This is a genomic window from Streptomyces sp. NPDC051664 (assembly GCF_044453545.1).
Lineage (GTDB): Bacteria > Actinomycetota > Actinomycetes > Streptomycetales > Streptomycetaceae > Streptomyces.
The window spans coordinates 1-55,420 of sequence record NZ_JBITCU010000040.1 but is presented as its reverse complement, the minus strand read 5'-3'; the positions used below and the strand labels follow the sequence as shown (position 1 = coordinate 55,420).

Below are 55,420 nucleotides of genomic sequence, written 5' to 3'. Positions count from 1 at the left end.
TCCAGCGCCAGCAGTACGCAGATGCCCGCGTCGATGCCTATCGGGAAGACCAGGGAGAAGTTCCCGAAGCCCTTCTGTTCTGCGAGCGCGCGCACGGCGGCGTACGAGCCCGCGAAGCCGATCGCGGCGATGATTGCCGCGCCGGCGACGACGACCCCGATGAGTACCCGGTGCGTGCGTGTCAGCTGCATCGCGGCCACCCGCGATCCCCTCCCTGAAGCGTGTTCCGTAGATCTTCTGCTTGGAGATCCACCTTGGCATCAAGAACGTCCCTGCCTTGCCTGTGCGGGAAAACAGGGACGTTCAAATCCGCGATCACTCCTGAGCGAGGAGCTTTGCGAGGGTATGGCGGTCCTCAGCGGTCATGTGCTCACGGGCCAGCCGATCGAGGGCCTGCGGGTTGTGCCACGGAACGTGGAGGCTTACCGAAGGCTCTTCCGCGACCGGACTGATTACGCCGTTATCAGTGAGCTGACTGCTGCTGGGCTGCGGGCGTCCCTCACTGATAACGCCGTTATCAGCTGCCGACTCCTCGTCAGGCTCCCCCGCTGGCACGTCCTTGGTGATAACGCCGTTATCAGTGGGTGGCTGCGTGACGGGCGTCTTACGCTTCTGCTTCTTCTGTTGGGCCTGCTGCGCCCGGGCGTCTGCCAGAGTGCGCTGCTCTTCCGGGGAGTGCTTGGCGAGCCCTCGTACGTGCTCGACCTTTCGGCGCCCAGCCTCCAGGTCCGCCTGAAGTTCGGGTACCAGCTCCAGCAGCGACAGGCGCTGCGAGATGTAGGGCTGAGTCACTCCGAGTCGTCGTGCGGCCTTGTGCTGCGATCCGTAGAACGCAACCAGGGTCTTGAGTGCCTGCGCTTCTTCCAGATCGGACAGGTTTTCCCGCTGGGCGTTGGCGACGAACGCGGCCTCGAGCAGCGACTCGTCTGTGGTGACGCGCGCGTCGTCGACGGTGACCTTTATCGTCGCGAGGCCGGCCGTGCGGGCGCCAGCGAGACGGCGATGGCCGTCCACTACGACGTACTGGGCGCCAGGCTCCAGTTCAGATGCGCGCTCCGGCCGGTCCCGGAGGTAGGCATCGACTGACGCCACGGTGATTGCCTGGATCTGACCGATCTCGCTCAGACTCGCGGCCATCCCGGAGACATCGCCGAGGCTCTCCCGTGGGTTATCAGGATTGGCACTGATCTCGCTGAGAGCTAGCTCGTTGGGGTCGCTCAGTCCGAAGGCTGCATCCGTCAGCTGGCGACGGACGCTGCGGGCCGTGCCGGCTCGAGCGAAGGAGGACGAGGCGCCGAGCTGGTCTTCCTTGGAGCTCATGAGATCTCCCTCGCAATCTGCCGCATGATCTCCGACTGATCACTGTGCGGGGCGTACGCCAGCAGCGGCATGCGCTTCCGCACAGCTTCGCGCTGTTCCTTGAGGTCTCCGACGACGGCGAGGACTCTGGGGTCCCCGAGGTTGCGCCACTCCTTCAGGGAGGACGTCGCTACGTAGCCGCGGCGGCTGTCGTAGAGATTGACGACCAGTCCGAGGTACTCAATCTCGAGGCGGAGGTCGTCGCGCAGCGACTCGATCTGCTCGGCAAGCATCGTGTAGGCCGTGGCCGATGAGTCCTCCGCGAGGACCGGAATGACCATGCCTGAAAGCCCTTCGCCTTCGCCTTGCCGGCGACGGCCGAAGTAGATGGCTGCGTCGGTCGCCATGCCCAGGCTCGGCGGGCAGTCGATCACCATGGCGTCGAAGTCCTTCTCCAAAGGCTTCAGGGCACGCTCCAGGGCAGCTTCCTTGTTACGCATGCGCGACACCGCGATCTTGGCGTCGAGGAGGAACCCGTCGGGGCACGCAGGTAGGACGTGCAGTCGCTTCTCGAAGCGCGGCGATTCGAGCGTGACGATCAAGTCCCGCAGATCCCCCTTGGCTTCGCCGCACATGTGCAGCACCAAGCTGTCCGTCCCGGGCGGAAGCTGCTCCACACCAAGCTGATCGCTCAGGTGCCCTTGAGGGTCGTAGTCGACGAGCAGCACACGCATGCCGTCCTCGGCCAAGGCCTGGGCTACACCAGCCGCGATGGCCGTCTTCCCGACCCCGCCCTTCTGGTTTATGACGACCTTGCGCTGGCAGATGCCAGTCACAGGACGATGCCTGGGGGAGGGGTGGGAGCTCATCCACGTCTGCACGGACTGGGCGAGCCCTTGAACGAAGGGAATCCCTCGCTCAGTGCATGTGTCCTTCAGCTCATCCCATTGCCCTGGGGGGAGCCAGGTCGAGAATGACGCGGATCCTGACGTCTCGACGGGGGAGTGGCCGTCCGGCACTGCTCGCCAGGCTGAGATGCCGGCTGACACAGCGTCTTGGATGTCGATACTGAGTTCGGCGGCGCGAACCTTGAGGTCCTGGCGTAGCCAGGACGGCAGCTTGGAGACGACCTTCTCTCTGTCTCCACTGGGACTTGGGGTAACCATGGGGTCAGCTTACTAACTTCAGGGCGTGAGGTGTGTGACCCCCGCTCAGCAGGCGTGTTGTGGATGCTTGACCAGCGTTCTTGACCCGTCTCCCTGAAGGTGAGCCAGTCTCGGTCCATCTGAGTCATCTGGTCTTGCGCCCCGGTCGACCTGGGCCATCTACCGATCCGTCTCGCTCTTTGTGAGCCACTGCCGTGCCCGGCTGCCTATGGTCGTTGTACGCGGTCAGCGCCGTGTGGGGGTGGCTGGTGGAGTGAGAGCTTCTGGCTGGAGTATGCCGACGGTCGTGGTGACCTGCACAGCGGGCCGTTTGAGGCGATGTGGTCCGCGCGTTTCGAGGCTGCCGGGCAGGTGCGGACGTTTCCCGTCGTACCGGGGGCGTTGTCTACATCACCGCCCCGCCCAAAGGCTCCCCGAGCGGCAGCACCCGGGAATCGTGGTGACGGCAGTCTTGGCCTTGACCTAACTTGACCCGCATGACCTACCTGGACGGCACCGAAGACAGCGGCGTGGCTCTCCGCTGCCCGGACAACCGCGCTCTCGGAATCCGGCTGGACGGGAATCCGTCGTGACGACCGGCCTGCGCTTTACCTGGCGTCTCGACGGACACGGCTGGGCTGACTGCACGGTCACAGACCGCCAGGCGGTCATCGTGCTCACCGCCTCCTACATCACAAGCGCGCCGGAAGAATTCCTTACCTCGCTGGCCCGGCTGATCGCCGGCGAGACGGAAACCCGAGCGCAGTTCGAGGCCGAACCGACCGCCTCTCGCTGGATCTTTCATCGGGAAGACGAGTGCGTCTGGGTCCGGATCCTGGAGCTCCGAGACGGAAGGGACCACGACAACAATGGCGCCGAAATTTGGTCAAGCCAATACGCCATCGACGAGCTGGCCCGCGCCGCGATCCGATGCTTCGACGATGTCGCGCGCACCTACGGCGAGAGTGGCTACAGCGGCAAATGGGGCGAGCACTTCCCCCGCACCGAACTCGAAGCCCTCAGACAACTCTGGAACGACCGTCGGCATCCGCACGGTGCATAGCCGGATCCGCGCCAGGCCTGCGAAGGAGACCGATGAGACCGATCAGGGAAATGAGCGAGCGCGAGTACTTCGCCTGCGTCGGCCAGCGTCCCGGCATGTTTGTCGGCACTGCCTCGTCGTTCCATCAGCTGACCGCCTTCCTCACCGGCTACGACCAGCACGCGATGCGCCACGGCGGACAGGGGCTTACAGGCTGGCACGAGTGGCTCGTCGCCCGCCGCGGCCGCAGCTGCAACCATGCCTGGCCAGGACAGGTCCTGCATGTCGCGCTCCCAGAGGGCTGGAACAACATCGCCGACCTGCCGCCCGAGGACGAAAAGCACGCGATCAAGGTCCTGTTCCAGCTTCTCGACGAGTTCGCCGCCGAACGCGAGGCAAATCCTGGCGCTCAGGACTCAGATTGAGCGGGACGCCAGCCGCGCGTCCGTCTCGCTCAATCTGAACCACCGCTGGTCACAGCCCCGACGTGGATCACCTTCAGCGAGACGGGTCAGTTCTGGGCCGCCAGAGCTCTATCGCACCCATGCCGGCTTGCGGCGGACTGCTGCCACTGCGAGACCCGGACACTGTCGAGCCCGACGATGACTAGAACGATCTCGGACTTGGACCGGCAGTCCCGCCGTTCATGGGGAGTCCAGGAGCCCGGCGTCCCCTATGGCATCGGCGGCCGCGCGCAGGAAGACGTTGTAGGCGTCCCGAGCTTTCGACTGGAGCAAGTCGAGGCCAGGTGCCTCTGGGTCTAGCCCATCTTCCGTCAGAACCTCGATGTGGCCAGGCGACGGTGGCGTGAGAGGGCCTCCGTCCAATTCGTGACCCTTGAGGGCTGCGATGGCTTTGCCGCTTGTCTTGCTGAGGAGTACACACCTCTTGGCCACCTCCAGCGCGGCATCGGCCAACGGCTGGGTGGCATCCAGGTGGAGAGCAACACAGGATCGCTGGACCTCGACCTGCCGGTACCTGAGCGCCTTCCAGGACGCTGCCCGCGGCCGGATCGACCTCGCCCGCATCGAGCGGCACTGGGAGGACATCCTCCGGATCATCGGCTCCCGACGACGAGCGACCGCGGCCGGCCGGGGAAAGTCGTACCGGGCCTTCCCCGGACTCGGTTCGTTGACCAGCACAGACGACACGGTTGAACAGGGTGTCGGCGAGAGCGGGGAGAGAGCGATGACGGTTGCGGTCGCCAGGAGGTACGGGCCGCGCAGCGGCGGATTGTCAGCACGATCAACGCGTCCGGGAAGCCTGAACAAGGACTGCCTGGCCATGTGGCGGGAGGTCGACTGCGGCGAGTGGAAAGCTACCGCCGCCGACATCAGCCGCGACCTGGACTTGCTCCAGGTCCCGCACACCATCGTGACGGCCTTCCGCTTTCCGCTCGCCTCCTCCTACAGCAAGGCCATGCGCAAAGGCGAGGAGGCATACGTCTGAAGGAGTACAGCTATGGGCAAGGCACAACGCGCGACGGTCGACGCGATGGTGCGGCGGGGCCCGCAGGGCTTCAAACCACTGCCCGTCGAGCAGATGCGCAGCAACTTCGCGGCGCTGATGGCGCTGTTCCCGGTCCCGAAGGTACGCACGTCCGACACCGTGCTTGGCGAGCGGCCTGTCGTCCTGGTCGAAACGGAAGGCGAGACACGTTCGGGCACCATCCTGTACTTCCACGGCGGCTCGTTCTCCCTCGGATCACCGCAGGCAGCGATGGGACTGACCGCCAGCCTGGTCACCCGTACCGGGTTCCGTGCGCTGTCGCTCGATTATCGGCTCGCGCCGGAGCACCCGTTCCCCGCCGCAATCGAGGACTGCCTCGCCGCGTACCGGGTACTGCTCGACGATGGGATCAACCCGGAATCCATGGCTTTCGTCGGCGACTCGGCCGGTGGTGGCCTGACCGTGACGACCACGCTCGCCGCCAAGGAGGCCGGGCTGCCCATGCCCGGCGCCATCGTCGCGTTCTCACCCAGCCTCGACCACACCCGTTCGGGCGCCAGCATGGACGCCAAAGCCGGAATCGACCCCTTCTTCACGCGCGAGGGCATGGCCCACACCGGCGACTTGTACCTCGCCGGACAGGACCCGAACCAGGAACTGCTCGCGCCGGCCATCCTGGCCGACCTGACCGGCTTCCCGCCGCTGCTGCTGCAGGTCGGCACGAACGAACTGCTGCTCGACGACTCGGTGCGGCTAGCCGAACGAGCCCGGGACGCCGAGGTCGACGTCATCCTGGACGTCACGGCCGGAGTACCGCACGTGTTCCAGTCCTTCATCGGCCAACTCGACGAGGCCGACCGCGCGCTCGACCGCGCCGCCCTGTTCCTCACCCAGCACCTCAGCGCCTGAAGGAGAACTCCAGACAACGTGTTGGCGGCCAGAGGGTCACGCGCCACACCTGTCCGGTCTGATGTCGATGATGGCGCCGCACCGCGCCCTCGCCCGCGTGGGCAAGGCTTCTGACACGGATGTTCCTCAGTCCCCGAATCCTGTGCCCCGCGCGCCTCACTGACATAACGTCACCTCCGCCTCGAAGGTCATAAGCGCAAAATCGCCGAAGCTCGCAAATCCACTGAAAAGCGACCCACAGAAAGGTGGCTTACGCGGCCGATCTCCAAGTCGCCGGTATGGAGCGGCCTTGGGGCTACTCCTAGGCTGCCAGGGCGGCGTACAGCCGGTTTCGCCCCTCTGGAAAGGGTGTTGAGTGTGGCATACGGGTGACGGAGGGTCGGTTATGGCATGGCGGTTCAGTTGGCCCGGATCCATGACGCTAGAGATCAAATCCCGTGGGGCGCTGTCCGAGGACATGCGGGCACACGTGTGGCTTCGCCCCTGCTACTTCACGGGCTTCCACACGCCACAGTCCCGCGACGTGAACTGCCCGTCGGACGCCCGGATCGTCACCGTGATTTCCTGCGCCGACGTCGCGAAGTTGTTGTCGATGATGGCCCCGGCTTTGGTGGTCCGCTCCCAGTAGCAGTCCGCCAGCTCGCCCTTCGCTCGGTACGTGCCCGGAGCGATCTCGTCCGCGTCCGTCCCCGGATCCGCCTTCACCTTGTACGTGCCACCCGAGTACGACCGGGTCGCCTCGCCTGCCAGCGCCATTGCCACCGTCTTCGACCACTTCGGGCACAGCTTCGGCACCCCAGCCTTCAACACCGCCGCATGGTCCTCGTCCGGCTTCTGCATCATCAGCCACTCGGCAGGATTGTCATCCACCTCCTTCCGTTCCGGTAGCGCCTTGCAGATGCTGGCCATATAGTCGGACGCTGATTCGCCTGGCATCCAACCCTTCGCGGTCGCCACCTGGTCGATCTCGTCCTCCCAAGTCGGCGGCTCCTCCACCGTCAGTGTCGGAGCTGGTGCGACCTCCGACACCTACGGACTCGAGGCCGCCGGCTTCGCATCATCACTGCCATTCCCATCGCACCCCGACAACACCGCCACCGCGACGAATCCCGCCGCAACAGCCCCCGCCCCACGCATAAGCCTCATGCGGCGCAGGATCCCACCAAGACCGGGCGGAAGGAAAACGCCCACATCGGGGATCAACGGTGCGGACTCTCGCCGCCGGCGGGTACTCACCGGTTGCGAGACGCCACCGTTCAGCTCGTGAGGGTTCGATGGCAACCGGGGCAAGTCGCGGACGGGGGCCGGGGTGTATCGGCACGGCAGTATCCGAGCCAACAGCCACATCCGCCGCAGACGAACTCGCTGCTGGCGCCCGTCCGAGCTGCGAGGAATGCGAGGCGCCCTTCAATGGTGGAGTGATCCGGCGTGATGTCGACGACGTGGTAAACAGCCGACTCCGGCTCAAACTGAAAGCCCGACGGTACCTTGCCAGCCGCCGCTGTCGCGGCCTGCGCGAAGGACTTCGTCACTGTGAACATGTCGCGCCTGGACCAGCCGACCTCGCCGATACGTGAGCTCATGAGACCGTTGTGCGCACGGGCATTGCTGAGCATGACGGACGTGATGTTCTTCATCGATGGCTCAACTATGTGGATCCATCGATGGGTCGTAAGCGCGTGCCACACCCGCCCGGTGCTCATCGGCGCCGGTTCTTTTTCTCGTGCCTCGATGAAGTCCAGCAGCGTCTCCTCGCGCCGCAGCCCCTGTTCGATGAATGCACGCACCTGTACCTGCACAGCCCCCACCCTTCACATGCTCTTCACGGAATGGGCAGATCTTACTCACTGACCATGTGCGGCGTCAGTGCTCACTCGCAGCACGAGTGGAGCCATCGGTGCAGAATCCCACCAGGAACGGGCGGCGGGAAGGAAACGCCCACATCGGGGATCATCGGTCCTGCCCTCGCCGCTCCGGCCGACTCATTCCGGTGGCCGGACGACGCTGAGCTCATCGGACCGCAGCACCGATTGTGACGGGGGGCTCTCCTGAGAAGTCGCAGATCATTGATGTAAGAGCTACCAGTTGGAGAGCTCCCGACTCTTCGTCAGCGCCAGGGCATTAGCGCAGAAGTCCCTGGCGCGCGAAGACAGCAGAGTCTGCCGTGCGGCGGCCGGACTACCAGCGCATTCCCAGGGCCGACAGCTCGTCCACCCGCTCGGGCGCCAGCTTGGGGGCCTTGACGCGTTGCTGGCTGATCCAGGCGCCCAGTCGTAGGGCCTCGCCGTTGACGTGCTCGGTGTGGCTGCGCGGTACTTCCAGGTGTCCCTCGCGTTCGTGGTACTGCCGGGCGGCGGTCAGGTTGTCGGTCCACATCTCGGCCCGGGTGCGTTTGGCCGGTGCGGCTGTGATGTTCAGCGTGCCGGTGAGCATCGCCTGCTGAGGCATGGTCAGCTTGGGAAAGCTGGCGCACTGGGCGGCGGCCCACTTGCCCAGGTCCTCGCCGTCCAAGATGACGACACCGGCCTTGTCGGGCAGAGTGCCACCGGCCTTGATGTGGAGCCAGGCGAGCCGGAAGGTCCGCTGCCAGTCGATGCTCCAGGTCGGGCACCAGCCCGGGTCGATCTCTTCCAGCGCGTTCCGACGCTCGTCGGACAGGGGAGCGGCGGCGCCTGCCGGCTCGGGGACTCCTTCGACGCGGCAGCGTTCGAGCTCGGCGGCCCGGCGCGCGGCAGCCCGTTGATTCTTCAGCCACCGCCCTACCGGGTACTCGCCGATTACCGCGTCCACTGGTGCGGCGAGGCCGACTTCGTGTTCGTCGGCCCATTTCGCGGCCGCGGCCAGTCCCTCTTCGAAGCTGGTGTCGAAGTACGACCAGACCATGCCGAGGGTCTGGAGCTGGGCGGTGCGCTCGGGGTCCAGGCGGCCGGCGCTGTAGTGCCGGCGGCAGTCGGTGACCCACACGCCCAGCGGGAAATCGGCAGGTGACCAGTCGGCCGGGGTGCGGTAGTCGTACGGCACGCGCAGGTCCTGGTGCTCCTTGGCGTAGCGCTGGGCGGCCTGGATTCCGCGCCGCCAGTGGACCCGCTCGGGGTTGAGGACGCGCAGCTCGATGAAGGCGGCCAGCTGGCGCGCGTCACGCGGTGCTGAGAATCGCAGCAGGTCCTTGGCCGGCCGGCTGACTGCCGGCGTCTCTTCGCCGTCGGCGTCCTGCTCCTGGCCCAGGTCCTCCTCGAAGTCGCGGGTCTCGTGTCGACGTTCGGGGGCGCGGGTCCGTGATGTGCCCGGGTCGGTGAGCTTTTCGATGCGGGCGTCGTGTGCGCGGAGCGCGGCAAGGAGTTTGGCCAGCCCGTTGTATGCGGTCGAGGTGAGCATGGCGTCCGGCTTCTCGCCGGGGGCGAGGAATGCCGGCACGACCAGGGTGGCGATCTTCCCTTCGCCCGGGTGCATGCGCAGGGCGCGGCCGACGGCCTGGACCAGGTCGGGCATGGAGCCGCGGACGTCCGCGAAGACGACGGCGTCGCATTCGCGGGTGTCGACTCCCTCGCCGAGGACCTTCACGGACGCGATCAGCGACAGAGCGGTCTTGGTGCCGTTGTCGGTCTCGCCGGCGGCGAACTGGGCGAGTACGCGCCGCCGGTGTGCCGGCTTGTGTTCGCCGTGCAGCCACTTCGCCCACACCTGATCCTCTGCGGGGTACAAGTCGGACGCCTTGCCTGGCAGGCCCAGGGCAAAGGCCTCGGCCTCGGCGACTCGCTGGTGGAAGGAGAGAACCCGCTCGAGTTCCTCCTTCGCCGACACCTTCAGCGTCGCGGCCTGCAGGGCGCCGAGCCGCTTGCCGCGGACCTCTTCGCTGCCGTCCCCGGCGGCGCGCAGCGCGCTGTTCAGGGCCGGGTCCTGCACGTCGACCACCAGCACCTGGTACGGGGCGACGATGCCCCGCTCGATCGCCTGTTCCAACGAGAGATGAAAGGCGACCTTGCCGAAGACGCCGTCGGGGTCGTCCAGCATCGAAGCGACCAGCTCGCCAGGCCGCCGGCGGCCTCCGGTCTCGTCGTCGTCGACCTCTCCGGCCTGCCACACGCGCGGAGTGGCGGTCATGTAGAGGCGCCGCTCGGCGGGGATGCGGGTGTTGTCGTGAACGACCGCCCAAGGCTTGCCCATCCGGCCCGAAACGCGGTGCGCCTCGTCCACGATGATCAAATTCCACAGCGGGAGGCCCGCGACGTGGGCCTTCTCCAGGAAGCCCAGACCCAGGGAGGCGTAGGTCGCGAAGACGGCGATGCGGCCCGGACCGCGGGTGAGCCGGACCAACTCGTCTGCGTCCGTGGTGTTGGGGAAGCCCACATCCTCCGACTTCAGGGAGGAGACGCCGAAGTACGGGCCGGGCCGGCCGCCGTCGCGCCAGGCGCGGGCGGTCTGCTCCAGAAGGTTGAGAGAGGGGACCAGAATCAGGACGCGGTCCGCGGTGAGTTCCTCGGCCGTGTGCACGGCCACCAGGGTCTTGCCACTGCCGGTGGCCATGATGATCTGCGTGCGCAGCCCTGCCGGCGGAAACAGTGCGTCCTGCGGCAGGTCGAGCGCGCGCACTGTGGCGACGACCGCCTCGGCCTGGTGCTCTCGCAACGGCTTCAGCATCTTCTGGCTCTCATCTCTCTGAGCGTTGGACGAGGTTTGCAGGTCGGGGCAGCCGCCGTCCAGTTCACCCCAGGGCTTCGTGTACAACGGCACGGCCCGCGTGCCCGACCGACGAGGTCAGCGACGGTCGCCGACCACGGTGCAAATATCGGTGATCCCTCGCCGGTGAGCAGCGGCATGGCGGCCAGTGCCTGTTCGTGCTGTCGGCGCAGGCCGGGGGAGGGGACGGTGCCGGTTGGCCGACCGCTGCCCGTTGCGGGCCCCGCATCTGTCCAGGTTGGTCAGGAAGACGACGGCCACGACGCAGGCCGTGCTGCGAGGCCTGGTCAATGAAGCCGCGGCGGACACGGGCTTCGATGTTGGTCGACGGCGGTGGTGAGACCTTAGCCCTATCAGGTCGTCGGCTTCCAGGTGCAGCGGCGGTGCTGAGGCGTAGGCGGTTTCGGGGGAGAGGGGCGCGGCGGGGCTGGTCATCGGGGGCGGCGCTCCTGTCGGTTCGTGTGTGGAGGGAGGCAGTTGCTGCCGCCCGCCCGCCTGACGGTGCGTGCGTGCGCTGGGTGTGGGTCCGGGCGGTGGCGATGTCCTGGAGGCTGGCGCCCAGGTTCAGTGCGCGACTGCACGGCGTGCAGTTCGGCGAGGCTCTTGGTCTCGTGGAGCGTGTCCTGCAGCGGCCGCCTAGGCGATGGCGTCCTGCCTGCGCATGTGGGTTTCTCCTCAGTCGGGCTTGGTTGGATCAGTGATGGGATCCGGTGAGGGCACAGCACCTAGCGATTTCCATTATGCATGGTCAAAGTATGCATAGCAATAAAATTCATTCTGCTTTTGGTTGGCGGTAATAGAAAGCCCCGAATGGCAGTCACTGCGTGGGGCGTTGGGTGGGCAGTGGCTCGAATCTCCAGACCCGCAAATCGGCGCGCCGGGCTCGATGTGGTGGTTGTCGACCAGTCACTTCTGTGCCGCTGTGGAAGCGACCTTGTCGGCGGCAACGGCCATCGCCTTGAACTGTGCGCCAGGGAAACCCTCCATGGCGTATCTGGGCAGATCGGTGTAATCCGCGTAGGTCCGCTTCTCGATGCTGGCGTGCGGCTGAGCGCTATTGCGGCACGTCAACCCAGGGATCGATGTCCAATGCGCCACCCCAGGCCGGTTCCTGTCGTGATGTGGATCACTGCATCCGGATGGAAGTATTCCGCGATCACTCTATTCACAGTTGGTTCACACAAACTACTGTCCCCATTCACTGATCGAGATCGACTGGATGGCTCTTCGTGCCGCGCTGGGGAGCGCGGTAGCCCTCACACATCTCGGCAGGTCAACTGTTGAGTGGCGGGGGTGCGCTGACGCGTCCTCGCATGGGGCGGGAGTGCCAGTGACGTTTCGACGTTCGCGGTGGGTTTCTCTAGGAGTGGCCGGAGCGTTGCTCTCCGGTCTGTTGTCGACCGTGTCGGTGGTGTCGCCACCTGGCGCGGCCGCCGCGGATGACTCGACACCGATCGTCCCGTCTCAGTCGCTCGGCTCCGTGCCGGCTCAGCAGGCGGAAGAGGCTGGCAAGGCTCTTCCGCAGCCGAAGTGGCCGGCTGCGGCCCAGGCGCGCATCGATCTGTCGACCGCTGCGCCGGGTGACCCCGGCACCGTCATGCCAACCCCATCCGATGCGTCGTCGCCTTCGGCCACGTCGTCGCCTGCACCAGGTGGCGACGAGGAGAACCGGGTCGCCGATGTTGTAGAGGTCGCGCCTGTCGCCGAGCCGACCGGCCCCGCGCCGCAGTTCGCCGGGGCCGGCCGGGCTGCGTCCACAGACGATCCGACGCAGTCGGCAAGCTCCGGCGAAGATGCCTCGCCAGAGGCGAGCCCCTCCGCCTCTGGTACACCCTCACCAGAAGCCACGGACTCTGCGACAGCGGATCCGGTCCCGGATCCGCCGACCCCCGAGCAGGTCGACGTGCAGGTCCTCGACCGGCAGGCCGTCGCTCCGGCCGGAGGGGTCGGTCTCGGTGTCCAGGTTTCCCGAACCGACGGCGGCAGTGATCCGGGCCAAGTACAGATCGGGATCGACTACTCAGGCTTCCAGTACGCCTACGGTGGTGATTTCGCGCAGCGCCTGATGCTGGTCAAGCTCCCTGCCTGTGCGCTGACCACTCCGGAGGCGGAGGGCTGTACGGCGCGTGAGGTCGTGCCGAGCAATAACGACGTCAAGGCCGGCGTGCTGACGGCGACGGTCACGGCCGATGCAGACACCACGTCGGCAGACACGAGCGCCGGTGATGCCGATCCTGGCCTGTCCACCCAGCTGGGCACGACCGGGGGAGCCAGTGTCTACGCGGTCACCGCCGGATCCTCCTCCGACCAGGGCGATTACCGGGCCTCCTCGCTTGCTGCCTCCGGTTCCTGGTCGGTGGCCACCGGCTCTGGTGCCTTCACCTACAACCTCCCGATCCAGCTGCCGGCACCGGCGGTGGGCTCAGCACCTGCCCTCGGCTTGTCCTACAACTCGCAGTCCGTGGACGGCCGTACGTCGGCAACGAACAACCAGGCGTCCTGGGCCGGCATGGGATGGGACCTCGGCGTCGGTTTCATCGAACGCCGCTACCGCAACTGCACCGACGACGGTCTGCCGACGATCGGTGACATGTGCTGGGACTCGCCCAACACCGGCACAGAGCCGGACGGTGCGGTTTACGTCATCAACCTCAACGGTGTCAGCTCCGAGCTCGTCCAGGACAAAAACGGCACCGGCTCGTACCACCTCAGGGACGACCCGGGCTGGCGGGTCCAGCACCTCAGTGGTGGGTACGGTGCGGATGACGAGTACTGGGTGATCGGCAGCCAGGACGGCCAACGCTACTACTTCGGCTGGGGCCGTTCCCAGCGCACCGAACAGGCCACCTCCTCGGTGTACACGATGCCGGTGGTCGGTAACAACGTTGGCGAGCCCTGCCACAGCCAGTTCCCCGAGCCGTGTACGCAAGCTTGGCGATGGAACCTCGACCGAGTCGTGGACGCCAACGAGGTCGACACCACGTACTTCTACGACAAGGAGGACAACCACTACCGGTCCGTCGCGAATACGGACACGGCCCGCTCATACACCTCGGGTGGCTACCTCCGTGCTATCGAGTACGGCTGGCCCACCCAGATCGCAGACTCAAAACCGACCGGCAGGGTCGAACTCACCCACGTGGGCCGGTGCGTGGAGCGTATGTCGGAAGCGGACCCGCTGCGTGACGAACCCAGCGCGTGCCCGTCCATCAGCTCCACCCCGTCCTCCTACCCCGATGTGCCCGTCGACCTGATGTGCGACGGCACAGCGAACGACTACTACTGCGCTGGCAAGACCTACTACCCGACGTTCTTCACCAAGGACATGCTCTGGGACATCAAGACGTACGTCCTCAACACGACGGGTGATGGCTGGGACCTGGTGGAGCAGTACCAGACCAAGCACGGCCTGCCGAACCCCGAGGGCACCGTCGGCAAGACGCTGTGGATGGACTACATGCAGCGCAAGACCTACGGCAGCGGCACAAACATCGTCCTCCCGGTGATCAACTTCAACGGTGTCGACCTGGACAACAAGGTCGGCTCCGCTGAGATCAACTTCCGGCGCATCAGCACTATCCACGACGACCTCGGCGCGACCACCACCGTCACCTACAGCGCCCCCGACGCATGCGACGCCGCTGCACTCCCCTCCCAGGCGTCCAACAAACAGGACTGCTTCTGGCAGAAATGGACTCCCGAAGGCGCGACGGAGGCCAAGTCCGGTTGGTTCAAGAAATTCCTGGTGACCAAGGTCGAAGTCGACCCCACCGTCACCAGCAACCAGGACGGCGCACCCGTCATCACCACCTCGTACGACTACGTAGGCGGAGCCGGGTGGGCGTTCACCAGCGACCCGCTGACGAAGGACGAGGACGAGTCCTGGACCGACTGGCGCGGATACCAGCAAGTCGCCATCACCACCGGAACGGGCGCCACCCAGCACACCACTTACCACTGGCTCTACCGCGGCCTGGACGGCGACCGCACCGACAAGGCCGATTCCTCTAAAACCCGGGCGGTCAGCGTCAGCGACGGCGAAGGCACCGCCTACACCGACCAGCCCTGGCTCGCCGGCCGGACGATCGAGACGTCCCAGCGCGACGACACCGGCAGCTCCCACGAGCGGGTCTTCCATGGCTACTGGACCCACACCACCGCTGCCTATGACGGCGTGCCCGACGCACGCTTCGTGCGCGAATCCCGGACCACCACCGAGACCAAGATCTCCACGGGCTGGCGTGAGCACGTCATCGAGAGCGAGTTCGACGACACCAGCACCACCTCCACGACGTACGGTCTGGCCCTGCGCACCGACGACTGGGGCGAGACCAATGTCGCCGACAACCGCTGCACCACCTTCGGACGCGCTTACAACACCGACGACTACGACTCCACCGGCCTCCAGCGCTGGACCGTGCTCCAGGACGAGGTACGGCACTACAACAGCGGGTGTACCGACCGCGCAGCGGCCAACCAAGACAGTTACACAGCCACCCTGTTCGACAACGCCACCTCCGTCGACACCAACAAGCCGGCCGACGGCAACGCCACTGAAGTCCGCACCTACACCGGTGCCAGTACGTACCGCAGCATCAAGGCGGGCTACGACAGCGCCGGACGCGCGGTGTGGGGCGAGGACGGCAAGAAGAACCGCACCACCACGACGTTCAGCCCCGCCAACGTCTGGCCGACCAACGGGATCACCAGCACCACAGCCGACCCCGACGGCACCATGTCGGCCAAGGGTCCACTGAGCACGACCGTGTGGAAGTCCCGGTTCTGGGGCGTGCCGTACAAGACCCAGGACGCCAACAAGAACGTCACGACCGTCACCCTGGATGCCGCCGGACGCATCACCGAAGTGTGGAAGCCGACCGAGACGGGAACTTCCCCATCCCTGAGATTCGGGTATTCGATTCCCACTGGCACCAGCAGCGGCGTACCGGACTCGGTCACGGGCTTCCCTCAGACGAGCACCCAGACCCTTCAAGCCGGATCCACATATCTGTCGTCCTACGCTTACAGCGACGCCCTCGGGCGAGCGCGCGAGACCCAGAACCCGCTGCCTGACAGCTCCGAAGCGGTCAGCAACCGTCAGGTAGCTGTGACGCGCTACGACAGCGCGGGCAACAACGTCGGCGCCTCAGCAGTTTTCCGCAGCGAGGGAACGGCCGGATCCGGGCTTGTTTCACCCAAGCTTGAGGACTTGCCGTCCTACACGGACCTCTTGGTCGACTGGGCCGGGCGAACGGTGCAGTCCCGACTCCGCGTGGGTGACGGGAGTACCTCCGAGCTCCAGGCAGAGAACCGGGTGTCCACCACCTACCAAGGCGACTACACCACGGTCACCCAGGCCAACAGAGGCGACACCGACACCTACACCGATGTCTACGGACAGGTCGCCAAGGTCGTCGAGCATGACGGCACCTCGCTGTTCGCCACGCAGTACCACTACGGCGGCAAGGGGGAACCGACACAGATCACCGACACTCGCGGCAACAACACCGTCTACACCTACGACTGGGCCAACCAGCGCCTCACCGTGAACGACCCGGACGCTGGCGAGTCCAGCACCACGTACGACGCCAACGGACAGGTCGAGACGGCCACCAGCAATGCCCGCCAGACTGTCGTCAGATACTCCTACGACAACATCGGCCGCAAGACCTCAGCGTCCAGCGGCAGCGACGAACTGGCCGCCTGGACCTGGGACGACCCGACCGTCGCCAACGGGCTCGGCAAGGTCACCACGACGATCAGCCGTGACGCCGCCGGTAACGCGTACACATCGAAGATCAATGGCTTCGACACCCGCGGCCGCCCCTTGAGCAGCACCACCACGATCCCGGCCAACGTCAACGGCCTCGCCGGCAGCTACACCACCACACAGACCTACGACGCAGCCGACCACATCATCACCGCCACCTATCCAAAAGCCGGCGGCCTGGACGCCGAGACCGTCACCACCTCGTACAACTCCTACGGACAGCCCGACCGGCTCACCGGCACACTCGGCAACGCCGTCTACGTGAACAACACCACCTACGACGCCTACAGCCGTCTCGCGGGACGCGACTACGGCGCCAAATTCTCCGGACTCGGCGTCAACGCAGCACGCTCCTACACATACCAGGACACCAACGGCACAGGTCGCCTGGACTCCATCTCCACGACGGTCAACGTCAACGGACTCATCAAGGAGTCCCAGAAGGACACCTACAGCTACGACTGGGACGGCAAGCTCACCGAGCTGAGGGAGCAGGCCAGCGGCCAGACAGCCCAGTCCCAGTGCTTCAGGTACGACGACCTGACCCGCCTGACCGATGCCTACACCAGAGCAGCCGCGAGCGACTGTGCCAAGTGGGCCATCCCGGCAATCGGCGCGGTCTCCGACTTCACAGGCGAAGCCCCCTACCAGACCCACTACACCTACGACCAGCTCGGCAACCTGCAAAGCGTCACCGACACCGACGCAGCCGCGAACAAGACAACCCGGGACTACCTGTATCCCGGCTACGACGACAGCGGCACCTGGACCACGGCCAACCCCGACCAACCACCGCATGGCGTCCGCCAGATCGACAATAAGTCCGGCACCACCACCACCTCAAAGGACACCTTCACCTACAACGACGACGGGCAGCTCGAGCACCGCGTCGAACCAGGCGCCACCACCGCCGACAAAAAGACCACCGACTACACCTGGACCAAGATCGGCCAGCTCAGCACCGTCACCACCACCAGGTCCTCGGGCACAGAACTCACCCGCTACACCTACGACGCCGACGGCAACCTCCTAGTCCGCACCAGCCCCCAGGAAACAGTCGCCTACCTCGGCGGCACCGCACTACGCACCACCGACGGCAAAACAGCCACGGCCACCCGCTACTACGCCTGCGGCGCAGCCGCCGTCGCCATCCGCACAACCGACTCGGGCAGCGGCAAAGTCACCTATCTGATGGCCGACACCCAGGCGTCGACACAGATTGCCGTAGACGCCAAGACCGGCACTGCAATCCGCCGTCGTTACACACCCTTCGGCGACGATCGCAGCGGTAACCTCCCTGCCGGAACTGACCACGGCTTCCTCGGCAAGACCGAGGACACCGCCACCGGTCTCTCCCTACTCGGCGCCCGCGCCTACGACCCCAAACTCGGCCGCTTCCTCAGCCCCGACCCCCTCAGCGCCCGCTACGCCCCGCAGAACCTCTCCGCCTACAGCTACAGCCACAACGACCCCATCAACTACAGCGACCCATCCGGGCTCTCCGAGATCTGCGGAGCACTCGGAGCCTGCTACACAGGGGGAACCCCGGGCGGCCTCACCCCCAAGCAAGTCAAGAAGCAATTCGGCACCGGCACACCGCCGCCGCCCCCAAGCTCTGGGAGCCCCTCGACTGGAGGCTCTGGCTCCAACCCCAAGCCAGCCGGCACTGCAGACGGTGGGCAAGGATCCGGATCCGGCCTGTTCGCCGAAATCATCGGTGCCGCCGCCGGTATCGTCACGGGCGTCGTTTGCGAGGGTGCCCTTATCGCCGCAGCCCCGGAGACAGCGGGCGTAAGTCTGCTGGGGACCGCCGGCTGTGGGGCAGCAGCAGGGTTCGCCCAAGCAGCAGCCTCCGACCTTGTCGACGGCGACGACGAGTCAACGACGGAAGCCCTAAGCAATGAAGTCGAAGGAGCAGTAGCCGGGGCTGCATTCGGGGCTGCATTCGGAGCAGCCGAACTCATGGCCGAAAAGATAGCCATGCGCCAGGTCGGGAAATGCTTTAACAGCTTCCTGCCCGCCCAGGAAGTTGCGATGGCCGATGGCGCGACCAAGTCACTCGAAGATATCGAGGCCGGCGACAAGGTACTTGCGACCGACCCCGAAACCGGCAACACCGAGGCCCGCATAGTCCTCGCCACCATCATCACGAAGAACGACAAGGACTTCACTGAGCTGACCGTTGCTACCAGTCACGGTGACGAGGACCTCATAGCAACCGACCACCACCCCTTCTGGTCGCCTTCCGAAAACGCCTGGGTAGACACCGCGGACCTCCGCACCGGAATGACCCTGCGCACGGAGGCAGGCACTCATGTCACCGTCCGCGCAACCCGCTCCTTCCACGAGGTGAAGGAAACCCGCAACCTCACCGTAGAAGGCCTCCACACGTACTATGTACTCGCTGGCACCACGCCTGTTCTAGTTCACAACACCAATTCTCCGATTGGTTGTGGCGTGAATGGTGAGGCGATTTACGATATCCCAGCTGGTTCGAGTGGTGGCTCTGGTGCCGGGAAGAGGATTCCGCCAAGCCTCCTCAAGGATTACGATGTCGGGAAGAATGCGGCTACTGGGACGACCGCCCCGTTGTGTTCGTATTGCCGGACGAATCCAGCCACGGCGATTGACCACGTCGAGCCTAGGATTGGTGGCGGTGACCTAACCGACGCAAACACCACGCCGGCTTGCACATTCTGTAATAGCTCGAAGAGGGATCGATTGGCTCCATTGAATCCCCCACCCAATTACACTGGCTCCTGGCCACCGCCGTGGTGGCCTTCGAGAATGACACCGCCATAGGAACGTGTAGGTGAGAGATGGCCCGCGACGCCTGGGAGGAAGATCGGCCGTCGCGGGCCATCTCGCTGGCGGGGAGCGCCGTGGTCGCTTCGCCCGACCGCCTAGACTGCGTGGGACTGCAGTCACCTTCCATTCGGCTTTGACCTGGAGCGTCACATGAAGTTCATTGTCCATGAGAGCCCAGTTCGCCGGGGCGACAGCGACTACATCGCACGGGCTGATCTCGCGCCGTTCGGTTTGGAGGGGGAGGTGGAACAGCTTTGGCTCAAGAGGCTTGAAGATGGTTCGCTTGAGCTATGCTGCATCCCTTTTCGGGTTTACGGTATTTCTCTCGGCGATATCGTCGCTCTGTCCCCGGACGGCACCACGGTCGCCCGACTGGTCCGCAAGTCAGGGCGGAGAGCCTTGCGGGTTTTCCTGTTGGAAACACCGAATGCTTCAAGCGTGGCGAGGGAGTTTGATGTTGAGATTTCGCGGCTCGGCCTGTTGAGCGAGTGGAGTGGTGATAGGCACGCTGCAATCGACGTTCCCATTGGCGTCGACGTCGCTAGTCTTATCGACCTCCTCGAACGAGAAGAGGCTGCATCTCGGGCTTTTTGGGAATGGTCTGACAGTGTTTCGTTCTCGTCAGGTGAGGCGTAGATTTCTACTTGTATGCGAAATTATTTCGGCCCCACCGAATGTTCCCGGTGGGGCCTTAGTGGTGTCTGACGGCAGTAGTTGACGGCAACGTCAGCCGACGGGGGTTGTGCAGAGGGGTGGTTCGTCGCCATCGTCGGGCCTGCTATGGAACATGTCATGGTTGTGCCGTCAGGCAAGCGAACTCGAGACCGAAGCGAGTCAATATAATGGACCCCAGAGGGTTGCCGCAGTTGTCGGAGTGGGTGACCGGTGCCGAGGCCGACGGGTACCATCTCCAGGGCTTCATGTCTGCCAACGTCTCCGTGGCCGAGGCTGCAGCTCTGGTGGATTTGTACTGGCCGAAGTTTGTGGAATATCGGGATTGTGTATTCCTCGGCTTCAAGTTCGACAGGCATGCCATCGATGATTGGTATGGCCGTCTGCAGGGTGATTCGCGAGCAGTCGAATCGGTATTGAACCACGTTCACTTGTGGGACTACTTTGTAATCACCTTGGAATCGGAGTATGCTGCTCTCCCTGAATTGGCGGAGAACATCGCCGTCATGTGGCGAGCGGCGGTACAGGCGGCTTTCCCTGACCGGGAGTTCGAGATTGCCGTCTCGGACGGCTCCGGTGACTACGGCCCGACGTTGAGACTCACTGGGCGCTGACACCCGGACAGGCCGCTCCGACTGACTGTCGCAAATCTGAAGCCCCGCCGGAGTACGTTCCGGCGGGGCTCTAGCGCTTTTGACAGTCCCTGTGACGGCGACGCCACCGGGCGGTCTATGGCGAGGGGGGCCGGCAGGGTCTCCCCGGTCAGTGTTGAGACTTCCAGGCGCGAATCTCCAGGCCGACGATGGGTGCGGTGGGGTCGAGGCGGCCGGTCATGACAAGCCAGTTGCGGACCGCGGCTGCGACGTCGCCGCTCGCGGCGTCGACCATGGCCTTGAACTGGACGGCGTCGAAGCCCTGCTCGCCGGAGCCGGGGCCGCCGGTGTTTTCGGCGTAGGCGCGTTCCTCGGTTCCGTCGCGTCGCTGGACGATGTTGCGTCGCACGCCGGGGGAGTCGGCCATCCTGCCGGCGTCATGCGTGAACGCACCCTTCCTGGCCCGTACGGTGAACGCGATCTTCCCTCGGTTCGCAGCGGCCTCTTCGACGATCGGCCGCAGTCGGGAGGCGCCGGACGCGATGTGCTGTTTGCCGGCCTTGGCCAGCGACGACGACCAAGCCTTCACCGGCCTGCCGTCCTTCCCCATCACCGGCCTGCCACGCTGGTCCTTGACAACCTTCTCGGCACGCCCCTTGTCCTTGCGCCGCACCCGCGCTTTGTAGCCCTCCCGGTTCAAGCGCGGCTGGATGTAGCCGGCGGCCAGGGCTTTGAGGCTGGCAATATCGCGCGGCCCGCCGGCCTGTACCTCCTGCACAACGGCCCGGAGCGCTTCAACGAAGCTGGCGCCCTTGTTCTTTGTGACGAACTGGCTGACCAGGGATGGATTGCGGCCGATGATTTCACCGACCTGCTTCTTGTTGAACCCGGCGACCAGCAGCTCGTCGGTGAGCCTCGCAGCCTCATTGCGCTGGACGCGGCGACCACCCGTTGCCCGCCTCCTGCGCGGCGTCATGCGGCCACCTCCCGGCCCTCGCCGTCGGCGTACTCGTCATCGGAGTACGTCGTGGTGTCGTCGTCGAACTGGTCGTCACCCGAGGAGCCGCAGCCGTGGCAGTGCCACTCGGCACTCCAGTCGACCGCACCCCCGCCAACGCAGGCGTGACCAGACGAGGCGGTGTCCTCGTCGTCCCACAGGGCATCCCCGGACACGCCGCGCGCCGCGTGCTCCCACGTGCCGCCCCATGCCACTTCTGCGCTCACTGGCCCTCCGCCTCCCACGCCTGACGGCCCAAGCCCTGAAGGACGTAGAACTCTTCATCGGTGGTGGGGGTCGGCTGCTCCCACGCCATGGCGCCCTTCAGCAAGTAGTCGCCGGGCTCGCCCCGGTACGGCCACTCAGGGCGGACCGTGCTGTAAATAGCATCGGTACGGAACGCGAGGATCGACCCAGCTGGCAGGTGCAGCGCACCAGCCTTCAACGGCATGCCCGTCTCCGGGTCCTTGATGCCAGTGCTGGTCGACAGCAGCGCGGCCCGGGCCGCCGACCACACGCCGGCCGCCCACTCCGGATGCGCGTACGGGTCCCGGGCAAAACCCGCGTTGCGCTCCCAGGTGACATGCGTGTCCGAGATACCAGTCAGCCGCGCGCAGTCCGGAATCTCCGGAACCTCACCGCCGGTACCGAGCTCCAGCGAACCCGTGGTGATGCGCGGCCGCTGCGCGAACGTGCCGATGCCGTACAGCAGGATCGAACGCACACCGCGCGAGGCGAGTCGTGCAGCCTGGCGCTGCCGTTCATCGCCGTGGATCTCAGCCTGGGCACGCAGGGACTGCCACGCGTCCTTCAGCTTGTTCGACCAGCCCTTGAGCGGGTCGCCCTTCTCCCAGACCAGGCCGTCCAGGATCTCGATCCGCCACGGCTGCAGCGGATTCCGGAGCGCCAGGTTCACCTCGGCGCCGCCTGCCCAGGTGACGAAGGTGCGGCCGCCCTCGTACGGGTAGTGCCAGGCCCGCTCGCCGGGGGCCGGGGCGGGCAGCAGGCCTACGTGGTTCCAGTCCTTCGGGATGGTCACCCGCACCTGCCAGTGCGACGGGGCGAACAGCGCGTCGCTCTGCTCTTTTTCGCTCATGGCGGCGAACGCGGCCGCCGTGATGCGCTGCGGCACCCCGACACCGGAGGACCAGGTGTGCTTGGCGTAGGCGAACGTCCGGTCGACCTCGTACCAGGCGGGCACCCGTTCCGGGACACGCGGCGGGGCGATCAGCTCGGTGCGGCCCTGCCCGGCGGTGGCGTGCAGCAGACCACGGATCTCCTGGCTCAGGACGGGAAATCCGTCTGCCCACTTCGCGCCGGCCTTCGCAGGGATGGTCCGTGACCACAGGTCCCGACCCGTCTGCGACGGCGAGCCCATCAGCACGACGTCGTCCCAGTGCCGGCGCAACGCCTTCCACAGCAGAACGAACGCCTCGCGGACGGTGGCCGGGTCGGCGCCGGCTGCATCGAACCACTCGCCCACGGACCGAATTTCGGTGTGCTGGTCCTTGCCACGCTGCCAGCGACCCACCGGGTTGCGCGGGTGGACCAGGTGGCCGGCCATGCGGTCCTTGCCACGCGAGGACTCGACCTGCCACCCCTGCGGCAGCGGTCCGTTCAGCCACTCGGCGACCGCATCCTTGAGGAACTGATGGCGCCCTGCGTCCCGGTGCCACGGGTCGCCGGCCGTGACGTAGATGCGTTCTACATCCGCCGGGACCGTGGCGTAGACGGCGGTGAGGATCTCGGCAACACTCGCGCGCCCCAGGTCCAGCGTGACCGTCCCGCCCTGCCAGACCAGCACGCCGGTCGCGGTGTCCAGGAACGCCATCTGCCGTGTGGCCTGCTTGAACTTGGGCCGCGTCGACGCCAGGTCCGGCTCGGCACGGAACCAGCGGTCGCCCGCGGCCCCCTCCGGGATCGACGGAAGCGTCCGCTCCTCAGCCGGAGCGGGTGCCGGGGCCGGTGCGGCAGGTGCGGGGGAGGGGACCGCTGCCTCGGTGACGATTTCGCCGTCGACACGCAGCTCCTGGTGAGTGTCCTCAGCGCCGACAGTTCGCGGTTCTGCGCGGTCGGCGGCCGGCTCGGACTGTCCGGACGACCGAAGGTCGGGCGCCAGCGCAACGGTCGATTCCGTGATCGCCTGTGCGGCCACCTGGGGCGCTGCGTGATCTTCAGTGGTGGAATCGTTCGGCGACGGCTCATCCGGCGTGCTGGCGGGGGCCTGGGGGCCCAGCGAGGGCACCAGGGTGACGACGTCGATCACTGAGACGCCGGCCGATGTTGCGAGGCGGTCCGCTTTGGCCTTTTCGTAGGCGCCCAGGGCGCGGATCTTCTCGTCCCGCTGGGTGCGCAGTTTCCCGAGGTCGGCCTGGATCTTCGTGAGCTGTCGTTCCAGCGGCTTCATCTCGTCCCGCACGCCGCGGAGTTCGGCCAGCCCGTCCTGGTAGGCCTTAGCGCTGATCACCGGTGTCTCCGTCCTGAGGGTCCGCGGCGTACCGCTTGCTCTGCTTGAAGATGTGGTCGCGCGTGTACTGCGTCACCTCGGCGATGTCGGTCTGGGCGCCGTGGTACCGCTGTCTCAGTTCGTCGATGGCCCGCCAGAACTCGGCCTCCGCCTCCTCCTTGAGGCGATCCGCCTCGTCCCTGCGGTCGGCGCGCTGCCGCAGGGCAGCCTCCACCGCCTTCCTGAGTTCTCCTCGAGCGTCTTCGGATGGGCGAGGCGGCATGGGGACTCCCGCATGGTTTCGTGCCGGCTGGTCGTGGGCGTAAGGCAGGCGAAGACGCCTGCAAATCCGGCGGGCGCAGTGCGCGCACCAGAATGATGCATTGTCAATGTAGGCATGTCAATACAAGGCATATCGGCTGTATACATATAGCGGAAATCAGGTCTGCGCCATGTCGACGAAGCGGCTGTAGTGGAGCTGGTTGGCGAGGGTGATGGTGGCGGTAGGCCCGTTGCGGTGCTTGTCGATGATCAGATCGACCTCGCCCGCCCGGGCGGACTGCGGCTCGTAGGCGTCATCCCGGTAGAGCAGCGCCACGATGTCCGCGTCCTGCTCAAGGGAACCCGATTCGCGCAGGTCAGCCTTGTTGGGACGCTTATCAGCGCGCATTTCGGGGCCTCGGTTGAGCTGGGCCAGAGCGACGATGGGCAGCTGAAGTTCCTTCGCGAGCAGCTTGATGCTGCGGCTGATGTCGGAAACCTCGCGCTCTCGGGACTCCTGGCGGCCACCGATGGTAATCAGCTGGAGGTAGTCGATGACGACCAGGCCGAGGTCGGGCTGGCGAGACTTCAGGCGACGCAGCTTGGCCTGGATAGTGCCGAGTGTGTTCGCGGACTCGTTGATGTACAGCGGTGCCTCGGTGATGCGGGGCAGCACGTGGGCCATCCGGGTCCAGTCGTCGTCCGTGGTCTGCCCGGAGCGCAGGTGGTGCAGGCCGACTTTGGCTTCGGCAGACAGCAGGCGCATGTTCAGCTCGTCAATGCCCATCTCCAGGCTGATGAAGGCAGCCGGAATGTTCTGGGTGATAGCGCAAGCACGGACCATGTCCATCGCCAGGGTGGACTTCCCCATGCCGGGACGGCCGGCCAGGACAATCATCTGGCCGGCCTGGAGCCCGCTCGTGAGCGAGTCGAGGTCAATGAAGCCAGTGGACAGACCGGTCAGCCCTCGGCCGTTCTTCGCGTCGTCGATCCGGTCCAGGGTGCCTTCCATGGTCTGGCGGGGCAGGACGAAGTCGTCGTCCTTGCCGGTGCCTTCGACAACGGCGGCGATCTCAGCGGCCGCGGCCGCGACCAGGTCGTCGGTCTCCCCCTGACCTGCGTAGCCGGACTGGGTGATGCGGATACCCGCCTCGACCAGGCGCCGCAGAACGGCCTTCTCCTGGACGATTTCAGCGTGGTACGAGCCGTTCGCCGCGGTGTCGACGGCCTGGACCAGGGTGTGCAGGTAGGGCGCGCCGCCGACGCGCGCGAGTTCGCCGCGCTTGTTGAGTTCGGCGGCCAGCTGGATCGGGTCGCAGGGCTCACCCTTGGCCCGTAGGTCGAGGATCGTGCGGTGGATGGTCGCGTGGATCGGCCGGTAGTAGTCCTCCGGCTGCACGATGTCCTGGCAGTCAATCGCGGCCTGCTCCGAGGACATCATGCTGCCGAGCACGGACTGCTCCGCGCCGAGATCCTGCGGGGGGAGACGCTCGAAGGGCCCCGGCCCGTCGGGCAGATCGTCAGCGGTGCTGGAGTGCTGGTGCGGGACTACAGTCATGAGTGATCTCCAGGTGAGGTCGTGCGGCGCCCGGGCCGGCCAAGGTTTTCCGGGCGCCGCTTCGTGTGGGTCAGATAGCGGGTTGACGCATCGAGGTGAGCAGACTCGCCAGATTGCGGTCCACCGATTCCTTCGCGGGCGCGGCATCAGCGGCAGCGGACGAGGTACCCGACGATGCGTGGGGTCCAGCAGCCTGCGGGGTAGCAGCGGCTGACGGCCCGTCGTGCTTGCACAGCACCGCCGCACCGTCCCGCTCGAACTGGCCGTATGCATCGCACGTTCCACAAGCGTCGATCGCTTTTTGCCGCGTGTCCTGCGTATCGCGGAGCTGCCCGCTCGCGGTGCTGCGCCGGAAGGGCAGACTCGTGATCCGGTGCTTCTCCAAGACCAGCTCGTAGTTGTTCACACCGGCCGGGTTCGACATCAGCTGCGTGAGCAACCGGTTGTCGAACTCCCAACCGCGCTCCTGCGACTTCGCAGCAAGCAGCGGAGCCAGGCGCACCGCACTCTCCGGGCCCAGCGCCCACGGGCCGGTCAGCGTCAGCAGAAACTCCCGCGCCTGTTCGACCCGCTCAGTCGACACTCCCTCCGGCAGGGGCACCGCCCCGCTACGGCCTTGTTCGCTGTCCTCCAGGGCCAGCTGCTGCCCCGGAACGCGGCCAGCATCCACACGAGCGGCACGGTAGCGCGGCAGGTCCTCGATCCGTTCCCGCAGAACTGACAGAGCACCGCGGCGGGCCTGGGAACGCCGGGTCAGCTGCTGAACAAGATCACCGCTCAGCTTCCAGCCCTGCTCCTGTGCCGCCTCGGCCAGCAGCGGCGCCAGCTCTGCAGCGGACTTGCGGCCGCATGCCCAGCGCCCAGGAAGCTCAGCAAGGAACTCGGACGCAGCCGCTACGGCTGTTGCCGAAGCGCCAGGTGTGATGGAGGAGGGCTTAAGGGAGGAGGAATCCTCCTCCTCCCTATAGGGGGGAGTGGGGGGGTGCCCACTCCCGCTTCCCGGAACGCCGGACGCGGTCTGACCTGCGGGAATGCGTCGTGGACCGCTTCCCGGAACGCCGGAACCGGCAAGACCGTATCCGGCGTTCCGGGAAGCGGTATGACGTGCGGTTTTACTGCCTGCCTTGTCCGCATCCGGCGTTCCGGGAAGCGGTTGGGACGTGTCCGGAACGTGCGCGTCGTATTGCGGCTGCCCTGCCTCCTCCGCCAGCGCGTAGTCCGGGTTGTACGCAGGCTGCCGGAACAGCTCGTAGCGCACCTTCCCGAACCGGCCAGGGACGCCGTCGACCGCCATACGGCGGATGAACTTGGCCGCGATCAGGCGGTTGAACGACTCGTAGACCGCATCCCGCCCGACCAACTCGTTGGCGTTCTTCGCCGAGCGCACGCCCTCAGCCTGCAGGTCTCGCCAAATGTCCTTCGGGGTGAAGGCCTGGTTCTCCTCCAGACGGAAGAGCGCGTGGAGAAGAACGACGTAGTCCAGGGCACGAGTCAGACCGGAGCCATAGACCATGTGCCGCATGACCGTGGTCGCGGGAGCAGGCTCGGCACCACGAACGACAACGCCGTTCTCATCGAGGGCACGCGCGTTGGTCGGGTGCGGAACGATCGACCGAGTCATGCCCACCTCCCCAAGACCCGGTGGGGCATAGAAACTCTGGTAGCCCGCAGGGTTGGGCTGGCACGGCGGCCGGCGACCTCTGCGCGATGTGGCCTCTGCGTCGGTCCGCAGTCGGGCACGGCACACCTCCTAGTGGATGTTGTGCCGTGAACCTTGCTCACTGAGGCTTGCCCGAAGGCTTGCCCCGGCCAAGGAAGGAGCAGGTGAGAGGCTTGCCCATCCTTAGGGATGCTGGGCAAGCACTGTCCGGGCAAGCCGGGGGCGCTGATTCGGTGATCGTCAGAATCGCGAGAGCGCGCGGCGGCGGCCGCGGCAAGGATGTGCAGTTTTCGCACTTACGGTCCCTTTGGGAAGGGAGCCGTGGATCAGCTGATCAAGGTGACGTGAAGCACCGGGGAGGGCCCTTGCTGGGCTTATCCCGGTGAGGCCGTCTATTCTGATGGGTAGGTGACCAGACGGGCCTCGTGTCCAAGGCACCCGGCGCGGTCACCGCGCTGACCACGACTCCGGTTGCTGCCAGGCTGGGGAGTCGCTCGATGGCCGTTCCTGTGTCCGCAGGGCGGCCATTGGTCGTTTACGGGGGGATCGTGATGTACATGATGGGGATTCTCCTCTTCAGTGCAGCGGCGGTCGGCTGGACGCGCCAAGCCCCGCACGGTCACTAGGCATCGAAGTCGTACTCGAGAACGTAGGCCTGTGAGTCCAACGTCATTTCGTTGAGCTCGACGGCACGGCCCTCGTCTGTATAGGCGGTTCGACAGACTTTGATCACGGGCGTGCTGCCCGACAGATTCAGGGCGGCCCTCTCGTCGTCGGAGGGCATACGAACCTGGATCTCCTCTCGAAAACGGGCCGGGGCGAAGCCCAGGTCGGCGAGCCGCGCGTAGATACCCCCGGGCCCTGTGTCCGCGTCCGTGATGGCGGTCCCCTCGACCAGCGCGAGGGGTAGGTACGACGTCGAAATCAGCACGGGACGGTTCTCAACGATGTGCCGGCGGTATCGAGCGAAGGCGTGTTCGTCTTTTCCGAGATCCAGGACATCCGCGATCTTGCCGGGAGGCGTCACGGGGCCCAGCACTCTGCTCTCAACGGTCAGGTCTCGACTGTCGTCGGCGGAGAAGATGGAGGCGCCGGTTGCCCAGTTCTCCCGTGCCAGCCGGGCGACACCGCGCCGCCGAATCGGCGTGAACGAGGCAAGGACGAAGAAGCCGGCTCCCTTGCGCGATTCGGCCACGCCCTCAGTCGCGAGCGTTCGCAGGGCCTGACGGGCGGTCATGGCGGCTACGCCATACTCCGCGGCCAGGGGGTTCTCGCCTGGGAGTCGATCGCCAGGGCCGTACTGGCCCGCATCGATCGCTGCCTGCAAGTCGTCGGCAATCTGCCGGAACATCGGTTTCTCGCGCTTTCGGCCAGTCACTCCCTCTCCCTACCTCGCTAGCGATCCTACGGTCCATGGGAAACGCCGATCACGTGGCATCCGACACGGATAGTACATCGCTAGCGAGGTGTTGACATCCATAGCGAGGCAGGTGTTTCCTGGTCCTCGGAACATCGCTAGCGAGGTCGGAAACGACCGCCTGGCGTGGCCGATTGCGTCGTCGTGCAGCTTTGAGGCGACCTGGTCAGCCGTAAGTCCGCAAGTCCGCATCACCGCAGGAAGTTGTCTGCCTCTTACGAGGTGGCCGGGGTCGATAGCCAGACCAAATCCCCCGGGTTCTCGACTCTCCTGCATGCACGTCGCAGCGCATGCGCTGTCCGTCCTCCAGGACGCCGGGTCTCCCGTGCGACCTGGCGGGCGGAGAGAGCACCGCGACGCAGCCCCTGCCACTCCGTACACAAGGAGCGCCGCATGTTTGTTTCGACCCTGGAATCCACCGCCCGACTGCGGAGGAGCCGGACTCGCACCAAGAAAGTCAGCGCCCGTGAGGCGCTCGCCGTGTCCACCCTCAAGGCTCACCAGTACGACCTACGGCCCGCCTACGCGTCGCTGATTTGCCCCGACTGCAAGACCTGGTGCCCGATCACCGGCATTCAGGCCAAAGTCCAGAAGCTGGTCCCCCATCACGCCGGCACCGCCCGCGAGGACGCTCCGATCCGCTGCTCTGGCAGCAACCGCCGCGTCACTGTCGACATGACGTACGAGGAGTGGTGGCGGCTCTTAGAGACTGGGTTCGCGGAGACCAGCGGACGCCGCTCCGCTCGGCAGCACTACAAGCCGATCGCGGCGCCGGCCAAGCCCGTCGCCAGGATGACCCCGGCACCGGTGAGCGCGGCCGACGCGCTCACCGCCTACCGCGAGCACCTCAAGAAGTGCCGGATGAGCAAGGCGGCCGACCGCTGCGGTGGCAACCGCTGCTGCGCTGTCGGCGCCCAGCTTGCCGCACTGTACGAGCAGTTGAAGCGGACCCAGCCGCACCGCGACCGCGAGCACCAAGAAGATGCCCGCGTCGATGCGCTACTCACCCGCCACCGGGTGGCCACGGCAGCGAAGCGCACCGCAGCCGAGTGGGCGAAGCACCGCGAGGACACGGTCGACGCGAAGAAGGCGACGGCCAAGCGCAGCGGCACGACGGTCGAAGAGCTCAACAACGCATGCCGGATTCACCCGGCCGAGACGGTCTCCGAGTTCTGCGGCCCCGACCTCCCGCTTGAGCCCCTTCGGATCACCGCCTGACCCTCTGTCCTCTGCATGCCTCAAGAACCACCAACCCCTGGGAAGCCTCCCAGGGGCTTCTTCCTGTCCCGCCTCGAAGGAGTTCTTCCCATGCGCATCTCGCTGGCCACCCTCTACGCCCGCTACTCCGCACGCCTCGCCGCTCGCGTTGCCGAACGCCTGGACGAGACCGGCGCTGACCCGATCGCCGACGTTGACGATGTCACCCAGGACGTATGGGTCCTCGCCGCCCAACTCCTCGCAATGCCCGCGCCGGAGAACGCGTGGGCAGCCCTGACCGCCCTGCTCGACCAGGTGCTCGCCGCCATGGAGGCCAGCCGCCACCGGGAGGTGCCGTCCGGCATGGACCTTCCCGCCGTGCGCGGTCTGCCTCCGAAGCCGATGGTGGCGCTCCCGGTCCCGGTGGTCGAACTGGCCCCCGCAGCCGCAGCCTGACCTGCACTCCGCGACGAACGACCACGGCCGCCGCCATCCCGACGAACCGGGATGGCGGCGGCCGCGGCTGCTCGTACGGCAGCCAAACAGCGACAGCCCCAGGGATTAGGGCCCTGGGGCTGTCCAGGACCTAGCAGGAGGCCCCGTGAACGTCATGATCGCACAACCCACCCGACAGCTCATCGGCATCACTCCGGCGCGCATCTCCCCGCGGGCCGGGACGATCGACGACATCCGTCGCGAAGACGACTGCGGCGGGGACGACGGCCGCGGATACGAGCGGGACGAATCCGACCGGTTCCACCGGGTCGTTCACCTGCTGGTCGCCGACGGCGACGACCGCGCCCAGGCCGCCGGCCGCCAGGCCCGCCGCACCCTCGCCGAGATGGCGCCGGGCTACACCCGCCAGCCGGTCCTGCGTCTCACCCGCCCGCTCAACTTCCAGGCGGCAGACGACGCGTGCGTGCTGTGCGGCCGCTGGAACTGCGACGGCACGTGCTATGCCCCGGCTCCGACCTCCGCTGTCCAGGGCAACAACGTGATGGGGGTGGCCCCATGACGTGCACCTCCTGCGGCGGCTCTGGCCAGCAGATGGTCACCGTCAACCACGTCGGTGCGGATGGCACCCCCTACCAGGGTGTCGAGATGCAGACCTGCACCGGCTGCAACGGCTCCGGACAGTCGAGCTGACTGAGCCCTGGACCTCCACATACGCGGTGCCCGCATCGCCCAGCACAGGGCGATGCGGGCCATTGCCGCACGCGGCCTGGCCCACCCACTCACCCTCGCCCTGCTCGCGGCCGCCGCCACGGCGGCCGCCAAGGCCTGGGATGCCGGCCATCGCGTCAACGACACCCATCCCGCACTGCCCTCCATTCGGGAGGCACCGCCCCTCATGCCCAACCACCGGCTCGGCCGTCGCAGCTGACGACCTGACGGACGCACCGGCTCATGCCGGTCCACACGATGCGAGGAGAACCGATGGCACAGCAGCCTCCGATGCAGGCCACCCGTTCCACGACCACCTACAAGCGGGGCGACATGGTTCTGTTCCGCGACGTCGAGAAGTTCTGGCTCGGTCTGCCCGGCCACACGTTCGTCGGCCGGGTGGAGCGGTCCTGGCGGCACGTCGACACCGGCAAGGTCCTCTACGACCTGGTCGAGCTGAGCGGCAACCGCTACGTCGCGGGGATCGACCCCGATTACATGCGCCTGCTTCCGGCGACGGACGCGATGCACGACATCGACACCGCGCCGCTGAGCGAGCCCGACCCCGGGGCGATGACCCCGGCCGCCGTCGCCTGGCTGCGCCAGCACCTCGGGCAGGACGGCAGCACGCTGCCTGCCCGGCACTGACCACCTGCCCCCAGCAAACAGTCCTCCGAATCCCCGGCATTTCAGCTGCCGGGGCCTCGGAGGACCTGGTCACGACCCTACCGACCGACGCCGACCCGCGGTGACCTCTTACACGGAGGCGCCAGAACGCAAGAGAGGACACCCCGTGGCCCCCAACACCGCCACCCGCGGCAGGCGCCAGGCCGCCCCGGCTACGAAGCCCCGCAACGCCAGGCGCGCCAAGGCATCGACCCCGCCGGCCGCCATCCCCGCCCAGACCACCGCCCCCGAGAACACCGCGCCGCTGGTGGTGTACCCGGAGGCCGACCCGATCCTGGCCGACGCCGCTGACCGCGCCGCCGACCTCCGAGACCAGGCTGCCGACGACGTCGCCCGCATCCTCGTCGACGGTGAGATGCGCGCTGCTGAACTCCTGGACGGCGCGCGTTCCGAGGCAGCCTCGATCACCGAGACGGCCCGGCACGACGCCGACCAGGTCCGCACGAAAGCCGCGACGACCGCGGCCACCGACGCGGACCAGGTGCGCGCCGACGTCGAGGCGAAGGCGGAGCAGCTGCTCGCCGATGCCTGCCGCCAGGCGGAGGAAGTCACCACCACGGCGGCGGCGAAGGCCGATGCGGTCCGGACTGAGGCCGCACAGGCCGCCGCGAAGACCGTCGCCGACGCAGAAGCCGCGCGCACCGAGCTGCTCGCCAGCGCGGAGCGCACCGCGGCCGAAACCCGCACCCGCGCCATCACCGACGCCGAGCAGCTCTTGGAGCGGGCGCGGGATGAGGCCGGACGGATGCGTGAGAGCGCGGACGGCCAGGCCGCGCAGGTGCGGGCCGGAGCTGAGAAGGCGGCCGCCGGCCTTCGCCTGGACGCCGACCGTGCCCTGGACGACGCCCGCACTTCCGCTGAGGAGCTGCGGGCAACCGTCGACAAGGACGTCGCCCGGCTGCGCGAGCAGGCCGAAGCCGACGCGAAGACAGCCCGAGAGGCGGCGGCCAAGGCCACAGCCGACCAGGCCGCCGCCGCCCAGGCCCGAGCCGAGGGCGAACGCGTCCTGGAGGCGGCGACGCAGCGCACCGTGCAGCGGGCCAGGCGCCGTGAGATCCGGGCCGAGTCGCGCGCCGCTCGCCGCAAGGCACGCAATGACGCCCGGCCCGCCGGCGGGGTTCCGCCGCTGTCCGGGCAGGAGTTGGTGGGCGTGGTCGCGATCGTGCTGGCCGCCGCGACCGTCTCCACCCTCGGTCTGCTCTCCTCCTACACGGCGCTGGAGACCAAGGCGGTTGGGTGGGGCTGGGAGTGGCCGTGGCTGCTGCCGGTCGGCATCGACGTCGCGATCCCGGCCTTCACCGGCGCCAGCCTGGTCCTGATCCGCATGGGCATGGAGCTGCGCTGGATCCGCTGGGTGCCGAGGGCGCTGACGGCGGTGACCGTCTACCTGAACTGGAATGCCTCGGACAGCACGTCGGGGCGTCTGGGGCACGCCGCTCTTACGCTGCTGTGGGTGATCTTCTCGGAGATCGCCTCCCACGTGTACGCCACGAGGATCGGCGCGGTCACCGGCAAGAAGCGGATGGAGACCGTGCGCCGGTCCCGCTGGCTGCTCGCCCCGATCCCCACCGCTCGCCTGCGCCGCCGGATGATCCTGTGGGAGATCACTTCCTACGAGGAGGCGCTCACCCGCCTCCAGGAGCAGACCTACCTGCGAGCGCAGCTCAAGGAGACGTACGGCTGGCTGTGGCGCTGGAAGGCTCCGCTGGACCAGCGGATGGCGCTCAAGCTCGACACCGCGCCCGCCGCGCTCGCCGACGCGCTCACCCCCGAGGACGCTCACATCATCGAGCGCGTGGCGGAAACCGAGCACGCTCACCCCGACAAGGGCGCGCTCACCTCGGGCGAGACGCGGGGCGAGCGCGGGCGCCCGGCGCTCACCTCCGGCGCTCACGAGGGTGAGCGCACCATAGAGGACGACGACGCTCGGCGAGCGGAGAGCAACCGGACGCGCAGCGAGACGGAGGCGCTTACCGAGCGCCGCCATGGACGCGTGCGGCTCCTCTACACCGAGCTCGGGCGCCGCCCGCAGTGGACCGAGATCCGCGACGCGCTCACCCAGGCAGGCCTGTGCGATGAGCCGGTCTCCCGCCCTACCGCTCAGCGGTTGCGCGCTCAGGTTGAAGAGGCCGCACCGAGCGCGTGAGTGAGCGCTCGGTGAGCGCCTGAGCGCTCACCCCGCTCGCAGAACCCCTGCCGCTCATGGTCGCCACCGGCTCGCGCTCGCACAGCGAGCGCGGACCGGTGACGGCCACGGCCGGCAGGCCGGTCGCCACGCCCGCCCCGAGCGCGGTGAGGCGAGCGCACCACCCAAGGCACTGCCGAACGGTTGCGGGCCCTTTCCCACTCCCATCCCCCCCGGGCCCGCCCGGAGAAGGAGAAACCCAGTCGTGAACAGCAACGACCCCAATCACGCACCTCTGCGCGACGTGGCGAAGAGCCCGGAGGCAACCGCCCGGTACCTGGCCGACGTTCAGCGGTTCTTGCTGGACATCGGCAAGAACCTGGAGACCCTCGCCCTGGAGACCCGCGTCCACTGCCGCGACACCCACGTGGAGGGCGACCGGTTCTACGACGCCTGGCTGCGCGCGCAGCCCGTGGAAAGGGCCCTCAAGGACGTGCTCAAGAACGTCCAGGCCGTCACCAAGGGACTGGAAAAGAGCGCGTACAAGCGCCGCGCCCACGATGAGGCCGTCGCGAATACCGGCCAAAAGAGGAAGGAAAAGGAGCTGGAAAAGAAGCGGAAGAACGTCCCGCCGATCCAGGCCGCACCGAAGAATCCGCCGCAACAGGGTGGACAGAGCCAGGAATTCGGCTATGGTGGCCCCACGTCGATTTACGACCTGGGTAACAGGGAGTCGGCGTGACCCGCCCCCTCAGCAGCGCGGAACGCTCCGCCGAACGGCGCCAGAACTGGCTGAAGGAAGAGGCGGATAAAGCCCGCGAATCTCGCGGCGAGCAGGGGCAGATGGAATTCTGGCTCCGCCTCGCACGATCCCGAATTGCCAAGGACGTCAAAGCCGGTCGCGGCGACGTCTACGTCGGATTCGCTCTGATCTGCCGCTTGTTCATCACGGCGATGGACAAGCGAGCGGAGGGCGACGGTCGGATCTGGAGCGACCTCCTGCAGTACGCGGAGCAGGTCGTGGCGAAGCACTCCCCGCGTCACTGAACGTCACCTGCGAAGGTCCCGCCGGGCTCCGGCGGGGCCTCGCGCGTGTAAAGCGTGCACACGTGCACGTGCACGCGCGTGCACACAAGACCCCACGCTCTGTCAAGTCCCTGGAGGGAGGTACATCGTGTCCGACGTGGATGATCCGAACGGGATCCTGGTCCGCGGCCCCTGGAGCGGTGATTCCTCGTACGTGCCACCGCCGATGCCGGATTACGCCGACACCATTCCGGACCCGGAGGACATTCCCGAGGCTCCGCCGGAATCGCCGGAAGAGACGACGACACAACTGCCGCCGATTCCGGCCGCGCCGGACCCCGCAATAGCACTGCGCTCGGACGGAATTGCAGAACCGGAAACCGGAGAAGATGACGGCGAATACGAGGAAGGCGAATATGCTCAGCCTCGTTCTCTCGCTGACCGTCTCGGTGACTGGCTGGAACTCCGCATCGAAATGGCGCGAGCGCACCATGAAAGCGAAGCGCCTTTTCGTGAGGCTGAAATAGCGCGGAAGGCGGCGCTGTTGGAGGGCCGCACTGCGCAGGAAGTCGCGATGATGGAGCAGAACGGAAAGCTCCACGCCGCGATGATGAAAGCGAAGGGCGACAAGGCGGCGGCGCGTGGAAAGGCCGATGCCGACCGCATGAAGTCCACCGGCTCCGGCCTGGGCGCGGACAAGGGTCGCTCGAAGGCCGGCGGTGGGGGCGGGTCCTCGCGCGGCAACAGCAACTCCAGTGGCTCCGGCGGGCGTTCAGGGTCCGGGAAGTCCAGCGGAGGCGGCAAGGGCGGCACGAAAGGCCCTGACCGGTCCTCTGGCGGCCGTACAGGCGGTTCCGGGCGTAACGGATCCTCCGGGGGCTCGAAGGGTTCGCACACGGGCTCTGGCAGCTCTGGCAGGAACGGCAGCTCGAAGGGCGACGGCAGCCGGGCGCAGCACGGCCCGGCCTCCAACGCCCGTGCCGAGCGGGCCCGCGGCCGCCAGGAGCGGCGCAACGCCGGACACGCCGCCGACATTGCCGAGCGGACCAAGAATCGCGACCAGGCCCGCGCCAACCGGCAGAAGGACTGGAAGGACCGCCGTGCGAAGAAGGCCGAACGGGACGCGGCGAGGAAGTCCAAGCGGGAAGCCGCGGCGGCGACGGAATCCAGCCGCACCACCCTGGGCGCGGCCGTCTCGGAGGAAGCCCGGCGCCGCTGGGACAGGCGCCGTGCCGACGAGAAAGACGACAAGGCCGGCACGGAGAAGGTGAGCCTGTCCAAGGACAAGGACACCAAGGACAAGCGCGCCGACGGCAAGGACGGCAAGGACGACAAGCCCAGCGCCGGAAAGCACGGACCGGCGCCCGATGAGCCGGGCAAGGCGTCCAAGGCCGGTGACGAGCCGGCCGACGGCTCGAAGAAGCGCCGACGGTTCCGACGCCGACGCACCAGCAGCACGGGCCGGGTCTGGCGGTGGGGCCGCACTCATCGCGCTGGGCGCACCGGGCGGCGGGACCGGTCCTCGGACAGCCCGTTCGGGCCCGACGAGTCCGCCCCGAACGTGGAGTGGCCCGACCGGCCCACCCGCACCTCACACCCCGCCGGCGACGGCGTGGAGGACATCGAGGACGCGGTCATCGTCCCCGATGGCCCGGCGTCCGTGACGACAGGAGTCAAGGGCCTGACGCCCGCGCCGGGGCCGCACACCCAGCGGCCCGGCACCAGCCGGCCCACCAGAACGGAAGGGAGCAGCGTGAGCAGCGCGGAGGTCAACAGGCCGTCCGGGCAGGGCGGCCTGGCCGCCCAGCACCGCACGGACATCACGTTCGACGAGTACCTGGTCGAGATGGCGAACATCGCCATCCAGGCCGCCTCCGACCAGGAGCGCGCGGAAGCCCTGATGGAAGCGCTCGGCAAGGTCGCCGACGCCCTGCGGGACATGGCCGCCGACCTGGTCGGCGACCACAACATCAGCACAGAGGTCACCGAGCTGATCTCGGACCTTGCCGACGCTGCCGGCCGCATGAAGCAGCAAGCCGAACGATGCGCCGAGCAGTGCGGGATCGCCAAGGAGGCCGCCAGGCTCGCGGCCGCCGAGGTCGCCCGCGTCTACGGCCAGGACATGGACGCCAAGGAAGACGCGGGCCTGAAGTTCACGTCGGCCGGGCGCCACCACGACTAGAAGCAGGAAGGACCACCCCCCCGATGAGCGATCTCGTACCCCGTTCGGCCGGTGCGGCGCCCGCGCTGGCCGACGGTGACAACCGCTACAAGGCCGTCCAGACCAAGCTGCACAAGCTCGGCGCTGCCTTGGACGACGCCACCCTCGAACTCGAGGGGCTGCGGCGCAGCATGCAGACGAACGCTGCCCGCAGCGAGGACGCCGCCCGCGATATCGAGGCCGCCGAATTGGACGCCAAGTTCGTGGAGGTGACCAACCTGGTGTCGGTCGCCCTGGGCGGCGCCGCGGTCCAGGTCCGAAAGCTGCACGACACCGCGCAGGAGACCGCCGACCTCGCCTATGAGTCCAAGCGCACCCACTCCAAGCTGTACGGCGCGCTGGACGACATCCGCTCCAACCGGCGTGAGAAGACCCCGCGGCCGGCCTTCTTCAACCGCTGACCCCAACACCCACTCAACCCGCCACGGGCGGCCCCGCACACGGCGGGGCTGCCCGTGCCCGTTCCCGAAGGAGATACCGGTGTCCACGCCGCGCAGTGTCGTGCTCGAACGCCTCGCCTACACTCTCGCCGCGCCTGTGCTGGCCGTGGCCCCCAACGTCTATCCCGACAGCCCCGTCAACACCGTCGTGCAGCTGGCCGGCGCCGCCGGGATCGGCGGCTGGGTCCTGGCCGCCAAGAGTGACGAGGCCGGTACCGGACGCAAGATCCTGCGCTGGGCCCCGCTGGTCCTGGCGGCCGCCGTCGACGTCGCCGCCAGGCACACGCCCGGCTGGGGTCCGTGGTGGCTGGACGGACTGCTCACCGCTGCATGGACGGCCGCCGGCTTCACCGTGCTGCCGTTCTCCCGGCACGCCCGACGCCACCACCGCCCTGCCGTCGCGGCCCCGGCCCCGAAGGTCCAGCCCGCCCCGGCCGCGGAGCGATCCCCGGCACAGCCGGACGACGGCGCCGACCTGCTCACCCGCGAAGCGCGGATGCTGTGGGAGCGCGCCGGGATGCCCGCCCGCACCCACATCGTCAAGGCCACCCGGCACCCCGGCATGCGCAACGACATGACGATCCTGCTGCGCGCGTCGGAGACCGGACGGCCGATCACCGGCCTGTCGGAGGCCGCCGTGGCCGCCCCGTTCGGCGTGGACGCCAGGGACGTCGCCTTCGCGGACGTTGCGATCCAGCCCGGCCGGCAGGGCGGGCCGGGTTGGCTGGAGGCCCGTCTCACCCCCGATGCCAGCCTGCGGCGCCGAACCAAGCCGACCGACAAGGAGCGTTGGACGGACCGGGTCGGAGGCCCCAAGGGTGGCGCCCCCGGCTCTGTCCTGGTGCACCGAACCCGCGACGACGAACGCGGCGTGACGTTCTACCGGGCGAAGATGTCCGACTCCCCCGACACCCCGCGCATCGACCTGGCCAAGGTCTGCCGCGCCCTGAAGCTGCCCGAGGACGACTCCTGCGTGTTCGTCCTCATCGACGGCAACGAGTTCCTCATCAGCGCGTTCGACGAACCACCGCTGAGCGCGATCTTCCCCGCCACCCGCGAATTGCTCACCCCGGACGCCAAGGGCATGTACGTGTGCGGGTTCACCATCACCGGCCAGCCGGTGAAGAACATGGTCTTCCAGCACGACAAGAACGCCGCAGCTCACGGTCTCATCCTCGGCGTGAGCCGCAGCGGGAAGACGCAGTTCTTCGCGATCAACATGGCGGCGGAGTCTCTGGCCGACGCCGTCGTGTGGCTGTCGACCGTCCGCAAGGACGAGAAGACGACCACGCTCGGGCAGTACATCGACCGGCAGGGCTCCACGGCGCTGTGGATGGCCCGTCAGCTGCGCGCGGCGAAGGCGCTGTGCGAGATCCGGGCGGAGATGCCCTGGGCGTACGACGGCAAGCCGCACGACTACAAGCCGGGCGACTCGCGTTGCCCGTACCGGCTGCTGTCGGTGTACGCGGATGAGTTCATGACCGCCGCCCAGGACGCCCTGTTCGGCGAGGACATCCAGACCAACGGCGACGACCTCACGGTCACCGGCCTGAAGTACGGCATCGGCTTCAAGCCCGCCGGCCAGTCCCCGTTCGCACACAACGGGTTCTCCACCGAGATGAAGGACAACCTGCGGCAGAACAGCAGGCCCGTCATCTTCAACATGGGTTCGCCCGGCGCCACCCGCAAGGCCGCGGAGGGCACCATGGAGAACGCCTACGACGTGCCGACCATCCCGGCCCGCTACTCCCGCCAGGAAGGCTCCGCCATCGAGCGGGCCATGCGCGGCGAGGCCGACCCCGAGAACGGCGTCTCCACCGGCGGCGTCGCCGTCATCGTCCTCGACAACGGCCGCGCCGTGCTCATGCGGTCGCTGTACGCGGACTTCGACACCGACCTGTCCAATCTGTTCCCCGGCGAGGTCAACCGGCTCACCGACTACGAAATCAGCGAGCTGGAGAAGCGCGGCCTGTGGGGCGACTGGAACCGCGAGCCCGACCCCGGCGAGTTCTGGCCCGAGCCCGCCGAGGACGACGACGAGGACGGCGACGACGACGGCCGGTCCCGCCGACGCGGCGGAGGCGGAGGCAAGGTCGACGGCGGCAAGCGCGGCACCAAGTCCGACACCCGCCGTGCCGAGCCCCAGGTCACCTCACCCCGCCAGGCGCTGGAGGCCATCAAGAGCCTCAACAACGCCTGACCACCCCCGCACCCCATCACCCGGGGCCGGCCTGCCCGACCACGGCCGGCCCCACCCGACCCTGCGAAGGAGGAACCCAGCGCCCTCCCCCTCCCCCTGCTGCACGACGCCGAAGGGCGCCGCCGAGAACGATCCCGGCGGCGCCCTTCGGCGTCCCCACCTGGAGTCCTGATGCCTCACACCACGCCTTCCCTCGCTATAGACCACCCCACCCTGACCACCACCCCGCCGACGGAACTGTCCTTCGAAGACCGCCTCGCCCTCATCGACGCGGCGATGACCGTACGGCTGGACGAAGCCAAGGTCGCCTACGAGGTCAACACCGCCCACATCCCCACCGAGCCCCTCGACCTGGCCGACGTCATCACCGGCCCCATTCCGCTGCCGGACCTGTACCTGACGCCGGTCGCGGCCCTCCTGCAGCGCGCCCACCACCGCCTGGTCACCGGCGGCTGGTGCAGCGGCGCCTTGGTCGACGTGGAAGGCGCCCGCTGCATGTTCGGCGCCATCCGGGCCGAAGCCCGCGGTGACGCGGGCCTGGTAAGCAGTGCCGTCTCCGTGGTCATGGATGCGATCCGCCGCAAGTTCGACGGTGTCGATTCCGTGCCCGGCTTCAACGACGCCTTCGACAGCGGGCGCACCCCGATCCGCATGGTCGACCAGGCCGCCGGCCTCGCCGACGTCCGCGGCCTCTAGTCCGCCCGTCCGGGCCCCCTGCCCCTTGCCCGAACCCGCCTCGGATCGGGCACAGGCCACCCGGCCAGCGCACCACCGCCTACCACCGACCCGTTGGAGGACACCGGCACGGGACGCAGCGCACATCCCGTGAGGGTGACGAGAAAGTGACCGCTGGGGTGAAATCACCGTGCAGTAGGAGGCCCTGACCTCCTCGACCTCGCAGTTCACCCGATTGGGGGCGTTTCGGTCGCCACCATGGATGACGGGGGCTTCTCATTGAGCTGGATCCCAACGGCGTTCGAGTGGGAGGTGGCCGATGCGCAACATGCGCGCCGAACACGTAGCGACGGAGACCGGCACCGGGCTCCTGTGGCATGTCGTCGACGACAACGACGCCCTGTGCGCTCGGATCTTCGGCGGCAAAACGGCGTCCGCACCAAACGGCTTGTGCGACCGCGAGGACTACTGTCGCAGCTGCATGAACGCCGTCGCCGAGGCCGCGCAGCAGAAGGCGGACCTCGTAGCGCCGAACCCTGGAGGTCAGCCCGATGGCTGCTAACGCCTCCCAGCCCCGGCCACGACTTATCGCACGCTGGCGCGTATCGGCAAGCCAGCACCTCACCCCAACGAAAAGATCACTGATCGTGACGTGGATCGCCTTTGGCATCACCTGGGGAACCGTGCGGACCATTACCCACGGCATCCGCGGCGGATGGCTGCCCTGCGGGAACATTTCCGCCGGCGGCCAGCACCTGCACCACTACAACTTCGGCATCGGCACCCTCGCTGGCATCGGCATCATCGCGGTACGCGGCGACGAACGCGCCGTCGGCCACCCCGCCGTCGCCGCCGCCTACGGGGCAGGAATCGCCCTCATCGCCGATGAATTCGCCCTGCTCCTCGATCTGCAAGACGTCTACTGGGCCAAGCAAGGACGCCTCAGCGTGGATATCTCCCTCGGCATCCTCTCCGTACTCGGCGCATACCTGACCGCCAAACCGTTCTGGCACGAGTGCGCTCGGGTGACCCGCCACCACGTCGTCTCCACAGCCAAGCGAAACCTGACAGCCGCCAGGTAAGCCGGCTCCGGGCCTGCCACCACGCGAGCGGCTACGGCATCGGCATCGCTTTCGTTTGGGGCATGGAGGGCGAGCATGTTGTGCGGTGCCCGGTCTGCGGCCCCGGTTTTGCGCTGGGACACGGCCAGCGCGCCGAGAAGGTACGGGAAACGGTCGCTGACGATGGTTTCGCGTACCCACTCCAGGTCGCTGACCAGCACTGATGAAGAGGGGACGGACGAGACGGGCCGCCACCCGTCCTCAGCGGGGTCAGGGTCGCGCAGGTGATTGCAGGCCGCCGAGTAGGTTCGGGAGCTGGAACCGCCCACTCCACCCCGCACGGGTGCGCGAGGTGCGTCGGCCTCTCTGCTGGTCCGTACTTCGTCCCTGGTCTTGCTGGCGTTCCTCGAGCGCCCAACCTGCATCCGGCTGTTTCGCTTGTTACACGCAACATGCCACCATCTGATGCAACCGTCATCCGGTTGCTAGAGTGGTGGCATGGCTGTGATGACGCTCCGCATTCCCGATGACATCGACCCGTCGATTCGCGCTGGCGCGAACGCCGCGGGCCTGTCTCTCAACGCATACATCGTGCGCGCCGCACGCCGCCAGGCCGTGCTCGACGCCGCCCAGCATCTCGCTCAGCTCGGGCTCGGCGACGACCTGTGCGGCGAGGGCGACACTCTTTGAAACCTCCCCTCCCTGAGGGGAGGGGATTCCTCACCTTCCAGGGCTGATCGGGGATTTCTACCTCACGCTGCCAGGCGGGGCAGCGCCCCGTCTGGTCTTACGCGATCAGCGCTAGCCGGGTTGAGACCAGCCCGGAACAGCATCACGCGGGCGGAGTTCTTGTCCCTGGGGGACACAGCTCCGCACGCGGTGCAGGCATAGGTTCGTTCGGAGAGAGGTAGTGCGTGCTTGGTTCTCGCTCCGCACGTGGCGCAGTCCATCGCGGGATGCACGAGGCGGACGTCCCGCCCGTGCTTGCGGCCCATCTCGACAAGGGCCGCCTTCGTCGCACTGATCGCGGCATCGGCAGCCTTGCGGGCCATCGTGGACCTGGCGAGGAACTTCGCACGGAAGTCTTCAACGGCGATGGCATCGTGGTCGCGGACCACCTGCTTGGCCCATTTGCGGCCGGTGTCCTGACGCCGACGGGCAACCTTCTGGTGCAGCTTCGCCGTCCGTCGCCTCGCCTCCTGGTAGCCCTTCGATCCGGCCTTTCCCCTCGCAGGCCTACGCCGGGCCATCATCCGCTGGTAGCGGGTCAGGCGCTGCGCGGCGTTCTTGCCGTGCTGGGGGTGGGGCAGGTCGTGGGCGTCGCTGGTGGTGGTCGCCGTCTCCCGCACACCCCAGTCGACGCCGACAACCGCCCCCGTCTGCGGGAGCGGCTGGACCTGGGCGGGGACGACGAAGGAGCAGTACCAGTGTCCGATGCTGTCCTGGTACACGCGGACGCTGGACGGGTCCGCGGGCAGGTCCCGCGACCACACCACGGTGAAGGTGATGCTCCCGGCCAGGTGCAGCTTTCCGTCCCTGAGACCAAAGCCGCGCCGGGTGTAGTTCAGCGACGGGCACGCCTCGCGCTTCTTCTTCCACTTCGGCATCCCGGCACGCCGCCGCATCGGCAGCCGGTCCTTGATGTCCTTCTGCGCCTTCGCGCGGGACTTCCCGAAGTCGCGGATGAGCTGCTGCTGCGGGACCGAGCTGCCCTGGCGCAGCCAACCGTTTGCCTTGCGGGCGCCGGTCAGCATCTTGTCGAGCTGCGCCGGACCGCATGTGCGCTTGCCAACGTTTTCAGGCCGGTTCTTGTTCCACACGTGGGTCTGCTTCGACTTGGCACAGCACTCGTTCCACACCCACCGGCACCGGTCCCACTCCGCCATCAGCGCGGCTGACGCGGTGGACGACGCACGCAGACGGAAGGCCCACCGGGCGGCGCACCCGGCATCCTCACCCGCCTGCGCCTGCGTCGTCATGACCTCAACCTATCTAGGAGCTATGACAGTTGAGCGCTCTTGATCATTACGGGCTGCCTCGCCACCGTTCGGGGTGGACGCCGAATCGACTTGAAGGCGATTCGGCTACCTCATCCCTGCTCCGAAGGAGTCCGATCCCACCCCGCCGTGAACGACAGGACATCCTCGGAGGTATCCGGTGAAACGTGGGGAGGTCTGGGCGCTCGGCGATGGGCGCAACGTACTCGTCGTGTCACTCGACGGCCTGGAGCAGGCCTATGGTGCGGTGCTTGCGATCGTGCTGCACCCTTCCGGACGCTTCCCGGACACGGCTATGTCCGTGGTGCTCGAAGAACCGTTGCCGTGTACTGCGGTCGCGGTCAACGTCCAGCAACTGAGGGTTACGCGCTTCGACGGCGCCAAACTGGTGGGCACCGTCGACGCGGCGGCGATGGAGCGGGTCAGCCAGGCCCTCCGCGCCGTGCTGGACCTGTAGAACAGAACACGTTGCCGCGCAACATCGCCCCGCCACCCGGAAGTTCGGGGGCGGGGCGATGTCCGTCTGCATAAGGCCTTTACTTCGCCGCGCGATCGCGTGAGCAGCCCTCGCTGCCGCAGAGGAGCGGCGCAAGCGGCTCACTGGCCTGGCCTGCGAGCTGCACGACCCCCCGCCATACCGCCGACCGCATCGCCGAACTGCACTGCTGTGCACCTGGCGACCGTAGGCCGGTGCCGCCCCGAAACGGGGGTGTGCGGGCAGCTAAAAGGCCGACGCCCACTTCCGCCGAGGCGGGTGGCAAGGGCGCCGGCCAACCGAAAACACACACTCCGCGGGAGAACCCGAGAGGCCTGTCTCGGCATCGAGTGTATCCGCACGTCGCGACGTCCGGTGCGCGCTCACTTGCCGATGGTGACGTAAGGGCGGTATTGTTTTCTTGCTGGCGGGTTGTGGCTGTGGGCTGGCACCGAACACGCCTCACGCAAGGAGCAGTCCCGTGCCCGACTACCTCACCCGGCGAGATGCCGACCACCAGCTTCGAGAGCTCGAGGCCCCCACCGTCGTTGACGCCGCCGACCGGGCCGGCTTCGACGGCGCGCACCTTGCCTGGCCGGCCACCGCCGCGGCCGCGGCCGCCGAACTCGCCGAGCTGGCCCACGACCTGGCCGGCGCCGACGTCACCGTGGAGTGGCACCGCGACGGTCTCGACCTGCCGAACCTCGTCGCCGGCCCGGGGGACATCGCCGGTATCCGCGTACGCGCCACCGGCCGCGCCTCGCACACCCTGTACGTCATCACCGCCACCGACCTGGTCCCGCACACCCACGCCGCCGGCGCCCTCGCCTACCTTCAGCCGCTCATCGGCGCTGCCGCCCTCGACTGTGAGGGAAGCGGGGCAGATCCCGGCGAGCCGTGCCTGCCGAACTGCCTGCCGGACCCCTCAACCACCTGAATCGCCCACTCCGGGCGGGGCGCTGACACCGGCGCCCCGCCCGCCCCGTGATGGAGAGACAAGACGATGATCCGCGCCGGACGCCTCAAGTACGCACAGACCATGGCCGATCTGGCCGCCCAGCTCGGGATGCCGCTCGGCACCTTCCGCAACAAGAAGCCCCACACCCAGAAGGGGCACCCCGCCCCGATCAGCTCGCCCACCTCCCGGGCCCTGCTGTGGGACAGCGAGCAGACCGCCGCCTTCCACGCCGGCAAGCCCGTCCCGACCCTCCCGGAGGCCGACGCCGACGAGGACCTGCTGGACCGCCACGAGGCCGCCGCCGAGCTCGGTGTGTCCGCGGCCAGCTGGAACAAGTACAAGAGCGACCCGAAGCTGGTCAAGCACGTCGTCCTGGTCCCGGCCGGCGACGGCGGCACCGAGCACTGGCCGCGCCGCGTCGTCCGTGAGTTCAAGGCATCCCGGCCCGGCCGCGGTGCCGGCGGCGGCCGCCGCGTCGGCAGTGGCGACATGATCCCGCGCGAGGAGATCCTGCCCCGGATCGCCGAACTTCTCGACGACAACCCGGCGATCACGCTCACCGAAGTCGCCGACACTCTGGGCGTCGCGAAGTTTCCCACTGCCCAGGCTGGCCTCGCGCAGCTGCGCGGTCGGCGGATCGCCGACCTGATCGAGACCGCCCCCGGCCTCACCGCGCTCGAGGGCGCCGAGCGCCTCGGGTACCCGACCGCCACCCACCGTGGAGCCGTGGCGATCGCCGAGGCCGAGCTGCAGGCCCGCCAGGCACGCCCGTACCTGCAGCAGGTCGCCGACGCCCTGGCCAAGGCCGGCGTCGCCGAGCCGATCCAGATCGAGGTGCGCCGGCTCGGCGGCGGGCACCTGGCGGCCGCGCTTCCGCTCGCTGCTGGCCAGACTTGGCCGGCGCTGGTGTGGGATGAGCGCTACGGATGGCGCACGGCGACCAGTCGGCGCCACCCGATCGGAAAGGACACCGGCAGCGCGCCAGAAGGCGAAGGCATCCGCTACCTCGGCAGCAGCATTCGGCCACAGCCGGCAGAGCTCCTTGAGGAGCTCGCCGACGGCCGCAAGGGCTCCAAGCGTCCCCAGGTTTCCAGCGACTGAGTTTGATCTTTTCGCTGTGCCGAGGCGCTTGCGTTACTCCGCTCGGTAGGCGGCTGCGCTGCCGGCGATGCTGTGTCCGTACCGGGCGCGGGCTCGGTCGAGGGCGGTTTCGAGGTCGCGGGCTTTGGCGTCCCGGGTGTCGAGGGTGAGCTGGTGGGTGGCCTGTTCGGCCGGGGTCAGTCGTTCGGCGCGGAGCGAGAAGGCGCGGACGCGGGCGCGTTGGAGTCCGAGGCTCGCGAGGAGGTCGCGTCCTGTGTCGGCGAGGGCTGGAGTGTGGGCGGTGGGTTCGGCGAGCGTCCGGGTGCGGGTGGTGTTGGTGCGGTCGGCGTAGGTGACGGCCAGCGTGAGGGCCTGGCATACCGCGCGCTGGTCCCTGAGCTGGGCGCCGAGCTGCTCGGCGAGGCTGAGGACGGTCCGGTGATGCTGGTGGGGGTCGAGTTCGTCGCGATCAAATCGGCGGGTGCCGGTGATCGACTTGGGGGCGGCAGCAGGGATGACGGGGCGGTCGTCGGTGCCGTGAGCTCGGTCGTACGCCTGGCGGCCGGCGGCGATACCAAGGATCCGCTGGAGAGTGGCGAGCTGGGTATCAGCGATGTTCCCGACGGTGTGGATCCCATAGCGGGCCAGCGTGCGCGCCGTGGCCGGCCCCACGCCGGAGAGCGCGGAGGCACGTTGGGGGCGCAGGAAGGCGGCGATGTCGTACGAGGAGTTGCCGACGACGGTGGTCGAGCCGGGTGGGGTGACGGCGGCAGCCATCGCCGCGACCATCCGCGACGGCCCGACCCCTGCGCTTGACTGGATCCCGTACAGCGCGAGCGTACGGAGCCGGATGAGTGCGGCGAGGCCTTCGGCATCCTGGCTCCAGTACCGCAGAGCGCCGGTGAGGTCGACGTCGGCAGACCAGTCGGCCGGGTGCGGCTGCACACGCGGGGTGATCCCTTCGAGGACGGCCAACAGCCGTTCGTACAGCTCGTCGTCCTGGAGGTGGAAGTAGATGCGCATCACGGTGCGCGGGCTGTGGGTCATCCGGCGCTGCCGGGGCTGGTGTGGCCGAGTCGGGTGAGGTCGGCGGAGCGGGTGCCGGCGGGCTGGAGGTCGGCGTACGGATGGAGCCTGGCCCCGGCAGTACCGTTAGTGAGCGTCCGGGCCGGTGCGTCGGCCGGCTGGGCGGGGGTGGGTGCGGGTTCGCGGCGGCCGAGGAGGTCGAGGACGGCCTGGGGTCCGTGGTCGCGGCGGGCCGCGGCGAGCGCTTCGAGGTCCCAGACCATCTGCCCGACCACAGTGCGCCGGGGGCCTCGGGCCTCGACGGTGCCGCGGATGAGCAGCAGTCCGTTGTGGAAAATGGTGTGCGCGCACGCCTCGTGGGAGTCCTCGAAAAACGCGATGTCGACCAGTCCGAAGCCGTCCTCGAGGGTGACGAAGATGACGCGCTTCCCGGACGGGATGGGCGGCGTCTGAGTGGAAGCGCGCACCCCCGCGACCAGGACCTGCTGCCCGGGGTGCATCGCCTTGAGGTGCTTGGCATCGGTAGCGCCTATCTCCCGCAGCAGTCGGTGGTGGTGCTCCATCAGGTGCTGGGAGACGTCGATCTTGAGCACGTTGAGTTCGGCGTCGAGGGCCTCGCGGCTGTTCATCTCCCGGAGCCCGGATGGTCCGGCGGTGATGAGGGTGTCGTCGATCGGGAGCTGTCCGGCGCCGGGACGGGTACGGGTGTGGCGGTGGAGTTCGGCGGCTTGGAGCAGCAGGTCGCGGCGCGTCTGGTCGCCCTTGATCTGGTCGAGCGCGCCGATCTGGATGAGGCGTTCGGCGATCGGCAGCGCCGGGTGGGCCCGCTGCCAGAAGTCCTGCAGGGAGTTGTAGGGCTGGCCGGCAGCGATCCGGGCGACCTGGTCCTCGCTGATGCCCTTGACCGAGGACAGCGAGAGCCGGACGCCGAAACCTGTGTCGGTCTGCTCGACTTGGTGCGTCGGCGCGGATTTGTTCACGTCGACGGGCAGCACGGGCACGTTGTGGCGGCGGGCGTCGGCGACGATCACACGTAGCGGCCACATGCCAGGGTCGTGCTCCAGTAGGCCGGCGTAGAGGGCTGCAGGGTGATGGGCCTTGAGCCAGGCTGATTGGAGGGCGGGGACGGCGAAGGCGACGGCGTGTGCACGGCAGAACCCGTACGCGCCGAACGAGGCGACGATCTCCCACACCTCGTCCAGGACCTTCGTGCTGTAGGCGCGGGCGCCGGCCTTCTCCCGGAACCATGCTTCGAGCTTGGGGAGGCGCTGCTCGTCGGCGAGGGCGCGTCGGGCGACCTCGGCCAGGGCGCGGTCGCAGCCGGTCATAACGGCCAGGATGTCGATGATCTGCTCGTGCCAGATCGTCACCCCGTACGTGTCCCGGAGGACGGGTTCGAGGTCGGGGTGGGGGTAGGCGGGGGCGGCGCCGTGGCGGGCGGCGATGTAGAGCGCGGGCATGCCGCCCTGCACTGGACCCGGCCGGAACAGGCTGATGTCGGCGATGACGTCCTGCGGGTCGCGGGGTTGGAGCCGACCGACCAGGTCCTGCTGACCGGGTGACTCGAGCTGGAACATCCCCACGGTGTCGGAGTCCTGGATCAGGGCGAAGGCGAACTGGTCGTCCAGCGGCACGTGGTCGGGGTTGTCGAGGTCGATCTGCCTACCGGTGGTGCGGCGGATCTCGGTGACGGCGTGCGCCATCGCCGACTGCATCCGCACCCCGAGGACATCGAGCTTGAGCAGGCCGAGGTCTTCGACGTCTTCCTTGTCGGCCTGGACCATCGGGTACTGCCCGCCCGGCGTCGGCTGCACCGGCAGCCGGTCCAGCAAGGTCGCGTTCGACAGGATCACACCGCACGGGTGCATCGCGATCCCACGCGGCAGCGCATCGAGGCCTTCGGCGAGCTCCCACAGCGGACCGTACGACTCTGCCTCGGTGGCGAGCTGCCGCAGCTCGGGCAGCTCCTTGAGCGCTCCGCGGATGTCGCAGGCCCGGATGTGCGGGAAGGACTTCGCGATCCGGTCGACCGTCTGCGGCGGCAGACCCAGGGCAAGACCGGTGTCACGAAGCGCGTGACGCGCCCGCCAGGTCTCCGGCATCCCCGTCACGGCGACCCGCTCCGAGCCGAACCGCTCGAAGATCCGGTCGTATACCTCCAGGCGACGGGCGGACTCCACATCGACGTCGATGTCCGGGAGCGAGGCGCGGCGTTCGGAGAGGAACCGCTCGAAGAGCAGGCGGTGTTCGAGCGGGTTGGCGGTGGCGACAAACAGGGAGTGGTTGACCATCGAACCGGCGCCGGAGCCGCGGGCGGCGACCCTGATGCCCATGTCGCGGACGTCGGCGACGACCTGGGCGACGGCGAGGAAGTAGGGCTCGAACTCCAGCCGGCCGATGATGCCGAGCTCGTAGTCGAGCTGCTCGACTGCCCGCCGGTCACGGTCCAGACCGCGGGCGACCATCCCGGCCTCGCACCGCTGCTTCAGCAGCCGCATCGCCCCACCCGCACCGGGCTCAGCGCCGACCACGGTCGGCTCGGGGAAATGCGGGGTACCCAGCCCGAGGCCTGCGACCGGATCGATCACGCACTGCTCAGCGGTGCGAACAGTCTCGGCGAGCAGCTCCGCCGCGCGGCCGGGGCCTGCACTGGCGGCCTCACAGATCCGCCTTGCCGCAGCCGCCATCTCGGCCGGGCCGTTCAGCCACCGCTCACCGCAGTCCAGGCGCCGCCGGTCGATCGGCCGCAGCAGCCGGGCCGCGTCCAGGACGTCCGCGATCCGGTGCTGAGCGGGGTCGGCGTAGCGCACCGCGTTCGTCAGCACCGCCGGGATGGAGAGCCGGTCGGCCAGGCCGAGCGTGTGGGCGGCGAGCCGCAACGATCCGGGGCCGATGCCTTCCAGCCCCCAGTGGAGGACCTCCAGGCGCAGGTTCGGCCCGGCGACCTCACGCCACGGCACCAGCAGCTGCTCGGCGATGTCCGGCCGCCCGGCCGACAAGGCCCGGATCGGCTCCGATGCCGGGCCGAGCAGGACCGTGAGGCTCTGGTCTGCGAACTGCTGGAGCACCGGCCAGGCCACGATCGGCGGGCCGCCGGCAGCAGTCGCGTGGGCGGCCGACACGATCCGGCACAGCCGCCCCCACCCGGCAAGATCCTGGGCAAGGAGCGTGACTCTCAGCGGCGCCTCGGCAACATGCGCGCCGCCGCGCACCGGCGTCCGCACCCTGGCGGCGCGGCCGACCAAGGTGTGCGGGGCGACCGCGACGTCGACGCCGAAAACCGGCCGCACGCCGGCCCCCATGGCGGCTTTCGCGAAGCGGACGATGCCCGTGACGGTGTCGCGATCGGTCAGCGCGAGCGTGGTGATGCCGCGCTCGGCGGCACGGGCGACCAGGTCGTGCGGGTGGGAAGCGCCGTAGCGGGCGGAGTAGCCGCTGGCGACATGCAGATGCACACCACCACCCATCGGGACCTCCGGTCATATACCCCCAAATACGCTCTAACCGCCTGGCTAGGCCTCCACAGTACTCGAACACAAATCGAACAAGCGAGTCTTGTTGCTCCAGCGCCCTCGTGTCGCCTTCGACCGGGCTTGCCCACTTGTTCCGGAGGCTTGCCCAACCCCCTGACCTGGAACAACAGCGGAGGGGGACACGTGCCGGTGCGACTGAGCGCTGTAGATGGCCCCTGAGCGTTCAAGTTGGCCCGGGTTGGCCCCGGTGAGCGCTGTAGGTGGCCCGGAGGGGTGCGGCCAGCGTGGTGAATGCGCCCGACGGGGTGAAACCGGGTTCGGTGGCGGCGATGAGCACGCTGGCATCCGTAGGTCTATCTCTTGACGGAGACAACCGACTCATCGGGAGTAAGCCATGGGCCTCATCCACATCGAGCTGTTTGCGACCCTCGATCTCGTCGGGCAGGCGCCCGGCGGCCCCGACGAGGATCCGGTGGGATTCCCGTTCGGCGGCTGGCAGGCGCCCCTACTGGACGAAGTCGCCGGGGCACAGGTCGGTGCCGCTTACGAAGGCACGGACGCCCTCCTGCTAGGCCGGCGGACGTACGACATCTTCGCCGCCTACTGGCCTCACCAGGAGTGCGGTGAGGACAACGAGATCGCCACACTCTTCAACAGCGTCCCGAAGTACGTGGCATCCCGCGGTAGGCCCGCCCTCTCGTGGGCCGGGTCCACACAGCTCGGCTCGGAACTCGCCGACGCGGTGCGTGAGATCCGTGACCGGCATGAGCACGTGAAGGTCGTCGGGAGCCTGAATCTCGTGCAGACCCTCCTGCGAGAGAAGCTCTTCGACCGCCTCGACCTCTGGCTGCACCCGATCGTGCTCGGCGTCGGGAAGAAGGTGTTCGACGACGGCGCGGTGCCCACCAACATGAGGCTCCTCGCCCCTCCGGTAGCCAGCCCCAAGGGCACCGTCTACCTGCGCTACGGACTCGCCGACGGCACCCCCGCGACGGGCGACATGAGCGCACCCGATCGCGGTGCCGGAAGCGACGACTGAGGCCATCTTGCGCCTGGTGGGTCCGTGCCGCGCGGAACGGGCAACGGATACCAGCTGTCCCCTGCCCCGGGCCGGAGAGATCGCAGCGCGGTGAGGGCGACCGGAATCTGAGCATCGAACTGACCAATCAGCGTCCTAGTTGGCAGTTGCCGCGCAGGGTAGCCCCGACCTATCCCACCCGGCCGGCGGCAAGGTGGGCGTCCACAGCGTCGACACCGTCGACGCCCTGGCAGAGGCCCACGACCACCGCCACGAGACCCGGTTCCGGGACGTGACCCCGCAGGGTGATGACCCCGTCTCGGACCTCGACCGCGACGGCATCCTCGTCCAGGCCGAGGATGCCCCCCAGGACGTCCTGCTCCACCTCGCCGCGGATCTCGACGTCGGAGCGGATGAAGACGTCGAGAAGGTCGCTGCGGCTGATGATGCCGGTGAGGTGCCCGTCGTCACCGACGACCGGCAGCTGCTTGACGTGCCGCCTGCGGAGTTCCCGCGCGGCCCGGGGGATCGTCCAGTCGGATCGGGCGGTGAAGGTGGGGCTGCTCATGAGCGCGCCTGCGGTTCGGGCCCGGGCCTTGCCCCAGGCGCCCTCGTCGTTCCCGTCCTGCCCCTGCGGATCGGGCATGCCGGTCTCGTGCCGCAGCACGTCGGACGCGGACACGACGCCGACGAGGGCGCCGTCGTCGTCGACGACCGGGGCCGCGACGATGTCGTTCACATCCAGCAGGCCGACGACCTCCTGGAACGGTGTGTTGGGGCGGAGGGTGACGACCTCCTCGGTCATCACGTCACCGACCGTGCGGCGGTGCAGCATGGCGTCGGCCTCCTCCGTTTTGCGACGGGGCGGGCGCGGTCGGACCGCCCGGGCGGACGATGCGCGGCGCGTCGGCCTCCGCGGCCCTGCCAGCTCGTCAACGCGTCTTCTCTACCCATGACAGCACTTCGCCGCTCCGGCGACCAGTGACGTTTGACCTGGCGAGGAGGGTCAGCGGCTCCACGGCCAGAAGTGCCGCCGAGTGCGCGGTAGGTGCTGGCACCCCGACGCCATGTCCGCGTCCGTCTGAATCGTCCAGATCGGCCACCCACCGCCCGACAGAGTTGCCAACTACGAACCGACGCGAGCGCTTGCCCGCGACGTCTCAGGCTTGCCCACCGCGCGCCGCCCGAGGCTTGCCCAACCCGCTGACCTGGAACAACGGCCGGTGGGTACATGTACCTGAATTCGCAGGTCAGGCCCGGTCTTTCTGATCACGGCGGATTGAGGCTGCTACAGGAGCCGTTCGGTAGCGTCGCAGAGCCGGGGGCCGGCGACTGTGGGTAGTGCACGCCCCCGCAGCCGTCGGCCCTCCTCCCCGGCGGGTCAGTTCGCGGTGTCGTCTCCGCAGGACTTGAGCGCCTGCACTTCGGGAAGAGACGTGACTCGCCCGAAAGGGCCTCTGCCCTCCTCCGCCGGAGCATGCAGCACGTCGCTGAGGAGGGATTCCGCCGAGTAGGCAGTGAAATCGGGGGCGTTCTTCAGTTCCCCCCTATTTCTCGTCCACTCCTGACCGTCCCTGTCAGAGAACGACATGGCCGTAACCCATCCCCAGCCTCCCTTGACCTGTTCCCCCCACCGCTCTTTCGAGGGATCAACTTCCCGCCAGGTGAATTCCTCCTCCTTGGATGCCTGAGGGTCCCATCTCAGCGTCTTGGCCGAGATCACTGAATCCGTGCAGGGTGGGAGGCTTCCCATGAGTACCGGAAAGGTGACGCTGTCCAACGTCCTCCCCCCAGGCGGGTAGATCGAGAGGAACACCTCCACCCGGGCGACCGGATCCACGGACCGGTTCGCGAGGTGCAGACGGCGTTCCCCGCTGTCGTCCACTTCCGTCCAGATCGAAATTCGTGACGCTTGCGCGCGCTTCCGCGCATCGTCTTGCTCGCGAGACTGAGCCAATTGGTCTGCCGCCACGCGCGCACTCCAGATGGTGCCGATGCCTGTTGTCGCCAGGCTGCCCAGGCTGGCCACGATCGTCACGACTGCGCCCAGCGTGAGGAGGTTCAGCCCGCCCAGCTGACTGATGGCCTCGGCCTCCCCGGCTCGTTCGCGGGCGCCCACCCGGCTCGGGGTTGGTCGGCGCCGCGCCGGGCGCAGTCTGTTCCGCCTCGGAGTCCCCGTCTGTCGCACTTGCTCCTCCTCGCATCTCTGCACAGGGGGACGCACGCTACTGGCGCTTGGCTCCAGGGGAGGCCGGATCAAGACACGGGCTGGGCCCCGTCCTTGCACGACGAGGGCCCAGCTATGGCCGGTCTTCGATCTTGAGCGGTGCGCCTCGCCTGACACCCTGACTCTTCATCACGGTCGGTGACCCGTGAGGGACGTTGGTGCCCCCTGATGCAAGGAGCCACATTCAACGCGACTGGGTGGCGCGCACCAACTGCTGGTCGACGGTGGAGCGGGTCCTGCTTACCCGCGAGCAGGTCTTGACGTACGAACTGCCCGCGGCCGAAGGAAAGCGTGATGACCCGCGCTGGCCGACGTTCGCCCGCCGGTACGGCTTCGACGCCTGTCGGCCCGTCCAGTGGGAGGTCGAAGCCCTCGAACCGGCCGAGCTCCAGCGCCTGGTGCTCGAAGCCGTGGAGCGATACATCGACCGCGCGCAGCTCACCCGGCAGCTCGCCGAGGAGCGGCGCCAGCGCCGACGCCTGGCCGAGTTCCTCGGCCGCTTCGGCGGCTCGGACGGCGCATGACCTTTGGGCAAGCCTGCGGCGGCGCACCCCGGATGAGGGTTGCACCCACAGTTGTCTGCACAGTTGTCTGCACAGGGGGACCCAAAGTTGCACCGGAGGTACTACCGGAGGTGTGAACCCCCCTTTTGTGATCTTGAGCGTTTTGCCTGGTCAGCCCCCATGGGCAAGCCCTTTTCCTACGCCGACACCTCTTTCTCCGCGTTAGTCGGAGGAAGAGGCTTTGTTGTCTGACGGCCTGGCGCTGCCTGCTCGCGCTGCCGTCGCCTCCTCGCTGCTCGGTCCGCTCCTTCGAGCTCCGACCCCGGCGTAGTGTCGGCCGGCCACTGCCTCCGTCGGCCACCCGCCCGAGCGCGTCCCTGACGACGTCCGGCCGCCGACTGGCGCGCTTCGCCGCCGCTCCGCTTTGTGCGGCGAATCGGGCGCAACGGTGGCCTGGTCCTGCCACACTGGCTTCTGGGGTGGAGCTTCTTCTCAAGGGACTTGAGACTCACCGGCCTCGCCGGTGCGGTGGTGATCACACCGGACATCGTGACGGTTCCCGTCGTGTAGTTCACACGCCGGCCGTCGGGATAGATCCGCGAGTTGCTGGACTTCCGAATGCCCCGGTCCCAGTCCAAGGCCGTGCGAGGGTGCGCCCCGACCCGCTCGGCGGCCTCCCGCCTGGAGACGCCCCGGGCCCGCAGCTTCAAGTACTCCTCGCGCCCGGGGTGTCCCAGGTGGCCGTAGTTCATGCCGGCCTTGCGGGCCAGCGTGAACGCCGTGTTCAGGTTCAGCCCCAGCTCACGCGCTACGGGGGAGACACTTCCCACGGCATGAAGCCGTTCGAAGAACAGCTTCTTCAACTCCGGATCGAGCCTCTTACCGCCCACGGTCCTCGCAACTCCCATGATCATGAGTGTTGCGAGGACCGCTAGGACGTGTTTGAGATGTGGTCACAGCGCCTGCCGTATGAGGGTGAGTTGGACGGTCGACTCGTAGCGGACGGCGAGCTTGTCGTACCTGGTCGCAACGCCTCTTGCCTGCTTCAGAAGGCCGATCCGGCACTCGACTTTGTGCCTGCGCTTGTACATTTCGCGGTCGAAGCCGGGTGGACGGCCTCCGGCGGAACCGCGGCGGAGTCGGTGTCCGGCCTGGTCTCGCTTC

Annotated in this window: 48 protein-coding genes and 1 pseudogene; 28 read left to right on the top strand and 21 right to left on the bottom strand. The window is 67.8% G+C overall.

Annotated elements, in window-relative coordinates; translation table 11 throughout:
• The 3 genes from ACIA8E_RS37145 to ACIA8E_RS37135 all read right to left on the bottom strand — a co-directional run.
• The coding region (locus tag ACIA8E_RS37145; protein WP_399299182.1) for a DUF2637 domain-containing protein at window positions 1-200 on the bottom strand (200 nt) is incomplete at its 3' end.
• A 115-nt stretch (window positions 201-315) separates the two neighbouring features.
• Entirely contained in the window at window positions 316-1,320 is a 1,005-nt protein-coding gene (locus ACIA8E_RS37140; RefSeq protein WP_399305281.1) for a ParB/RepB/Spo0J family partition protein, read from the bottom strand.
• The gene (locus tag ACIA8E_RS37135) at window positions 1,317-2,465 is read right to left on the bottom strand and encodes a ParA family protein (RefSeq protein WP_399305278.1); all 1,149 of its coding nucleotides are present in this window, start codon (window positions 2,463-2,465) and stop codon (window positions 1,317-1,319) included. Before ACIA8E_RS37135 ends, ACIA8E_RS37140 begins: the two co-directional genes overlap by 4 nt.
• Before the next feature lie 568 nt (window positions 2,466-3,033).
• On the opposite strand from ACIA8E_RS37135, the gene ACIA8E_RS37130 reads away from it, so the two are divergent.
• The 4 genes from ACIA8E_RS37130 to ACIA8E_RS37115 all read left to right on the top strand — a co-directional run bounded on the left by ACIA8E_RS37130 (window position 3,034) and on the right by ACIA8E_RS37115 (window position 5,844).
• Window positions 3,034-3,507, top strand: coding sequence for a hypothetical protein (locus tag ACIA8E_RS37130; protein ID WP_399305275.1), 474 nt, complete (start codon window positions 3,034-3,036; stop codon window positions 3,505-3,507).
• A gap of 50 nt (window positions 3,508-3,557) precedes the next feature.
• Entirely contained in the window at window positions 3,558-3,911 is a 354-nt protein-coding gene (locus ACIA8E_RS37125) for a hypothetical protein (RefSeq protein ID WP_382842433.1), read from the top strand.
• A 463-nt stretch (window positions 3,912-4,374) separates the two neighbouring features.
• A complete protein-coding gene (locus ACIA8E_RS37120; protein WP_399305289.1) occupies window positions 4,375-4,935 on the top strand; it encodes a hypothetical protein in 561 nt (186 codons plus the stop codon).
• 12 nt (window positions 4,936-4,947) lie between these two features.
• Window positions 4,948-5,844, top strand: a complete 897-nt coding sequence (locus ACIA8E_RS37115; protein ID WP_399305271.1) for an alpha/beta hydrolase — start codon at window positions 4,948-4,950, stop codon at window positions 5,842-5,844.
• Between the two features lie 486 nt (window positions 5,845-6,330).
• Here the strand turns inward: ACIA8E_RS37115 and ACIA8E_RS37110 are convergent, their stop codons facing one another.
• The 4 genes from ACIA8E_RS37110 to ACIA8E_RS37095 form a co-directional block, all read right to left on the bottom strand.
• Window positions 6,331-6,714 (bottom strand): hypothetical protein, encoded by a 384-nt coding sequence (locus tag ACIA8E_RS37110; RefSeq protein WP_399305268.1) that lies wholly within the window; start codon window positions 6,712-6,714, stop codon window positions 6,331-6,333.
• A 386-nt stretch (window positions 6,715-7,100) separates the two neighbouring features.
• On the bottom strand, window positions 7,101-7,643 hold the full coding sequence (locus ACIA8E_RS37105) for a hypothetical protein (RefSeq protein ID WP_399305265.1): 543 nt from the start codon (window positions 7,641-7,643) through the stop codon (window positions 7,101-7,103).
• Between the two features lie 379 nt (window positions 7,644-8,022).
• Window positions 8,023-10,482, bottom strand: a complete 2,460-nt coding sequence (locus ACIA8E_RS37100; RefSeq protein WP_399305262.1) for a Helicase associated domain protein — start codon at window positions 10,480-10,482, stop codon at window positions 8,023-8,025.
• Window positions 10,483-11,427: 945 nt separating this feature from the next.
• Window positions 11,428-11,592, bottom strand: a complete 165-nt coding sequence (locus ACIA8E_RS37095) for a hypothetical protein (RefSeq protein WP_399305259.1) — start codon at window positions 11,590-11,592, stop codon at window positions 11,428-11,430.
• 832 nt (window positions 11,593-12,424) lie between these two features.
• Here ACIA8E_RS37095 and ACIA8E_RS37090 point away from each other — a divergent pair.
• The 3 genes from ACIA8E_RS37090 (at window position 12,425) to ACIA8E_RS37080 (ending at window position 20,385) form a co-directional block, all read left to right on the top strand.
• Complete coding sequence (locus ACIA8E_RS37090; RefSeq protein WP_399305256.1) at window positions 12,425-19,093, top strand: RHS repeat-associated core domain-containing protein; 6,669 nt, start codon at window positions 12,425-12,427, stop codon at window positions 19,091-19,093.
• A 156-nt stretch (window positions 19,094-19,249) separates the two neighbouring features.
• A complete protein-coding gene (locus tag ACIA8E_RS37085; RefSeq protein WP_399305253.1) occupies window positions 19,250-19,735 on the top strand; it encodes a DUF4265 domain-containing protein in 486 nt (161 codons plus the stop codon).
• Between the two features lie 221 nt (window positions 19,736-19,956).
• The gene (locus ACIA8E_RS37080; protein ID WP_399305250.1) at window positions 19,957-20,385 is read left to right on the top strand and encodes a hypothetical protein; all 429 of its coding nucleotides are present in this window, start codon (window positions 19,957-19,959) and stop codon (window positions 20,383-20,385) included.
• Between the two features lie 148 nt (window positions 20,386-20,533).
• Here the strand turns inward: ACIA8E_RS37080 and ACIA8E_RS37075 are convergent, their stop codons facing one another.
• The 7 genes from ACIA8E_RS37075 to ACIA8E_RS37045 form a co-directional block, all read right to left on the bottom strand.
• On the bottom strand, window positions 20,534-21,340 hold the full coding sequence (locus ACIA8E_RS37075) for a hypothetical protein (protein WP_399305248.1): 807 nt from the start codon (window positions 21,338-21,340) through the stop codon (window positions 20,534-20,536).
• Entirely contained in the window at window positions 21,337-21,588 is a 252-nt protein-coding gene (locus ACIA8E_RS37070; RefSeq protein ID WP_399305245.1) for a hypothetical protein, read from the bottom strand. Before ACIA8E_RS37070 ends, ACIA8E_RS37075 begins: the two co-directional genes overlap by 4 nt.
• Window positions 21,585-23,768 carry a Mucin-19 gene (locus ACIA8E_RS37065; protein ID WP_399305286.1) on the bottom strand — a complete coding sequence of 728 codons (2,184 nt, stop codon included), beginning with the start codon at window positions 23,766-23,768 and terminating at the stop codon, window positions 21,585-21,587. Before ACIA8E_RS37065 ends, ACIA8E_RS37070 begins: the two co-directional genes overlap by 4 nt.
• A gap of 46 nt (window positions 23,769-23,814) precedes the next feature.
• Window positions 23,815-24,042 (bottom strand): hypothetical protein, encoded by a 228-nt coding sequence (locus ACIA8E_RS37060; RefSeq protein ID WP_399305242.1) that lies wholly within the window; start codon window positions 24,040-24,042, stop codon window positions 23,815-23,817.
• A 204-nt stretch (window positions 24,043-24,246) separates the two neighbouring features.
• Window positions 24,247-25,626 carry a replicative DNA helicase gene (dnaB, locus tag ACIA8E_RS37055; RefSeq protein ID WP_399305239.1) on the bottom strand — a complete coding sequence of 460 codons (1,380 nt, stop codon included), beginning with the start codon at window positions 25,624-25,626 and terminating at the stop codon, window positions 24,247-24,249.
• A gap of 70 nt (window positions 25,627-25,696) precedes the next feature.
• Window positions 25,697-27,247: a hypothetical protein gene (locus ACIA8E_RS37050; protein WP_399305237.1), complete on the bottom strand. Its 1,551-nt coding sequence runs from the start codon at window positions 27,245-27,247 to the stop codon at window positions 25,697-25,699.
• Window positions 27,248-27,908: 661 nt separating this feature from the next.
• The gene (locus ACIA8E_RS37045) at window positions 27,909-28,637 is read right to left on the bottom strand and encodes a GntR family transcriptional regulator (RefSeq protein WP_399305283.1); all 729 of its coding nucleotides are present in this window, start codon (window positions 28,635-28,637) and stop codon (window positions 27,909-27,911) included.
• Window positions 28,638-29,096: 459 nt separating this feature from the next.
• On the opposite strand from ACIA8E_RS37045, the gene ACIA8E_RS37040 reads away from it, so the two are divergent.
• From ACIA8E_RS37040 to ACIA8E_RS36965, 16 genes are all read left to right on the top strand, one after another.
• Window positions 29,097-29,921 carry a hypothetical protein gene (locus ACIA8E_RS37040; RefSeq protein WP_399305235.1) on the top strand — a complete coding sequence of 275 codons (825 nt, stop codon included), beginning with the start codon at window positions 29,097-29,099 and terminating at the stop codon, window positions 29,919-29,921.
• Between the two features lie 90 nt (window positions 29,922-30,011).
• Window positions 30,012-30,356 carry a hypothetical protein gene (locus tag ACIA8E_RS37035; protein ID WP_399305233.1) on the top strand — a complete coding sequence of 115 codons (345 nt, stop codon included), beginning with the start codon at window positions 30,012-30,014 and terminating at the stop codon, window positions 30,354-30,356.
• A gap of 145 nt (window positions 30,357-30,501) precedes the next feature.
• On the top strand, window positions 30,502-30,915 hold the full coding sequence (locus ACIA8E_RS37030) for a hypothetical protein (protein WP_399305230.1): 414 nt from the start codon (window positions 30,502-30,504) through the stop codon (window positions 30,913-30,915).
• On the top strand, window positions 30,912-31,046 hold the full coding sequence (locus tag ACIA8E_RS37025; RefSeq protein ID WP_399305227.1) for a hypothetical protein: 135 nt from the start codon (window positions 30,912-30,914) through the stop codon (window positions 31,044-31,046). The genes ACIA8E_RS37030 and ACIA8E_RS37025 overlap by 4 nt, the downstream gene beginning before the upstream one ends.
• A gap of 52 nt (window positions 31,047-31,098) precedes the next feature.
• Complete coding sequence (locus ACIA8E_RS37020) at window positions 31,099-31,284, top strand: hypothetical protein (RefSeq protein ID WP_359113125.1); 186 nt, start codon at window positions 31,099-31,101, stop codon at window positions 31,282-31,284.
• Between the two features lie 53 nt (window positions 31,285-31,337).
• Entirely contained in the window at window positions 31,338-31,712 is a 375-nt protein-coding gene (locus ACIA8E_RS37015; RefSeq protein ID WP_399305224.1) for a hypothetical protein, read from the top strand.
• 145 nt (window positions 31,713-31,857) lie between these two features.
• Window positions 31,858-33,897, top strand: a complete 2,040-nt coding sequence (locus tag ACIA8E_RS37010; protein ID WP_399305222.1) for a DUF2637 domain-containing protein — start codon at window positions 31,858-31,860, stop codon at window positions 33,895-33,897.
• Between the two features lie 244 nt (window positions 33,898-34,141).
• Window positions 34,142-34,618: a hypothetical protein gene (locus ACIA8E_RS37005; protein WP_399305220.1), complete on the top strand. Its 477-nt coding sequence runs from the start codon at window positions 34,142-34,144 to the stop codon at window positions 34,616-34,618.
• The gene (locus tag ACIA8E_RS37000; protein WP_399305217.1) at window positions 34,615-34,923 is read left to right on the top strand and encodes a hypothetical protein; all 309 of its coding nucleotides are present in this window, start codon (window positions 34,615-34,617) and stop codon (window positions 34,921-34,923) included. Before ACIA8E_RS37005 ends, ACIA8E_RS37000 begins: the two co-directional genes overlap by 4 nt.
• 553 nt (window positions 34,924-35,476) lie before the next feature.
• Entirely contained in the window at window positions 35,477-37,084 is a 1,608-nt protein-coding gene (locus tag ACIA8E_RS36995; RefSeq protein WP_399305215.1) for an ATP/GTP-binding protein, read from the top strand.
• 23 nt (window positions 37,085-37,107) lie between these two features.
• Window positions 37,108-37,524, top strand: a complete 417-nt coding sequence (locus ACIA8E_RS36990; protein ID WP_356309344.1) for a conjugal transfer protein TraB — start codon at window positions 37,108-37,110, stop codon at window positions 37,522-37,524.
• A 79-nt stretch (window positions 37,525-37,603) separates the two neighbouring features.
• Window positions 37,604-39,763 (top strand): chromosome segregation protein ParM, encoded by a 2,160-nt coding sequence (locus tag ACIA8E_RS36985; protein ID WP_399305213.1) that lies wholly within the window; start codon window positions 37,604-37,606, stop codon window positions 39,761-39,763.
• A 171-nt stretch (window positions 39,764-39,934) separates the two neighbouring features.
• Entirely contained in the window at window positions 39,935-40,459 is a 525-nt protein-coding gene (locus ACIA8E_RS36980; RefSeq protein WP_399305210.1) for a hypothetical protein, read from the top strand.
• Between the two features lie 298 nt (window positions 40,460-40,757).
• Window positions 40,758-41,000: a hypothetical protein gene (locus ACIA8E_RS36975; protein WP_399305207.1), complete on the top strand. Its 243-nt coding sequence runs from the start codon at window positions 40,758-40,760 to the stop codon at window positions 40,998-41,000.
• 85 nt (window positions 41,001-41,085) lie between these two features.
• Entirely contained in the window at window positions 41,086-41,520 is a 435-nt protein-coding gene (locus ACIA8E_RS36970; protein ID WP_399305203.1) for a hypothetical protein, read from the top strand.
• 477 nt (window positions 41,521-41,997) lie between these two features.
• Window positions 41,998-42,189, top strand: coding sequence for a toxin-antitoxin system HicB family antitoxin (locus tag ACIA8E_RS36965; protein WP_399305200.1), 192 nt, complete (start codon window positions 41,998-42,000; stop codon window positions 42,187-42,189).
• A gap of 62 nt (window positions 42,190-42,251) precedes the next feature.
• Here ACIA8E_RS36965 and ACIA8E_RS36960 read toward each other — a convergent pair whose 3' ends face one another.
• Complete coding sequence (locus tag ACIA8E_RS36960) at window positions 42,252-43,478, bottom strand: RNA-guided endonuclease InsQ/TnpB family protein (RefSeq protein ID WP_399305197.1); 1,227 nt, start codon at window positions 43,476-43,478, stop codon at window positions 42,252-42,254.
• Between the two features lie 178 nt (window positions 43,479-43,656).
• On the opposite strand from ACIA8E_RS36960, the gene ACIA8E_RS36955 reads away from it, so the two are divergent.
• The 3 genes from ACIA8E_RS36955 to ACIA8E_RS36945 all read left to right on the top strand — a co-directional run bounded on the left by ACIA8E_RS36955 (window position 43,657) and on the right by ACIA8E_RS36945 (window position 46,030).
• A complete protein-coding gene (locus ACIA8E_RS36955; protein WP_399305194.1) occupies window positions 43,657-43,953 on the top strand; it encodes a hypothetical protein in 297 nt (98 codons plus the stop codon).
• 499 nt (window positions 43,954-44,452) lie between these two features.
• Window positions 44,453-44,908, top strand: a complete 456-nt coding sequence (locus ACIA8E_RS36950) for a hypothetical protein (protein ID WP_399305191.1) — start codon at window positions 44,453-44,455, stop codon at window positions 44,906-44,908.
• Window positions 44,909-44,974: 66 nt separating this feature from the next.
• Window positions 44,975-46,030, top strand: a complete 1,056-nt coding sequence (locus tag ACIA8E_RS36945) for a DUF6292 family protein (protein WP_399305188.1) — start codon at window positions 44,975-44,977, stop codon at window positions 46,028-46,030.
• A 33-nt stretch (window positions 46,031-46,063) separates the two neighbouring features.
• Here the strand turns inward: ACIA8E_RS36945 and ACIA8E_RS36940 are convergent, their stop codons facing one another.
• Complete coding sequence (locus tag ACIA8E_RS36940; protein WP_399305185.1) at window positions 46,064-47,056, bottom strand: DNA polymerase thumb domain-containing protein; 993 nt, start codon at window positions 47,054-47,056, stop codon at window positions 46,064-46,066.
• Window positions 47,053-50,502: a DNA polymerase III subunit alpha gene (locus ACIA8E_RS36935; protein WP_399305182.1), complete on the bottom strand. Its 3,450-nt coding sequence runs from the start codon at window positions 50,500-50,502 to the stop codon at window positions 47,053-47,055. The genes ACIA8E_RS36940 and ACIA8E_RS36935 overlap by 4 nt, the downstream gene beginning before the upstream one ends.
• A 400-nt stretch (window positions 50,503-50,902) precedes the next feature.
• On the opposite strand from ACIA8E_RS36935, the gene ACIA8E_RS36930 reads away from it, so the two are divergent.
• Window positions 50,903-51,547, top strand: a complete 645-nt coding sequence (locus tag ACIA8E_RS36930; RefSeq protein WP_399305180.1) for a dihydrofolate reductase family protein — start codon at window positions 50,903-50,905, stop codon at window positions 51,545-51,547.
• 169 nt (window positions 51,548-51,716) lie between these two features.
• Here the strand turns inward: ACIA8E_RS36930 and ACIA8E_RS36925 are convergent, their stop codons facing one another.
• Both ACIA8E_RS36925 and ACIA8E_RS36920 read right to left on the bottom strand, forming a co-directional pair.
• Window positions 51,717-52,361 (bottom strand): CBS domain-containing protein, encoded by a 645-nt coding sequence (locus tag ACIA8E_RS36925; RefSeq protein WP_399305177.1) that lies wholly within the window; start codon window positions 52,359-52,361, stop codon window positions 51,717-51,719.
• 546 nt (window positions 52,362-52,907) lie between these two features.
• A complete protein-coding gene (locus tag ACIA8E_RS36920) occupies window positions 52,908-53,645 on the bottom strand; it encodes a hypothetical protein (RefSeq protein WP_399305174.1) in 738 nt (245 codons plus the stop codon).
• Window positions 53,646-53,950: 305 nt separating this feature from the next.
• Between ACIA8E_RS36920 and ACIA8E_RS36915 the strand changes: the two genes are divergently transcribed.
• Window positions 53,951-54,277, top strand: coding sequence for a hypothetical protein (locus ACIA8E_RS36915; protein ID WP_399305171.1), 327 nt, complete (start codon window positions 53,951-53,953; stop codon window positions 54,275-54,277).
• A 176-nt stretch (window positions 54,278-54,453) separates the two neighbouring features.
• On the opposite strand, the gene ACIA8E_RS36910 is transcribed toward ACIA8E_RS36915, so the two are convergent.
• The gene (locus ACIA8E_RS36910; RefSeq protein WP_399305169.1) at window positions 54,454-55,164 is read right to left on the bottom strand and encodes a hypothetical protein; all 711 of its coding nucleotides are present in this window, start codon (window positions 55,162-55,164) and stop codon (window positions 54,454-54,456) included.
• Between the two features lie 45 nt (window positions 55,165-55,209).
• A pseudogene (locus ACIA8E_RS36905) lies at window positions 55,210-55,420 on the bottom strand (IS5/IS1182 family transposase); the annotation flags it as partial.

Coding starts and splice junctions, on each gene's coding strand:
- ACIA8E_RS37140 (WP_399305281.1), bottom strand. CDS start 1,320: ATGAGCTCCAAGGAAGACCAGCTCGGCGCCTCGTCCTCCTTCGCTCGA.
- ACIA8E_RS37135 (WP_399305278.1), bottom strand. CDS start 2,465: ATGGTTACCCCAAGTCCCAGTGGAGACAGAGAGAAGGTCGTCTCCAAG.
- ACIA8E_RS37125 (WP_382842433.1), top strand. CDS start 3,558: ATGAGCGAGCGCGAGTACTTCGCCTGCGTCGGCCAGCGTCCCGGCATG.
- ACIA8E_RS37115 (WP_399305271.1), top strand. CDS start 4,948: ATGGGCAAGGCACAACGCGCGACGGTCGACGCGATGGTGCGGCGGGGC.
- ACIA8E_RS37100 (WP_399305262.1), bottom strand. CDS start 10,482: ATGCTGAAGCCGTTGCGAGAGCACCAGGCCGAGGCGGTCGTCGCCACA.
- ACIA8E_RS37085 (WP_399305253.1), top strand. CDS start 19,250: ATGAAGTTCATTGTCCATGAGAGCCCAGTTCGCCGGGGCGACAGCGAC.
- ACIA8E_RS37075 (WP_399305248.1), bottom strand. CDS start 21,340: ATGACGCCGCGCAGGAGGCGGGCAACGGGTGGTCGCCGCGTCCAGCGC.
- ACIA8E_RS37065 (WP_399305286.1), bottom strand. CDS start 23,768: ATGAAGCCGCTGGAACGACAGCTCACGAAGATCCAGGCCGACCTCGGG.
- dnaB (WP_399305239.1), bottom strand. CDS start 25,626: ATGACTGTAGTCCCGCACCAGCACTCCAGCACCGCTGACGATCTGCCC.
- ACIA8E_RS37050 (WP_399305237.1), bottom strand. CDS start 27,247: ATGACTCGGTCGATCGTTCCGCACCCGACCAACGCGCGTGCCCTCGAT.
- ACIA8E_RS37045 (WP_399305283.1), bottom strand. CDS start 28,637: ATGTTCCGGCAGATTGCCGACGACTTGCAGGCAGCGATCGATGCGGGC.
- ACIA8E_RS37040 (WP_399305235.1), top strand. CDS start 29,097: ATGTTTGTTTCGACCCTGGAATCCACCGCCCGACTGCGGAGGAGCCGG.
- ACIA8E_RS37035 (WP_399305233.1), top strand. CDS start 30,012: ATGCGCATCTCGCTGGCCACCCTCTACGCCCGCTACTCCGCACGCCTC.
- ACIA8E_RS37025 (WP_399305227.1), top strand. CDS start 30,912: ATGACGTGCACCTCCTGCGGCGGCTCTGGCCAGCAGATGGTCACCGTC.
- ACIA8E_RS37020 (WP_359113125.1), top strand. CDS start 31,099: ATGCGGGCCATTGCCGCACGCGGCCTGGCCCACCCACTCACCCTCGCC.
- ACIA8E_RS37015 (WP_399305224.1), top strand. CDS start 31,338: ATGGCACAGCAGCCTCCGATGCAGGCCACCCGTTCCACGACCACCTAC.
- ACIA8E_RS36995 (WP_399305215.1), top strand. CDS start 35,477: ATGATGGAGCAGAACGGAAAGCTCCACGCCGCGATGATGAAAGCGAAG.
- ACIA8E_RS36990 (WP_356309344.1), top strand. CDS start 37,108: ATGAGCGATCTCGTACCCCGTTCGGCCGGTGCGGCGCCCGCGCTGGCC.
- ACIA8E_RS36980 (WP_399305210.1), top strand. CDS start 39,935: ATGCCTCACACCACGCCTTCCCTCGCTATAGACCACCCCACCCTGACC.
- ACIA8E_RS36975 (WP_399305207.1), top strand. CDS start 40,758: ATGCGCAACATGCGCGCCGAACACGTAGCGACGGAGACCGGCACCGGG.
- ACIA8E_RS36965 (WP_399305200.1), top strand. CDS start 41,998: ATGGCTGTGATGACGCTCCGCATTCCCGATGACATCGACCCGTCGATT.
- ACIA8E_RS36960 (WP_399305197.1), bottom strand. CDS start 43,478: ATGACGACGCAGGCGCAGGCGGGTGAGGATGCCGGGTGCGCCGCCCGG.
- ACIA8E_RS36945 (WP_399305188.1), top strand. CDS start 44,975: ATGATCCGCGCCGGACGCCTCAAGTACGCACAGACCATGGCCGATCTG.
- ACIA8E_RS36940 (WP_399305185.1), bottom strand. CDS start 47,056: ATGACCCACAGCCCGCGCACCGTGATGCGCATCTACTTCCACCTCCAG.
- ACIA8E_RS36935 (WP_399305182.1), bottom strand. CDS start 50,502: ATGGGTGGTGGTGTGCATCTGCATGTCGCCAGCGGCTACTCCGCCCGC.
- ACIA8E_RS36930 (WP_399305180.1), top strand. CDS start 50,903: ATGGGCCTCATCCACATCGAGCTGTTTGCGACCCTCGATCTCGTCGGG.
- ACIA8E_RS36925 (WP_399305177.1), bottom strand. CDS start 52,361: ATGCTGCACCGCCGCACGGTCGGTGACGTGATGACCGAGGAGGTCGTC.
- ACIA8E_RS36910 (WP_399305169.1), bottom strand. CDS start 55,164: ATGGGAGTTGCGAGGACCGTGGGCGGTAAGAGGCTCGATCCGGAGTTG.